41 protein-coding genes, 1 rRNA gene and 2 pseudogenes are annotated in these 44,752 nt (G+C 59.2%); 23 read left to right on the top strand and 21 right to left on the bottom strand.

The window, feature by feature from the left end:
* Positions 1-107, bottom strand: a 16S ribosomal RNA gene (locus BSU04_RS41955); the annotation flags it as partial.
* A 485-nt stretch (positions 108-592) separates the two neighbouring features.
* Entirely contained in the window at positions 593-1,870 is a 1,278-nt protein-coding gene (locus BSU04_RS41950) for an SGNH/GDSL hydrolase family protein (RefSeq protein WP_089166081.1), read from the bottom strand.
* Positions 1,871-2,252: 382 nt separating this feature from the next.
* On the opposite strand from BSU04_RS41950, the gene BSU04_RS41945 reads away from it, so the two are divergent.
* The gene (locus BSU04_RS41945) at positions 2,253-3,455 is read left to right on the top strand and encodes a methyltransferase (RefSeq protein ID WP_089166080.1); all 1,203 of its coding nucleotides are present in this window, start codon (positions 2,253-2,255) and stop codon (positions 3,453-3,455) included.
* Between the two features lie 22 nt (positions 3,456-3,477).
* On the opposite strand, the gene BSU04_RS41940 is transcribed toward BSU04_RS41945, so the two are convergent.
* Positions 3,478-4,749 (bottom strand): TIGR03862 family flavoprotein, encoded by a 1,272-nt coding sequence (locus tag BSU04_RS41940; RefSeq protein ID WP_089166079.1) that lies wholly within the window; start codon positions 4,747-4,749, stop codon positions 3,478-3,480.
* Positions 4,750-4,899: 150 nt separating this feature from the next.
* On the opposite strand from BSU04_RS41940, the gene BSU04_RS41935 reads away from it, so the two are divergent.
* The 9 genes from BSU04_RS41935 (at position 4,900) to BSU04_RS41895 (ending at position 12,799) form a co-directional block, all read left to right on the top strand.
* Positions 4,900-6,315, top strand: a complete 1,416-nt coding sequence (locus tag BSU04_RS41935) for a dipeptidase (RefSeq protein ID WP_089166078.1) — start codon at positions 4,900-4,902, stop codon at positions 6,313-6,315.
* Between the two features lie 256 nt (positions 6,316-6,571).
* Positions 6,572-7,570 (top strand): 1,2-phenylacetyl-CoA epoxidase subunit PaaA, encoded by a 999-nt coding sequence (gene paaA, locus BSU04_RS41930; RefSeq protein WP_089166077.1) that lies wholly within the window; start codon positions 6,572-6,574, stop codon positions 7,568-7,570.
* A gap of 11 nt (positions 7,571-7,581) precedes the next feature.
* A complete protein-coding gene (gene paaB, locus BSU04_RS41925) occupies positions 7,582-7,866 on the top strand; it encodes a 1,2-phenylacetyl-CoA epoxidase subunit PaaB (RefSeq protein WP_031360504.1) in 285 nt (94 codons plus the stop codon).
* 15 nt (positions 7,867-7,881) lie between these two features.
* Positions 7,882-8,682: a 1,2-phenylacetyl-CoA epoxidase subunit PaaC gene (gene paaC, locus BSU04_RS41920; RefSeq protein ID WP_089166076.1), complete on the top strand. Its 801-nt coding sequence runs from the start codon at positions 7,882-7,884 to the stop codon at positions 8,680-8,682.
* 5 nt (positions 8,683-8,687) lie between these two features.
* The gene (gene paaD, locus BSU04_RS41915) at positions 8,688-9,218 is read left to right on the top strand and encodes a 1,2-phenylacetyl-CoA epoxidase subunit PaaD (RefSeq protein ID WP_089166075.1); all 531 of its coding nucleotides are present in this window, start codon (positions 8,688-8,690) and stop codon (positions 9,216-9,218) included.
* An 8-nt stretch (positions 9,219-9,226) separates the two neighbouring features.
* On the top strand, positions 9,227-10,315 hold the full coding sequence (paaE, locus tag BSU04_RS41910) for a 1,2-phenylacetyl-CoA epoxidase subunit PaaE (protein ID WP_089166074.1): 1,089 nt from the start codon (positions 9,227-9,229) through the stop codon (positions 10,313-10,315).
* Positions 10,316-10,450: 135 nt separating this feature from the next.
* Complete coding sequence (locus tag BSU04_RS41905; RefSeq protein ID WP_089166073.1) at positions 10,451-11,266, top strand: DUF1835 domain-containing protein; 816 nt, start codon at positions 10,451-10,453, stop codon at positions 11,264-11,266.
* Positions 11,267-11,301: 35 nt separating this feature from the next.
* On the top strand, positions 11,302-11,907 hold the full coding sequence (locus BSU04_RS41900; RefSeq protein ID WP_089166072.1) for a TetR/AcrR family transcriptional regulator: 606 nt from the start codon (positions 11,302-11,304) through the stop codon (positions 11,905-11,907).
* A gap of 226 nt (positions 11,908-12,133) precedes the next feature.
* Entirely contained in the window at positions 12,134-12,799 is a 666-nt protein-coding gene (locus tag BSU04_RS41895; RefSeq protein WP_089166071.1) for a GNAT family N-acetyltransferase, read from the top strand.
* 121 nt (positions 12,800-12,920) lie between these two features.
* Here the strand turns inward: BSU04_RS41895 and BSU04_RS41890 are convergent, their stop codons facing one another.
* The gene (locus BSU04_RS41890; protein ID WP_089166070.1) at positions 12,921-13,424 is read right to left on the bottom strand and encodes an Lrp/AsnC family transcriptional regulator; all 504 of its coding nucleotides are present in this window, start codon (positions 13,422-13,424) and stop codon (positions 12,921-12,923) included.
* 158 nt (positions 13,425-13,582) lie between these two features.
* Here BSU04_RS41890 and hppD point away from each other — a divergent pair, with 158 nt between their 5' ends.
* Entirely contained in the window at positions 13,583-14,686 is a 1,104-nt protein-coding gene (hppD, locus tag BSU04_RS41885; protein WP_089166069.1) for a 4-hydroxyphenylpyruvate dioxygenase, read from the top strand.
* A gap of 170 nt (positions 14,687-14,856) precedes the next feature.
* Here the strand turns inward: hppD and BSU04_RS41880 are convergent, their stop codons facing one another.
* Entirely contained in the window at positions 14,857-15,048 is a 192-nt protein-coding gene (locus BSU04_RS41880) for a hypothetical protein (RefSeq protein ID WP_089166068.1), read from the bottom strand.
* A gap of 313 nt (positions 15,049-15,361) precedes the next feature.
* On the opposite strand from BSU04_RS41880, the gene BSU04_RS41875 reads away from it, so the two are divergent.
* A complete protein-coding gene (locus BSU04_RS41875; RefSeq protein ID WP_089166067.1) occupies positions 15,362-18,967 on the top strand; it encodes an indolepyruvate ferredoxin oxidoreductase family protein in 3,606 nt (1,201 codons plus the stop codon).
* An 81-nt stretch (positions 18,968-19,048) separates the two neighbouring features.
* On the opposite strand, the gene BSU04_RS41870 is transcribed toward BSU04_RS41875, so the two are convergent.
* The 3 genes and pseudogenes from BSU04_RS41870 to BSU04_RS41860 form a co-directional block, all read right to left on the bottom strand.
* Positions 19,049-19,831, bottom strand: coding sequence for a C40 family peptidase (locus BSU04_RS41870; protein WP_179258620.1), 783 nt, complete (start codon positions 19,829-19,831; stop codon positions 19,049-19,051).
* 465 nt (positions 19,832-20,296) lie between these two features.
* Positions 20,297-20,688 (bottom strand): annotated as a pseudogene (locus BSU04_RS48410) (YadA family autotransporter adhesin); the annotation flags it as partial.
* A 122-nt stretch (positions 20,689-20,810) separates the two neighbouring features.
* Complete coding sequence (locus BSU04_RS41860; protein WP_089166065.1) at positions 20,811-23,084, bottom strand: NADP-dependent malic enzyme; 2,274 nt, start codon at positions 23,082-23,084, stop codon at positions 20,811-20,813.
* Positions 23,085-23,623: 539 nt separating this feature from the next.
* Between BSU04_RS41860 and BSU04_RS41855 the strand changes: the two genes are divergently transcribed.
* Positions 23,624-24,310: an orotate phosphoribosyltransferase gene (locus tag BSU04_RS41855; RefSeq protein WP_089166064.1), complete on the top strand. Its 687-nt coding sequence runs from the start codon at positions 23,624-23,626 to the stop codon at positions 24,308-24,310.
* A gap of 86 nt (positions 24,311-24,396) precedes the next feature.
* Here BSU04_RS41855 and BSU04_RS41850 read toward each other — a convergent pair whose 3' ends face one another.
* On the bottom strand, positions 24,397-25,101 hold the full coding sequence (locus BSU04_RS41850; RefSeq protein ID WP_089166063.1) for a response regulator: 705 nt from the start codon (positions 25,099-25,101) through the stop codon (positions 24,397-24,399).
* Positions 25,102-25,470: 369 nt separating this feature from the next.
* On the opposite strand from BSU04_RS41850, the gene BSU04_RS41845 reads away from it, so the two are divergent.
* The 6 genes from BSU04_RS41845 (at position 25,471) to BSU04_RS41820 (ending at position 32,114) form a co-directional block, all read left to right on the top strand.
* The gene (locus BSU04_RS41845) at positions 25,471-26,025 is read left to right on the top strand and encodes a YbhB/YbcL family Raf kinase inhibitor-like protein (protein ID WP_089166062.1); all 555 of its coding nucleotides are present in this window, start codon (positions 25,471-25,473) and stop codon (positions 26,023-26,025) included.
* Between the two features lie 167 nt (positions 26,026-26,192).
* Positions 26,193-26,759 carry a flavodoxin family protein gene (locus BSU04_RS41840; RefSeq protein WP_089166061.1) on the top strand — a complete coding sequence of 189 codons (567 nt, stop codon included), beginning with the start codon at positions 26,193-26,195 and terminating at the stop codon, positions 26,757-26,759.
* Between the two features lie 148 nt (positions 26,760-26,907).
* Positions 26,908-27,861, top strand: a complete 954-nt coding sequence (gene argC, locus BSU04_RS41835) for an N-acetyl-gamma-glutamyl-phosphate reductase (RefSeq protein ID WP_089166060.1) — start codon at positions 26,908-26,910, stop codon at positions 27,859-27,861.
* 497 nt (positions 27,862-28,358) lie between these two features.
* The gene (locus BSU04_RS41830; protein WP_089166059.1) at positions 28,359-29,810 is read left to right on the top strand and encodes a DUF2957 domain-containing protein; all 1,452 of its coding nucleotides are present in this window, start codon (positions 28,359-28,361) and stop codon (positions 29,808-29,810) included.
* A gap of 117 nt (positions 29,811-29,927) precedes the next feature.
* Complete coding sequence (locus tag BSU04_RS41825; RefSeq protein WP_089166058.1) at positions 29,928-31,175, top strand: DUF2957 domain-containing protein; 1,248 nt, start codon at positions 29,928-29,930, stop codon at positions 31,173-31,175.
* 102 nt (positions 31,176-31,277) lie between these two features.
* Positions 31,278-32,114 (top strand): OmpW/AlkL family protein, encoded by an 837-nt coding sequence (locus BSU04_RS41820; protein ID WP_089166057.1) that lies wholly within the window; start codon positions 31,278-31,280, stop codon positions 32,112-32,114.
* A 174-nt stretch (positions 32,115-32,288) separates the two neighbouring features.
* On the opposite strand, the gene BSU04_RS41815 is transcribed toward BSU04_RS41820, so the two are convergent.
* The 3 genes from BSU04_RS41815 to BSU04_RS41805 form a co-directional block, all read right to left on the bottom strand.
* Entirely contained in the window at positions 32,289-32,654 is a 366-nt protein-coding gene (locus BSU04_RS41815; protein ID WP_089166056.1) for a response regulator, read from the bottom strand.
* Positions 32,655-32,664: 10 nt separating this feature from the next.
* The gene (locus BSU04_RS41810; protein WP_089166055.1) at positions 32,665-33,093 is read right to left on the bottom strand and encodes a hypothetical protein; all 429 of its coding nucleotides are present in this window, start codon (positions 33,091-33,093) and stop codon (positions 32,665-32,667) included.
* A 368-nt stretch (positions 33,094-33,461) separates the two neighbouring features.
* Complete coding sequence (locus tag BSU04_RS41805) at positions 33,462-34,361, bottom strand: NAD(P)-dependent oxidoreductase (RefSeq protein ID WP_089166054.1); 900 nt, start codon at positions 34,359-34,361, stop codon at positions 33,462-33,464.
* A 197-nt stretch (positions 34,362-34,558) separates the two neighbouring features.
* Between BSU04_RS41805 and BSU04_RS41800 the strand changes: the two genes are divergently transcribed.
* Both BSU04_RS41800 and BSU04_RS41795 read left to right on the top strand, forming a co-directional pair.
* Positions 34,559-35,338, top strand: coding sequence for a Mut7-C RNAse domain-containing protein (locus BSU04_RS41800; RefSeq protein WP_089166053.1), 780 nt, complete (start codon positions 34,559-34,561; stop codon positions 35,336-35,338).
* A gap of 139 nt (positions 35,339-35,477) precedes the next feature.
* A complete protein-coding gene (locus BSU04_RS41795) occupies positions 35,478-35,747 on the top strand; it encodes a hypothetical protein (protein ID WP_089166083.1) in 270 nt (89 codons plus the stop codon).
* A 263-nt stretch (positions 35,748-36,010) separates the two neighbouring features.
* Here BSU04_RS41795 and BSU04_RS41790 read toward each other — a convergent pair whose 3' ends face one another.
* The 5 genes from BSU04_RS41790 to BSU04_RS41770 all read right to left on the bottom strand — a co-directional run bounded on the left by BSU04_RS41790 (position 36,011) and on the right by BSU04_RS41770 (position 40,715).
* The gene (locus BSU04_RS41790) at positions 36,011-36,322 is read right to left on the bottom strand and encodes a cupin (RefSeq protein WP_089166052.1); all 312 of its coding nucleotides are present in this window, start codon (positions 36,320-36,322) and stop codon (positions 36,011-36,013) included.
* A 34-nt stretch (positions 36,323-36,356) separates the two neighbouring features.
* Entirely contained in the window at positions 36,357-37,676 is a 1,320-nt protein-coding gene (locus BSU04_RS41785) for an MFS transporter (protein WP_089166082.1), read from the bottom strand.
* 250 nt (positions 37,677-37,926) lie between these two features.
* The gene (locus BSU04_RS41780) at positions 37,927-38,238 is read right to left on the bottom strand and encodes a high-potential iron-sulfur protein (protein WP_089166051.1); all 312 of its coding nucleotides are present in this window, start codon (positions 38,236-38,238) and stop codon (positions 37,927-37,929) included.
* Positions 38,239-38,416: 178 nt separating this feature from the next.
* The gene (locus BSU04_RS41775; RefSeq protein WP_089166050.1) at positions 38,417-39,517 is read right to left on the bottom strand and encodes an NAD(P)/FAD-dependent oxidoreductase; all 1,101 of its coding nucleotides are present in this window, start codon (positions 39,515-39,517) and stop codon (positions 38,417-38,419) included.
* Between the two features lie 220 nt (positions 39,518-39,737).
* The gene (locus BSU04_RS41770) at positions 39,738-40,715 is read right to left on the bottom strand and encodes an AAA family ATPase (protein ID WP_089166049.1); all 978 of its coding nucleotides are present in this window, start codon (positions 40,713-40,715) and stop codon (positions 39,738-39,740) included.
* Positions 40,716-41,121: 406 nt separating this feature from the next.
* Between BSU04_RS41770 and BSU04_RS41765 the strand changes: the two genes are divergently transcribed.
* Positions 41,122-41,625 (top strand): hypothetical protein, encoded by a 504-nt coding sequence (locus tag BSU04_RS41765; protein ID WP_089166048.1) that lies wholly within the window; start codon positions 41,122-41,124, stop codon positions 41,623-41,625.
* Between the two features lie 79 nt (positions 41,626-41,704).
* Positions 41,705-42,511 carry an endonuclease/exonuclease/phosphatase family protein gene (locus tag BSU04_RS41760; protein ID WP_089166047.1) on the top strand — a complete coding sequence of 269 codons (807 nt, stop codon included), beginning with the start codon at positions 41,705-41,707 and terminating at the stop codon, positions 42,509-42,511.
* Positions 42,512-42,544: 33 nt separating this feature from the next.
* On the opposite strand, the gene BSU04_RS41755 is transcribed toward BSU04_RS41760, so the two are convergent.
* The 4 genes and pseudogenes from BSU04_RS41755 to BSU04_RS46930 all read right to left on the bottom strand — a co-directional run.
* On the bottom strand, positions 42,545-42,958 hold the full coding sequence (locus BSU04_RS41755; protein WP_256983883.1) for a response regulator: 414 nt from the start codon (positions 42,956-42,958) through the stop codon (positions 42,545-42,547).
* 270 nt (positions 42,959-43,228) lie between these two features.
* Positions 43,229-43,708: a hypothetical protein gene (locus BSU04_RS46095; protein ID WP_144021518.1), complete on the bottom strand. Its 480-nt coding sequence runs from the start codon at positions 43,706-43,708 to the stop codon at positions 43,229-43,231.
* A gap of 130 nt (positions 43,709-43,838) precedes the next feature.
* Positions 43,839-44,435, bottom strand: a complete 597-nt coding sequence (locus BSU04_RS46090; RefSeq protein WP_144021517.1) for a hypothetical protein — start codon at positions 44,433-44,435, stop codon at positions 43,839-43,841.
* Between the two features lie 17 nt (positions 44,436-44,452).
* Positions 44,453-44,752: pseudogene (locus BSU04_RS46930) on the bottom strand (chitinase); the annotation flags it as partial.

Genomic DNA, 44,752 nt, shown 5'->3' with positions numbered 1-44,752 from the left:
CCCGTTCGCCACTCGCCACCAGGGTTGCCCCCGTGCTGCCGTTCGACTTGCATGTGTAAGGCATGCCGCCAGCGTTCAATCTGAGCCAGGATCAAACTCTTCAGTTCAATGCCTGTTACTGTTTTCTATTCTTGCGAATAGGTCGCTCACTCAACGTACTGACAAGTTCCTCCCATCTTCCCTTTTACAGAAAGACGCTCAAAACCTACCTTAATACTAGTGTGAGACTTGATACTTTCGCTTCACGGCAACATCTCCCGAGTTACCCCGGAAAACACCACCACGCTTAAAGCCAAGCACCAAGCGCCCACACTTATCGGCTGTTAGTTTTTAAAGAACATTCGCTATCCACCGCACGATCCCTACCCTCAGAACCCTGCCGCTTTCGCGTCGCTGCATCTGCAGCACAGAAACGAGATTATGAAGAATCTTTTTCTCCTTGTCAACAAGTTTGTGAGCGTTTGCTTTCAAACTTACCGACTTTGGAGGCCACCTGTTTCTTTAGCGGCCCTCGTTGCGAAACGAGGAGACGAATAATAGGCGATGGCACCCACTAAGGCAAGGACATCTTCAAACTATTTTCGGGAAAGTCCTAACGGCCCTTCCCAAGCCCCATTTCGTCGATGGGAACAGCTTCCGACATGGCCGAATAACCCGCATCGCTCGGATGGATATGGTCGCCGCTGTCATAGCGTCGCTGGAGACGGTCCGGATGGGCCGGATCCCGGAGCGCCAGGTCAAAGTCGATCACACCATCGAAAGCATGGCTTGAGCGGATCGAATTGTTCACCGCCGTCCTGATCGCCTCGCGCTCCTGAGGCAGCGAGGCCGGTGTCAAGGTTGCACCGTAGATCCGGACCCCGCGCTGGTGAGCCTGCGCAATCAGCCGTTGATACCCGCGCAACAGCGAATCGGCTGTTACAGGCGTATGCGGATCGTCGCAATCCAGGCCGGCGTGGGGGGGCATCGCGGGGAAATTGATATCGTTGATGCCGATCAGCAGGATCACCGCGCGCACCCCGGGCTGGCGCAACGCGTCGCGGTCGAACCGGTTCAAAAGCGCATCGCCGTAGCACGGCGATGCGCTCAACAGGCGATTACCGCTGATTCCAGCATTTACGACCGCGGTCCCGTCGATGCCCTTTTGCGTCAGCCGGCGCGCCAACGCATCCGGCCAGCGGCGGTTCGCGTTTGGCGTGGAGCGCATGCCGTCGGTGATGGAGTCACCGATTGCTACCAGCGCCCGCGCCGGTGCGGCATCGACGGAAACGCTCGTCAGCCACACAAATTGCGTGAAGCGGGTGCGAAACGCGGCGGCGTCGGTATCGGAGGAATGGTTGCCTGGCGTCGATACGTAATTCGTCTGGTTCGCCACCCGATGCCACGCGGCCATCTTTTGATCCGCTCCCATATAGGTGCTGACGGCGAGCGGCTGGTGGGCGGCGACGTCGAAGGCGATCGGGTCACTGTCCATCTGGCCACCGGGCGCGATGGTCACGCCCGCCTTGCCGGCGAACGTCACAGGACGGCTAGTGCCCGCCCGGATCGCGGCCGCGCCGCCGGACACGGAGCGCGCCACTTGCACGTCCTCGATCACCAGCGGCGCAGTGCCGTATACATTGCTGAAGCGCAGCCGAACGTGCCGGCCATCGATGGCTGGATACACTATCTGCCGGACCGTCCGGCCGCCAATTTCAGGCGCGCGATACAGCGCCGGCAAATCCGCCCGCTGCGGAATTGACTGTAACGCCATGCCCCAGGCGCTGACCCAGTGTTCAGCCGGCGCGTCGTCGGCGAGAGCGCGGGTGGATGGCAGCAGAGAAGCAAACAGCGTCGCGGCGGCAACGGCAGAAAGGGCGCGAAGGTTCATCGGGGAACGAGTGTTTTCGAGGGAAAAAACGATTGTGCCTGAACAGGCAAACCAGGCGCTTACAGTTCAGCGGATGATTCCCGGCGATGGACGGGCGGCTTGACCCGAACTTCTGGCATGGCTTCCGGAACTGGCACAGGGCAGTTGTTCGCAGACCCGCAGACGTGGAACTCACCGTAACGCAATCGAATGAGCGCCGGCGTTCTCCGGCAGTAAATGTGCAAACGGACCTGCTTTTCACGCCGGTCGACATCCCATGATTCGATTCCCAAGCGCATCCCCGAACGCCTTTTGTCGTCGAAAGTCGGACCATTTTGTGAAAAGCCCTCAGAATGTCGGCATTCCGCCTCGCGGTTCTCACTTTGTCCGGTACTTATTCAGCATGCATTCCAAAACTTCTCCCAGCACCAGCGCCGCGCCCTCCCAGATCCAATGGGAGGAAAAAGGCGAAAACCATTCGGCGCTCTGGCACTCGGAAAGCGGAATCGCACCGCCCAAACGCGTAGTGATCGGCGATGACCAGATGACCGCCGACTCCGCCTATCGGCTCGCTTGCGAAGGTACGGCAATTCTCTGGCGCGGCGATTTCCAAAATGCACGCCAGTTGTTGCAGGCGGTTGCACGACGCATCGAAACGCGGCCGAAAAAGTCCGCCAAAGCGAAAACAAAGGAGCGCAGCGCCGCCCCCGATGCGCCGCCGGCCGCGCCGCCCGCCCCTGCCGAGGCATTCAATTTGCATCGGCTCGCCCAGTCCCAGCGGGCGCGCACGCTCGGCATGCTGCTATTGCCGCTGGACGCCGAATACGCCATTCCGCTGCGCCGTGCGCCCGTCGTGAAAGAGGCGTGTGAAGAGGCTTACGGTGCGGCAGCGGGCGAGTCGGTTGTGTCGCTGCGTGAGGTGCTCGGGCTGGTCGGCGCGCACGAGTGGCGCAAAAAGGGCGTAGACGTCGAGGCACTCGGCGCGCGGATTCATCCCTACTATGGCGTGTTTTCTCCGGTGCGCGGCGAGTACATCAAGCTGATCGCGGATCAGCCTTTGCCATCGAAGGAACTGGCTTTCGATATTGGCACCGGCACGGGCGTGCTCGCCGCCTTGTTGGCTCAGCGCGGCGTGAAGCGCGTGATTGCGACGGAAATCGACACCCGGGCGCTAGCCTGCGCACGCGAAAACATCGAATTATTGGGGTACGACCAGCAAGTAAAGGTGGTCGAGGCCGACCTGTTTCCGGAAGGCCGCGCACCGTTGATCGTCTGTAATCCGCCGTGGCTGCCGGCACGCCCCAGTTCGGCTATTGAACACGCAATCTACGATCCGGAAAGCCGCATGCTGCGCGGATTCCTAGACGGCCTCGCTGCCCATCTGACGCCGGGCGGCGAAGGCTGGCTGATTCTTTCCGATATAGCGGAACATCTTGGCCTGCGAACGCGTGCTGAATTCCAGGAGTGGGTCGACCGCGCGGGCTTGAAGACGGACGGCCGGATGGATATTCGTCCGCAGCATCCTCGTGCCGCCGATAAAACCGATCCGCTCTATCACGCGCGTTCGGCCGAGATCACGTCGCTGTGGCGTCTTGTGCCTGCTTGAGTTTTTTCTCTGGCGCTGGCGCTCAGGCGGGCTTGGCGCCCGTCTTCACATAAGCCAGCGCCGCTTCGCCCGCTATCAAACCGCTCGCGAAACATGCCGTGAGCAGATAACCGCCCGTCGGCGCTTCCCAATCCAGCATCTCGCCCGCGCAGAAAACGCCGGGCACTGCATCGAGCATCAGATGCGAATCGAGTGATTCGAACGTCACGCCGCCGGCACTGCTGATCGCTTCGGCGATCGGCCTCGGACGCCTCACAGTCAACGGCAACGCCTTGATACGCTGAGCGAGGCGCGTGGTATCGGAGAATTCTTCGCGGTTCAGAACCTCTCGCAACAAACCCGCCTTCGCGCCCGTCAGGTTCAGACGGCTCTGCAAATGGCTCGACATGGAACGAGCGCCGCGTGGATGCGTCACTTCATCGAGAACACGCTGCGACGTCAATGCCGGCAAGAGATCAAGCAAAAACGTGCCGTCCCCGGAAGCCAGACGATCGCGAATGCGCGCGGACATCGCGTAGATCAGACTGCCTTCAATGCCTGTTGACGTCAGCAAACACTCACCCGTGCGCCAGTCCATACCGCCGTCGTCCCGCGGCAAACCGATCGCCACGGCTTTCAACGGCTCGCCGGCGAAACGGCTACTGAAGTGCCCGCTCCAGTCGATATCAAAGCCACAGTTGGACGGCACGAACGGCGACACGCCGACGTTGCGCGCTTCCAGGTGAGAAATCCACGCGGCGTCCGAGCCAAGTCGTGGCCAACTCGCCCCGCCGAGCGCGAGCACGACAGCATCGGCTTCGACCGAGCGCTCGCCGTCCGGCGTAGCGAACCGCAAAAGGGGTGAAGCTTCGTCACCCCAGCCATGCCACTTATGCCGCATATGGAACCGTACGCCCGACCCGCGTAGCCGATGCAACCAGGCACGTAGCATCGGCGCGGCTTTCATGTCGGTGGGAAATACGCGGCCCGAGCTGCCGACGAAGGTTTCCACGCCCAATCCGTGAACCCACGCGCGCAACGCGGTGGCATCGAAACGGCGCAGCAGTGGTTCAATTTGTGTCCGGCGCTCTGCATAACGCGAGAGGAACAGTTCGGCGGGTTCCGAATGCGTGAGATTCATGCCGCCCTTGCCAGCCATCAGAAATTTGCGGCCGATCGACGGCATGGCGTCAAAAAGGTCCACTTCGATGCCGCCTGCCGCCAGCGCTTCCGCCGCCATCAAGCCAGCAGGGCCTCCACCGATAACGGCAACGCGCGCGCGATGAGTTTCTGAGAAGGAGGACAGTGACGGCATGCGGGGGGAGACGATTGGAAGTGAAGTCGCATTGTCGCATTCGGCATCGAGGAACCGTGAGCTGTCCCGGGCTGGCGCCGGGGCCGAACTGAGTGCGCCGCATCTCCCGCTGCATAATCCGGCGAGGGCGGTAAAAACAAGGAGATGTCGATGCAAATCGATTGGTCGAGCATCCGTTCCGGTCAGGCCGACGCGCTGCATGACGCAGTGGTCGAGATGTCTGGCTGGATGATTCCGCTCGAATTGGAACCTTGCGTCGATTATTTTCTGCTCGCGAAAGATGCGCCATGCTGTCCGGGCTGCGCGCCAACGGATCCGCGGTCGAGCATCGAAGTGATTGGCGTTTCATTGATGCAGGTGCAGGACGGGCCGGTGACGATTCGCGGACGGCTGCGCCGTTTGATCGATGATCCGGCAGGGTGGCGTTATCAACTCATCGATGCGTGTGTGTCCAGCCAAGACAGGCCAACCAGCCGGCGAGCGTTCCTGGCGTCGACTGCTGCATTGGGTTTGGTGGCCTGCGCCCGTGGCCGTTTCGCCGGATATACCGACAATCCGGACGCACAGGCTACCGCTCAAAGCTGGCGCTCGACCGGCGCGTTGACGATGGACATGCACAGCCACGCCGGCCGGGTGACCATCTCCCGCGATCCGTCGATTGGCGCCGGCCGCCCTTTCGCCCCGCTCGCCGCGCCCATGCGCAGCGGCGGCATGAACGTGGTCACGCTGGCGATCGTCACGGATACCTGGGTCACACGAGTATCGGCGGATCGCAAGCGTTTCGAAGCGTACCGGCCGCCTGCGCCCGGCGAACTGTACGCGCTCGGGCAAACCGAATTTGCGCGGGTGCATGCGTTGATCGAGCGGGAGCAATTGAATGTCATCACCAGCAGCGCGTCGCTGAAAACACAAGCGAACACTGGGCCGAGCGCGATCATCGCTTCAGAAGGGGGCGATTTTCTCGAGGGGCAACTGGATCGAGTAGATGAGGCGTACACGCAGCACCAGTTGCGCCACCTGCAATTGGTGCACTACCGCATCAACGAACTCGGCGATATCCAGACCGAACAGCCTCAACACGGTGGTTTGACGGATTTCGGCGCGCAAGTGGTCCGGCGATGCAACGACCTTGGGATCGTTGTCGATGTCGCGCACGGCACATTCGATCTGGTCAACCGGGCGGCGTCGGTGTCGTCGAAACCGCTGGTCTTGTCTCACACGGCGCTGTCCGCGCATCCCGGCAGCCGGAGCAGGCTGATCAACCCTGACCACGCCCGCGCCGTCGCTGATACGGGCGGCGTGATTGGTATCTGGCCAAGTTCAGGAACATTCCGGGATTTGCAGGGCATGGCAGAAGGCGTCAAGCGAATGGCCGATCTGGTCGGCGTCGACCATGTTGGCATGGGCACTGACATGCTGGGCTTTATTTCTCCGCCGGTTTTCACTCACTACGGTCAGTTGCCGGACTTCGCGAACCAGCTCCTTGCCGCAGGATTCTCGAACGAAGAGACAGGGAAGATTCTGGGGGGAAATTACAGGCGGGTGTTTGAAGCGAGCGTTGGGTAGATGGCGGAGGGATCGATGAACGCTCGACCTCAGACCTTATCGCATTGGTCATTACCCGCCTCGCTGATAAAAAACCGCATTTATTGTCTGAGCATCAAGCCCAAGTCAGTTATTGCCGCCTCAAAGGTCTCCTACTCAGGGTAACAAACGCCTCCCGTCCTCACCTCCTCACGACCATCTCAAAAAATAACTATTAACCGACCGGACGGTCGGCTTATAATTGCGCCACAGTGACTTCCTAGAGCGAGCGATCGTCATGTACACGCAATCCCTCGATATCCCCGGCAACGTGCAGTCCATCGATCCGGCGTCCACATCGCCGGAACTCACTCGTTTCGACGCCGTGATGGCCGCCGACGGCAAGATCGAACCGCAGGACTGGATGCCCGAGGCTTATCGAAAGACGCTGGTCCGCCAGATCTCGCAGCACGCGCATTCGGAAATCGTCGGCATGTTGCCCGAAGGCAACTGGATTTCGCGCGCGCCGAGCCTGAAGCGCAAGGCGATCCTGCTCGCGAAGGTGCAGGACGAAGGCGGCCACGGACTGTATCTATATAGCGCGGCGGAAACCATGGGCGTGTCGCGAGACCAGCTCGTCGATGCCCTGCACGCCGGTCGAGCCAAGTATTCGAGCATTTTCAATTACCCGACGCCCACGTGGGCGGATGTCGGCGTGATCGGCTGGCTGGTGGACGGCGCGGCGATCATGAATCAGATCCCGCTCTGCCGCTGCACGTACGGTCCCTATGCGCGCGCCATGATCCGCATCTGCAAGGAAGAGTCGTTCCATCAACGGCAAGGTTTCGACGCGCTGCTCTCCATGATGAAGGGCACGCAAGCCCAGAAGGAAATGGTCCAACAGGCGGTGGATCGCTGGTGGTGGCCGGTGCTGATGATGTTCGGTCCGAGCGACAAGGATTCCATCCACAGTGGCCAGTCGTTCAAATGGGGCATCAAGCGGATATCGAATGATGATTTGCGGCAGAAATTCGTCGATGCCACCGTCGAGCAAGCGAAGATTCTCGGCGTCACGCTGCCTGACCCCGACCTCAAATGGAATGAAGAACGGCAAGCGCACGACTACGGCGAAATCGACTGGGAAGAATTCTGGCGGGTCGTGAACGGTGACGGTCCGTGCAACAAGGAACGCCTCGCGACGCGAGTTAAAGCACACGACGACGGCCAATGGGTTCGCGATGCCGCCCTCGCCTACGCCGCCAAACAAGCCGCGCGTGCGCAAAAGCAAGCTGCATAAAGGAGCGACAAATGAACAACGAATGGCCGATCTGGGAAGTGTTCGTGCGCAGCAAGCAGGGCCTTGACCACAAGCACTGCGGCAGCTTGCACGCGCCGGACGCACCGGGAGCGCTGCGCATGGCACGCGATGTTTATACGCGTCGTCAGGAAGGCGTGAGCATCTGGGTGGTGCCGTCGGCGGCAATCACCGCCTCCGATCCCGCCGATAAAGCCGAGTTCTTCGACCCGGCCGGCGACAAGATCTACCGTCACCCCACGTTCTTCGTGCTGCCCGACGAAATCAACCACATGTGACTCGAAGGTCCAGCCATGACGACGCCCCAACACCTGTCCTACGTGCTGCGCCTCGCCGATAACGCATTGATCCTCGGCCAGCGCAACGGCGAATGGTGCGGACACGGTCCGGTGCTCGAGGAAGATATCGCGCTGGCCAATATCAGCCTCGATCTGATCGGCCAGGCGCGATTGCTTTACTCGCACGCGGCCACGCTCGATGCCGAACTTTACGGCACGAAGAAAACCGAAGATGACTACGCGTATTTCCGCAACGAACGTGATTTCCGCAATTACACGCTGACCGAGTTGCCGCACGCAGGGCCGTTATCGGGCACGGCGCGTTCAGATCGCGACTACGCGGTGACGGTCGTGCGCAACTTCCTTTATTCCACGCTGATGGCGCATCTCTGGACAGCGCTCACGCAATCGACGGACGCGCAACTCGCGGCAATCGCGTCGAAGTCGATCAAGGAAACGCGATATCACCTGAATCACGCGAGCGACTGGCTGCTTCGTTTCGGCGATGGCACCGAGGAATCGCATCGTCGGGCTCAGTCCGCGGTGGATTACCTGATGCCGTACACGCGCGAGTTTTTCAGCACCGATGACGTGGAAACGAGCATCGCCGATGCGGGTATCGGTCCGCTGACTACTGATCTGGAAAGCGCGTGGCGCGAGGACGTGGACGCAACGCTTGCGCAAGCCACGCTGCAAAAACCCGCCGACGCCAAACACGTGACCACCGGCAAGTTCGGCGAGCACTCCGAGCACATGGGTTTCCTGCTCGCGGAATTGCAAAGCCTCGCGCGGCAGCATCCGGGCGCGAGCTGGTGAACTCGATGACGACCACCGCCGAAGCCTCGCTAGAACGCGTTTGGGAAGTGCTGGACGCCGTGCCAGACCCGGAAATTCCGGTGGTATCCCTACGTGAGCTAGGCATTCTCCGCGATGTCCGCCGCGCCGCCGACGACACATTGGAAATCGTCATTACGCCCACGTATTCGGGCTGCCCGGCGATGTACCAGATTGCGGAAGACATTGGCGCGGCACTGAACGAGGCGGGCTTCGAGAACCATCGCATCGAAACAGTTCTGGCGCCGGCATGGACCACCGACTGGATGACGGACGCAGCCCGCGACAAGCTCAGGCAATACGGCATCGCTCCGCCAATGGGCAATTGCGGTTCAGCCGAACACGCGCCGCAAGAACGGCCCATCCGCTTCGTGCCACGCGTCGTGGACAAACCGGCTTGTCCGCGCTGCGGTTCATCGCATACCGAACGCCTGGCCCAATTCGGCTCGACCGCGTGCAAGGCGCTGTATCGCTGCATGGATTGCCGCGAGCCGTTCGACTACTTCAAACCGTACTGAAAACGACCATGGCGACTCCGCAATTCCACTCGCTGCGCATCCGCGACGTCCGTCCCGAAACCGCCGACGCCGTCACGGTTTCCTTCGATGTCCCCGAAACCCTGCGTGACGCATTTCGCTTTACGCAAGGCCAGTTCGTCACGTTGAAGACGCATATCGACGGTGAGGAAACGCGGCGCTCATATTCCATTTGCGTCGGCGTGACCGATTACGACCGCGATGGCGAATTGCGTATCGGCATCAAGCGCGTGCGAGGTGGCCGCTTCTCGAACTTCGCCTTCGATACGCTGAAGCCCGGCCACGAAATTGAGGTCATGACGCCCGACGGCCGCTTTTTCACGCACCTGAACACTGATCACGTGAAGCATTACGTGGCGTTCTCGGGCGGCTCGGGCATCACGCCCGTGCTCGCGATCATCAAGACAACCCTGGAAACGGAGCCGACCAGCCGTTTCACGCTGATCTACGGCAATCGCAGCGTTGACGCGATCATGTTTGCGGAAGAACTGGAAGACCTGAAGAACCGCTTCATGAGCCGGTTCTCGCTGTATCACGTGTTATCGGACGATTTGCAGGATGTCGAGTTGTTCAACGGCGTGCTGAACCAGGAAAAGTGCGCGGCTTTCCTGGAGGCGCTCGTTCCCGCCGATGAAATCGACGAAGCCTTCATTTGTGGTCCCGGCCCGATGATGGACGCCGCTGAGGCTGCGCTGAAAAGCGCGGGCGTGCCGCCCAAGCAGGTCCACGTGGAGCGGTTCGGCACGCCGTTGCCGCAAGCAGGCGTGCCGGCAATCGAAATCACCGACGACACCCCGGCGGCGGATCTTGAACTCATCATCGATGGAAAAAAACGCAAGCTGCGCCTGCCGTATCAGGGCGTGAGCGTGCTCGACGTCGGGCTGAAAGCCGGGCTTGCGCTGCCCTATGCCTGCAAGGGAGGCGTGTGCTGCACGTGCCGTGCGAAGGTGCTGGAAGGCGAGGTGCGCATGGAAAAGAACTACACGCTGGAGCAGCATGAGATTGACGCGGGTTTCGTCCTCACCTGCCAGTGCCACCCGATTTCGGATCGCGTGGTTGTGAGCTATGACGAACGTTGAACGCCGGGTTGGCGGATCGCGCTGATTCGATTCGCTTACACTAGGGGTCGCCCGTTCCCAATGCGGTGTGCCGCGCCTCGTCGCCGCACTCGCCGCGCACGGGCGGCCTACTTACGTTTGCGGTCACCGTTACTGATGAGCACCATTCACGTTACCAACGGCGACCACGCCGCCGAGATTCTGCGCGAAGCCCTGCAAACAGCGGCCCGCGACGAACGCGTCATCCCGCTGAAGGACGACCTCGCGGTCGGCCAATTGAGGGGCATAGACGACAACCCGGAAGCCCGGGCGCTGTTCTGGCAGCAGGTGCTGAACGAACATAAGTTCGACTTCATATCGAAGCTCAAGGAACAGGACGCGCTCCTGCGCGACCTCGCGCAGGAGCGCGGACAGGTCGTGATCTGGCACGGCCAGAGCGCCAGTGACCAGTTGACGCTGCGGCGAGTGGCCTACACGCTGCGCAACGCGCCGCAGCGCTTGAACGAAGCCAAGTTCACCCATGAAGACCTGCCCCTCGTCACCGCTGACGACGGCACGCAGCAGCGCCGCGGTCGTGAAGACGGTGCGACGGCAGTTGGCATGTTTACGGTGGCCGAACTGGGCGCCAAGCTGCCGACGGCCGCGCCCATTTCGATGTTGCGCATCAGCCGTCTTGCGCTGGAATGGCAGGAAGTAAAGCAGATCAACAGCGAAACTCGCCGATGGCGGGACAACACATTCATTTCCGGTACCTATTCAGATGTCGATGAAACCATCCTCCAGATAGCCAGCGACGGCTGGCAGGAAGCGCGCCGGCTCGCCGGCCGGGTGATGGGCACGAGCTTCGGCTTTCTGGTCAGCGATTCCATCGCGTTCTGGCGTTGTCGCGAACTCGTCGCGGCGGGCAAACTGGAGATTCGTGGCGATCCCGCCAAGATAGCCGAGGCCAAACTTCGTCGCGCCACGCATTAGAATCCCCGATCGACCCAGCAATTCTCCGAGACTCAATGGCCCGTACAAGAGCGCCTGACCACGACACGCAACGCGAGCAGATTCTCGAACTCGCCGCCGCCAAATTTGCGCAGACCAGCTACCCGAGCACATCGATGGCCGATCTCGCCGCGGCCAGCGGCACCTCCAAAGCGCGGCTTTATCACTACTACGCCAGCAAGGAAGCCATCCTTTTCGACCTGCTCGACCGATACACGAAGCGGTTGATGCTGATCATCGCGGAAGTGGAGGGAGCAAGCCAACGGCGCGGATTGACGGAGCGCGAGGCGTTCGCCGAACTGATTCGCGCGTTCCTCGCCGAGTACGAAACGTCCCATAGCCGGCACGTTGCGTTGCTTAACGACGTCAAATATCTCGAAGATACGCAGCGTGAAATCGTGCTGGAACGCCAACGCGGCATTGTCGCGGCGTTCGCCCGGCAACTTGCACGTGCGTATCCGAAGCGGGCGACGAAAGAGAACCAGACCGCGCTGACCATGATGGTGTTCGGCATGATCAACTGGACCTTCACGTGGCTTAAACCAGACGGGAAACTGGGTTATCGCGAGTTCGCGGAGCAGGTCGTGGGCGTCATCGAGCACGGGATGAACGTCGATAGCTAAGTAAAATGGTGCGATGCGTCATTTCGTCATCACAATACCGTCCGATCTGCGCCACATGACTTAAACCACTGTTTATAAACATATTTTGTTGTCATTACATAAAAATTAGATGGGATACTCCACAGTGTATTACGGGTTTTCCCTAGTACTCTCACCGTGATTCGGCTAAAATTCGTTTTGCGACGCACCATGTCGCGCGACGAATCAAGGAGCCACCATCGTGAACATGCCTTTCAACCGCCACACTGCATCGATCTTCGCAGCAGCCGATCGTTCGCAAACGGCTGCCGGTCGTTCGCCCGTTCTCGTCCGTGAGTTGTCCTCGAGCGACCGCGAGCGTCTGCTCAAACACTTCCTCGCTCTCAATGAAGACGACCGGCTCCTGCGCTTTGGCCAGATCGTGCCGGATCGTGTGATTGAAAACTACGTCGCGAATATCGATTTTTCACGCGATACGGTTTTTGGTGTCTTCGACGAACAGTTGAACGTAGTTGGCGTCGGCCACTTGGCCTATCTGCCGGCCGAAGGCGACAAGCGCACGGCGGAGTTCGGTGTGTCGGTGCTGGAAAGCGCGCGTGGCAAAGGCGTGGGTAGCCGCTTGTTCGAGCGCGCCGCTATCCGCAGCCGCAACACGCACGTTTCAATGCTGTACATGCATTGTTTGTCACGCAACTCGACCATGATGCACATTGCGAAGAAGTCGGGAATGAAGATCGAATATGCGTATGGCGAAGCCGACGCTTATCTGTCGCTCACGCCCGCCGACCAAGGCAGCATTCTCACGGAGATGTTGCAGGAGCAGGCAGCGGTCTTCGATTACGCGGTGAAGCGCCAAGCGCGCCGGGCATCGCAAATGTTTCAGGCGTTCATGCCTACTGCCGACGCGGCCTGATCGGGACCCTGAGTCCTGATTCCCGGGCACGCATCAGCAAGCATGCGCAAAAGCACGAAAGGCGGCGAAAGCCGCCTTTTTTGCGTCTGGCGGTTTTGGATCGATCCCTCGGCGCGAAAACCTAACGAATTGGCAGCGCCGTCGTTTCCTTGAAGCGCTCAAGCGAGAAGCTGCTTTTAACGTCGATCACGGATGGATGGTGCAGCAACTCGTCCTGCATGAAGCGCGAAAAGTGCTCCATGTCTTCCACCTGGACGCGCAGCAGATAGTCCATGTCACCGGTCATGGCGTCGCAGGCCACGACTTCCGGCCACGCGCGCACGGCTTCGCGGAACCGGTCGGCGTGCGTCGGCGGGTTTTTCATCCCCGCTGATACCGGCGTGCCACCGCGTTTTTCCAGACGCACGTTCACGTAGGCGAGCAGCCCAAGTCCGAGAAGACGCGGCTCAAGCAGCGCGACATAACCGCGGATCACGCCCTCTTCCTCCAGCCGCCGAATTCGCCGCAAGCAGGGACTTGGCGAGAGGTTCACCTGATCGGCGATATCCTGGTTCGACAGCCGCCCGTTCACCTGAAGAATGGCGAGAATTTTCCGATCGATGGCATCGAGTTCAACTTGAGCCATTTTCTGCCTCCAATAGCCATGCTGACGGCATGAACGTGCGCTATCGTAGTTACACGCGATTTAATTCGCAAGTATCCACCGCGCTTCCGTCGATAAACTTTGTCCCAATAACCCGCCGACCAATCATCGAATCATCCTCAGGGTTCAGGAGACAGAGCATGCAGGCAACGACTTGGGACAACCCCGTTGGCACGGATGGTTTTGAATTCATCGAATACACGGCGCCCGATCCCGTGGCGCTTGGGCAGTTGTTCGAGCAAATGGGGTTCACCGCGATTGCCCGCCATCGTCACAAGAAGGTGACGCTGTATCGGCAAGGCGAGATCAATTTTCTGGTCAACGCCGAGCCTGATTCCTTCGCGCAGCGGTTCGCGCGCCTTCACGGCCCATCGATTTGCGCGATCGCATTCCGTGTCGCCGATGCGGGCAAGGCGTACAAACGCGCGCTCGATCTCGGCGCGTGGGGCTTCGATAACAAGACCGGCCCAATGGAACTGAACATTCCGGCCATCAAGGGCATTGGCGATTCGCTGATTTACTTCGTGGACCGCTGGCGCGGCAAGAATGGCGCGCAGCAGGGCAGCATCGGCGACATCAGCATCTACGACGTCGACTTCGAACCTATTCCCGGCGCCGAGCAAAATCCGGTCGGTCACGGACTGACCTACATCGACCATTTGACTCACAACGTTCATCGCGGACGGATGATCGAATGGGCCGAGTTCTACGAGCGCTTGTTCAATTTCCGCGAGGCGCGATACTTCGATATTGAAGGCAAGGTGACCGCGGTCAAGTCGAAAGCGATGAGTTCGCCGTGCGGCAAGATCCGCATCCCGATCAACGAGGAAGGCTCGGATACGTCGGGGCAGATCCAGGAATACCTCGACGCTTACCACGGCGAAGGTATCCAGCACATTGCGCTCGGCAGCGACGATATCTGCAGCACCGTCGACAATTTGCGCAGCGCCAAAATCGCGCTGCTGGACACCATCGACACGTATTACGAACTCGTCGAGCGGCGCGTGCCGAATCATGGCGAATCGGTGGCGGAACTGCGCAAACGCAAGATCCTGATCGATGGCGTACGGGACGAAATCCTGCTGCAGATTTTCACGGAAAACCAGATCGGCCCGATCTTCTTCGAGATCATTCAGCGCAAGGGCAATCAAGGGTTCGGCGAAGGCAACTTCAAGGCGCTGTTCGAATCGATTGAACTCGACCAGATCCGGCGTGGCGTGGTGAAGGACACGAGCGCCAGCTAAAACGTGCGGTGTAAATAAAAATGCCGGGGATCAAAACGATCCTCGGCATTTTTTTTGTTCATTTGCGATTGGGAACATCGCGGGTGATTGCGTTTGCCCGATTGACGACAAGCGCGGAATTCACGACGCCGGCTGGTTGGAGTTCAGCGGCTCCTCACGCATCCAAACCTTCAAGCGTCAGCGTCGTCCTTGTTTTCCGCTGTCTGCTTACTTGAAACCTGTTCGACCCGTACCTGCGAAATTCGCGGTATACCGGAGATCATTGCCTCAGATCCAGCCGGGCTGCCAACGCGAACCGGCGCGTTCATGGCGAAAAATGCTGCGGAAACCATCAAAAAACTTTGGATGTATCGTTGTTTCACTACTTTCTCCTTCAACTGCGTGCATCGGTGTGTCCAGCAATCGTGCTCGTCGTGTCGGCCAAGCCGATACAAATGCGCAACGATCGGGGGTTTGAATACCCTCGACGCGAGCGGTTCCCCGCCGCGCCCGAAATCCGGCCGTTTTTACACGTCGTAACACCTGTGCGATGTTGAAATTACTTTTCAGCGGGTTTTTACCAGTGCTGAAAAAAAGTCAAACCGGGCACACTCAGAATCCCGGCCGACGCGTCCACAAGACACGAAGGCCCTAAAGTGCTTTGGTGATCCCAAACGTTGGCGGAGAGACCCCACAATGAATGCCCCCCTTGACGCGGAACAACAAGCTTCCCTAGAAGCCGCGCTGAATTCCGTCACTCTCGACGACAAATACACCCTGGAACGCGGTCGCGCGTACATGAGCGGCATACAGGCGCTGGTTCGGCTGCCGATGCTGCAACAACAACGCGATCATGCCGCGGGACTCAATACCGCCGGTTTCATTTCCGGCTATCGCGGTTCTCCGCTTGGCGCGCTCGATCAACATCTGTGGAAAGCGAAGAAACATCTCGCCTCGCATGAGATCGTGTTCCAGCCCGGCGTGAATGAAGACCTCGCGGCCACCGCCGTGTGGGGTTCGCAGCAGGTCAATCTTTATCCCAGCGCCAAATACGACGGTGTGTTCTCGATGTGGTACGGCAAAGGGCCGGGCGTCGACCGAACCGGCGATGTGTTCAAGCATGGCAATTCAGCGGGTTCATCGGCGCATGGCGGGGTGCTCGTCCTCGCCGGCGACGATCACGCCGCCAAATCCTCCACGCTTGCACATCAGTCCGAACACATCTTCAAGGCGTGCGGGCTGCCGGTGCTGTTTCCGTCGAATGTGCAGGAATACTTGGACTTCGGCCTGCATGGCTGGGCGATGAGCCGTTACTCCGGCCTTTGGGTCGCGATGAAATGCGTGACGGACGTAGTGGAATCATCGGCTTCTGTCGATATTGACCCGCACCGCACGCAAATTGTCCTGCCAACCGATTTCGCGATGCCCGATGGCGGCCTCAACATCCGCTGGCCTGATCCGCCGCTGGTTCAGGAAGCGCGGCTGCTCGACTACAAATGGTACGCGGCGCTCGCCTATGTGCGCGCGAACAAGCTGGACAGGATCGAGATTGAGTCGCCGCATGCGCGCTTTGGCATCATGACCGCGGGCAAGGCTTATCTCGATGTGCGTCAGGCTTTGAGCGATCTCGGTCTCGACGATGAAACCTGCGCGCGCATCGGCATTCGTTTGTACAAGGTCGGTTGCGTGTGGCCGCTCGAGGCACAAGGCGCGCATGCGTTCGCGCACGGCCTGCAGGAGATTCTGGTTGTAGAAGAAAAACGCCAGATTCTCGAATACGCGATCAAGGAAGAGCTTTATAACTGGCCCGATGCACAACGGCCGCGCGTGTTCGGCAAGTTCGACGAGAAGGACGGCGCAGGCGGCGAATGGTCCGTGCCGATGGGCAATTGGTTGCTACCGGCGCACTACGAACTCTCGCCGGCGATTATCGCCAAGGCGATTGCCACGCGGCTCGACAAGTTCGATCTCCCTTCCGATGTCCGCGCACGCATCGCGACGCGTATCGCGGTGATCGAAGCGAAGGAAAAAGCGCTGGCGCGACCGCGCGTTGAAGCGGAACGCAAGCCGTGGTTCTGCTCGGGCTGTCCGCACAATACATCGACGAACGTGCCTGAAGGTTCGCGCGCGCTTGCCGGTATCGGTTGCCACTATATGACGGTCTGGATGGACCGCAGCACGAGTACGTTCAGCCAGATGGGCGGTGAAGGTGTGGCGTGGATCGGCCAGGCGCCGTTCTCCAACGACAAACACGTGTTCGCCAATCTCGGCGACGGCACGTACTTCCACTCGGGGCTGCTCGCGATCCGCGCAGCGATCGCGTCGAAGAACAACATCACGTACAAGATCCTCTACAACGACGCCGTCGCGATGACCGGCGGGCAACCTGTAGACGGCGTGCTCACCGTGCCGCAGATCACGCATCAACTGGCGGCCGAAGGCGCGACGAAGATCGTGATCGTCACCGATGAACCCGAGAAATATCAGGCGAACGTGGGGCTGGCGCCGGGTATCGATGTATTTCATCGCGACAAGCTCGATGAAGTTCAGCGCGCGCTACGTGAGATTACCGGCACGACCATCCTGATTTACGACCAGACGTGCGCGACGGAAAAACGTCGACGCAGGAAACGCGGCGCGTACCCCGATCCGGCGAAGCGCGTGGTCATCAATGAAGCTGTATGCGAAGGCTGCGGTGATTGCTCGGTGAAATCGAATTGCCTGTCAGTCGAACCGCTCGACACCGAATACGGCACAAAACGGCAGATCAACCAATCGACCTGCAACAAGGATTACTCGTGCGTGAACGGCTTCTGCCCGAGCTTCGTCACGGTTGAAGGCGGACAACTGCGCAAGCCGAAGGTATCGAGTATTTCCGGCGACGCGATGCCCCCCGTCCCAATGCCCGAACTGCCGTTGATTGACCGGCCATATGGCATTTTGGTCACTGGCGTGGGCGGCACGGGCGTGGTCACGATCGGCGCGTTGCTCGGCATGGCGTCGCACCTCGAGCAAAAGGGCGTGACGGTGCTCGATGTCACCGGTCTCGCGCAAAAAGGCGGCGCGGTGATGAGCCACGTGCAAATCGCCACGCATCCTGGCGATATCCACGCGACGCGCATCGCGATGGGCGAAGCGGATCTCGTGATCGGCTGCGATCCGATCGTCACCGCCAGCGACGAGTGCGGCTCGCGCATGCAACCGGGCCATACACGCGTGGTGGTCAACAGCGCTGAAACGCCAACTGCTGAGTTCATCAAGAACCCCAACTGGCGCTTCCCCGGCGCAAGCGCGGAAGCCGATATCCGCACGGCCGCGGGCGAGCATGTTGCACTCGTCGATGCGAATCGCTTCGCTGTCGCGCTACTCGGCGATGCCATCTATACGAACCCGTTTGTGTTGGGTTTCGCGTGGCAACGCGGCTGGGTACCGTTGCGGCACGAATCGTTGATTCGCGCTATCGAACTGAATGCGGTGCAGGTCGAGAAAAACCTGGCGGCGTTCGAATGGGGTCGGCACGCAGCTCACGATCTCGAGGGCGTCACGCGGCTTGTCAAGGCGCAGGGTCGCGCAGGGGTATCGTCTGGATTGGAAGGTGGCAGCAAGATCATCGCGCTGCATACGCCGAAGGCGCTGGACACGTTGATTGAAAAGCGCATCGCCTATCTCGCCGACTACCAGAACGAAGCGTACGCCGCGCGTTACGCCCGGCTCGTGGCTGAAGTGCGTAAGGCGGAAGCGGCGCTCGGCCAATCGTTCGGTGACAGCCCGTACGCGTTGACCGAAGCTGTCGCGAAAAATCTGCACAAGCTGATGGCGTACAAGGACGAGTATGAAGTCGCGCGCCTTTACGCCGATCCGGCATTCGTGGAACGGTTGAAGGGCAGCTTCGAAGGTGACTGGAAAGTGAAATTCCACCTCGCGCCGCCCATGCTCTCGAAGAAGGACGCGCACGGTCATCTGATCAAAAAGCAGTATGGCCCGTGGGTCTTATCCGCTATGAAGGTTTTGGCGAAGATGAAGTTCCTGCGCGGTACGTCATTCGATATCTTCGGCAAGACCGAAGAACGGAAGATGGAACGGACGCTTATCGCGGACTACGAGGCGCTGGTGAAGGAGTTGATTGGTGGATTGACGGCGGAGAAGTTGCCGCTGGCGATAGAACTGGCAAGCCTGCCAGACTCGATGCGCGGTTATGGTCACGTGAAGGATAACAACGTCAACGCAGCGCGTGTGAAGTGGAATGCGTTGCTGGCGAAATGGCGCGCGCCGGCTGGCGGAGAAACCCGGCAAGTGGCCTAAGTCTGTTCACGCAACGCATGACAAAACGCCCGATGAATTTTCATCGGGCGTTTTGCTTTCCAAGGCTCGACCAATTGGCCACTAAGCCACTCGACGCGCACCGTAGTACCGATGGGTCCAATAGGCGCTTTTCATCGATTCGATGCGAACGAATGCACCTTTCTTCGGCGCGTGAATAAACTGATTCTCACCGACGTAAATGCCGACGTGCGTCGCTGTACCGCGAGGCGTATTAAAGAATACGAGGTCACCGGGATGCAAATCCGTTTGAGCGATCGCCACGCCTTGACGGCTGATCTGGGACGAAACCCGCGGCAATAAAATGCCCGTAGCCTTCTCGTAGACATAACGTACGAAGCCGCTGCAATCGAGTCCTTGCGCCGGCGTATTGCCGCCCCACGTGTAAGGGACGCCAATCATCGTCTCAGCCTTTTTCAGGACGTCCGAAAGTTTGGCGCTAGGCACAGTCCCCGCGACCTCTTGTTCCTGCGCGGGCGACAGCTGATTCCGGGCAGGGTCATAAAGCAATGCATCGCCATCGAGGGAAACAGGCTCCCTGACTTCAACGCCGCCCGCCACCACATGCTTATTGCTCGCGAGATCCAGTGCCGGTGATAGTGCCAGTGCCTGCGCTAGTGACTGCGCCGGTGACCGTGCCGATGCCGGAGCCGACGTAAATACCGATGGCCGTGCCAACAAGCTCGCCAAATCCGGAGTCGATGCTGATGCCGGAGCGGATGCCGCAGCGACTATCAACCCGCTGACCACTGTCATTAACTGGGCCGAATGCTTTTTCCGCAATCCAGTGCTGGCACGTATGCCTGACGCCTGCCGATGCGCGCCACGAGACAGATCGTTTTTCATTTCAATCCGCCTCATTTCAACGACCACAAGCGCAGATCGGTCGCTAGCGCCGTCTTCAACGGAGCCGCTAAAGGAATACCGCACTTTCGCTCGAAAAGCTTGTAACCGGCGTCCGCTTTTTCACTGACGGGTTCACGCTTGATGGAGACCTCGTTCAAAACCGTTTTATATTTCCTTTTCATGATTTATACGCATTCCTAATATATTGATTGATTTTCAAAATTACGGCGGATTCAACATATTTCGGAACCGCACCCTTTACAAACGCCTGGCCAACAGCGAAGCCGCCTAAGCTTTCCTCTATTCGTATTTTATTGGGAGTCTATGAGAATACTCATAGGCGCAATCCCAAAGAAACCATCGAACACGAGATACGATCTGTTTAACGCAGACGACCGCCGTAATCGTGAAAAAAAGCGATCCGAAAATCCGGATCGCCCTTCTCACTGAATGAAACAACGAGTTTTAGAACTCGTAGCCCGCTTGAGCGCGCACGCCAGCGTCACCGTTTTGCGTGACCGACGCCGCCCCGTTCACCAACCGCTTGCCGTTTTCCGATCGATACGTCACGCCGGCAGCAAGCGCGTTGTAGCCCTTGTAGTTAGCCGCGCCTGCACTTACGACTGTCTTGCCCGGTGAGCTGGGTATCAGGTTCGGCATTGCCATGGCTGCTGCAACGCCACCCGGTGCGGCGCGACTTAACGACGTAATGCTTGTGCTCACGTCTCACGCAAGGCGTTCAACTGGTTCACGTTTGTCGCGTCCGTACCGTTCACGCCTGGCGCTACGTTCGTCACGCGGCGCTCGTTGCCTGCCGATCCGACAGACACCGTGTTCGCTTCATTGGCGACTGAATTTGCGCTGTTCCAGAATTTCGCGCCGAGCAAAAAAAACGGCGATCCGTCCAAGACGAATCGCCGTTCACTGACGCACTTAATTCCGTCAGGATGACGTATCAATTGTTAAAAAGGTAACGCGCCTACTTGCCAACCCGCGCATTCGCCGACGCCACCGCCGTCATATTGATGATCCGTCGCACGGTCGCGGCCGGCGTCAAGATATGCACCGGCTTGTCGGCACCAAGCAAGAACGGCCCAACCGTCACCCCTTCACCGCTCACCATCTTGAGCAGGTTATACGTGATGTTCGCCGCTTCCACGTTCGGCATGATCAGCAGATTCGCCTCACCCGTCAGCTTCGACGCCGGGAACGCAGCCTTGCGCACGACCTCCGACAACGCGGCATCGCCGTGCATCTCACCATCCACTTCCAGATCCGGCGCGCGCTCCGCGATCAGCTTGCGAGCCTCGGCCATGCGCTTCGATGAAGCCGTCGGCACGCTGCCGAAGTTCGAGTTCGATAGCAACGCGACCTTCGGTGCAATCCCGAACTTCTCGATTTCACGCGCCGCCAGGATGGTCATATCGGCGAGTTGCGTGGGCGTTGGGACCTCGTTGACGTAGGTATCGCTGATGAAGAGGTTGCGTCCCTGCAGCATCAGCAGGTTCATCGCGGCGAAGTTCTCCACGCCTTCCGCTTTCCCCAACACTTGCTCGATGAATTTGAGATGATCGTGATACGTGTCGATCATGCCGCAGATCATGCCGTCGGCATCGCCGAGACGCACCAGGATCGCGCCGATCAACGTATTGAACTTGCGCAGCGCGGCCTTCGCGTTGTCCGGCGTGACGCCTTCCCGTGCAGCGATGTTGTGATATTCCTGCCAGCACTTCTGGTAACGCGGATCGTCTTCCGGATTCACGATCTCGAAATCGGTACCGGGTTTGAGCTTCGAGCCCATCTTCTGCAAGCGCATTTCCACCACCGCCGGCCGCCCGATAATGATCGGCTTCGCGATCTTCTCCAGCAGCACGAATTGCGCGGCGCGCAGCACGCGCTCGTCTTCGCCCTCGGCGAACACAATGCGCGCCGGCGCCGACTTGGCTGCGGCGAATACCGGCCGCATCACCATGCCCGTGCGATACACCGTTGTGCCCAGCTCCTCGCGATACGCGTCCATGTCGTGGATCGGACGTGTCGCCACGCCCGAATCCATCGCTGCCTGTGCGACGGCCGGCGCGATCTTGATGATCAGGCGCGGATCAAACGGCTTCGGAATCAGGTAGTCCGGACCAAACTCAAGCGAATGACCTTCATAGGCTTTCGCGACTTCATCGCCTTGATCGGTTTCTTCGGCCAGTTCCGCGATCGCGCGCACGCATGCGAGCTTCATCTCTTCGGTGATCGTGGTCGCGCCCACATCCAGCGCGCCGCGGAAGATGAACGGGAAGCACAGCACGTTGTTGACCTGGTTTGGATAGTCCGAACGGCCAGTGGCAATGATCGCGTCCGGGCGCACCTTCTTCGCTTCTTCCGGGCGGATTTCCGGCTCGGGATTGGCAAGCGCCAAGATCAGCGGCTGCGTGCCCATGACCTTGACCATTTCCGGCTTGAGCACGCCGGCGCTGGAGCAGCCGAGGAACACGTCGGCTTTGTCGATGGCATCGGCGAGCGTGCGATCGGTCGTATTCGCGGCGTACCGTTCCTTCGACGGATCCAGATTGCCGCGTCCTTCGAAGATCACGCCTTTCGAATCGCAGACCAGGACGTTCGACTTCTTGAGCCCGAGGTGGACGAGCAAATCGAGACACGCGATAGCCGCAGCGCCCGCGCCGGAACAGACCAGCTTCACTTCGTCCAGCTTCTTGCCGACCACTTTCAGGCCGTTGAGAATCGCCGCCGATGCAATGATCGCCGTGCCGTGCTGGTCGTCATGGAAGACGGGAATCTTCATGCGCTCGCGCAACTTCTTCTCAATGTAGAAGCACTCCGGCGCCTTGATGTCTTCCAGGTTAATGCCGCCGAGCGTGGGTTCGAGCATCGCGATGGCATCGACGAGCTTGTCCGGATCGGTTTCAGCGAGCTCGATGTCGAACACGTCGATACCCGCAAACTTCTTGAAGAGACAGCCCTTGCCTTCCATCACTGGCTTGGCGGCGAGCGGCCCAATGTTGCCGAGCCCGAGCACAGCCGTGCCGTTGGTCACCACGCCGACCAGATTGCCGCGAGAGGTGTATTTCTGAGCGTTGAGCGGGTCGTCGAAGATTGCCATGCAGGCAGCCGCCACGCCCGGTGAGTAAGCCAGCGACAAGTCCAACTGGTTGGACAGGGGCTTGGTCGGCGTGACCGAGATCTTGCCGGGCTTTGGGTACTGGTGATATGCGAGGGCGCTGAGCTTCAGTTGTTCGTCCATGATTGACCTGAGACGTTTAGGAAAAGAGTTGGAAAATGGGCGAAATCGAGGGCTGGGACACTGCACTACGAACGGTCAAATCTCGTTTACAGATCAAATGGATTTTGGCCGCCCGGCCGGTCTTGATGACGCCGTGCGATGGCTATGGCGCATCGGAGACAAGCGCGTGTGTGCGCCGACAGTGAAACACCTGGCCGTAGCATTTTTCGGGGATAAATAGTGTACACCGCGCGTTAAAATTGACGCGCAGCACCATTTCCGACAGAAAGAGCGCGTCGGCACGCCAAAGCGCTTGCACTGATTGCTCGGCAAGTTTCGCAATAACAAGACAATTCCGGCCAGAAAGGCTGTTTCGCTTTTCGTCCGTGCCCGTCCACGTCTTGTCAGTCGGGTAAAATCCTGGCCTACGCGCGCACCGAATGCGCTCGACATCTGCTCGACTGGACACTACCGCTGCGCCAGGCGCCATTGGCCGCCGTCGCTTGATTGCCGGCCAAAACGGGCCTCAGGCGCCAACTCCAAATTGCAAGGATTCGCCCATGACAGGCTTCGACCGCCAGACGATCTCTGACACCACCGCCAAGATGCTGCTCGAGGTCCAGGCCGTGCATTTCAACGCGGACAAACCGTACATTTTTACTTCCGGATGGGCGAGCCCGGTTTATATCGACTGCCGCAAGCTGATCTCGTATCCGCGCGTGCGACGCGCCCTGATGGAGATGGCCGAGACGACGATCCTGCGCGATATCGGCTATGAGCAAATTGACGCAGTCGCAGGCGGGGAGACGGCCGGTATCCCGTTTGCCGCGTGGCTGTCCGACCGGCTGATGGTGCCCATGCAATATGTGCGCAAGAAGCCGAAGGGTTTCGGCCGGAACGCGCAAATTGAAGGGTTGCTGACTGAGGGCCAACGCGTCCTGCTGGTGGAAGACCTGACCACCGACAGCCGCAGCAAGATCAATTTCATCAACGCGCTGCGCACGGCCGGCGCGACGGTGAATCACTGCTTTGTGCTGTTTCACTACAACATCTTCAAGGAAAGCGTCTCGGTGCTGAAAGATATCGACGTGGAATTGCACGCGCTCGCCACGTGGTGGGACGTGTTGCGCGTCGCGAAGGAAGCGGGCTATTTCGAGACAAAGACGCTGGATGAAGTCGAGAAATTCCTGCATGCGCCGGCACAATGGTCAGCGGCGCACGGCGGCGTAACAGTGGCGCCGCAATAATCCGCCCTCCTGAAATATTGTGTAATAAAAAAAGCCGCTCGTTTCTGTAAACAAGCGGCTTTTTTATGCAACAAAATTAACGAATATTATGTATTTGCGGGAATGGCGTCATCCAGATTTCCATCGCCCACATAAGCCGATAGATTTAACAACCCATTACTCTGGGCATATTGAAACAATTCAGAATCCCGTTCAATTCCCAGCTTACGCATGGCGGTATTTTTTTGAGTACTGATCGTTTTAATACTGCGCTTCAACTGTGCGGCAATTTCAGTAATGGTCATTCCGGACACGAATAAGCGCACCACTTCCAGTTCCCGCTTCGACAACACCACGTCGCGCTGCTGGCCACTCGCCGACAAGCCCATGCTGTCGAGCGCCAGACGCACCGACGGCCCAATATATTCCTGTCCGCGCATCACGTGAACGATGGCCAGTCCGATGTGGCTCAGATCGTCGGACTTGTTGATCACGGCCGTCACACCTACCTCGCGCAAGCGTTTCAGGAGCGCGGGATTTTCGAGCATGGTCAACACGACGATGCGCACCGTCGGAAACTGACGCCCGATATAACCCAGCAACGGCATGCCGTCGCCATACTGGCCGCCCGGCATGGCGAGGTCGGATACGACCACGTCGCAGGGCGATTTTTGCAAAAGCTGAATCAATTCCGTCGATTGACGCGCTTGCCCAACCACTTCGATCTCGGGAAACTTCAATAGCGCCTGCGCGGCGCCAAACAGAATAACAGGATGGTCATCGGCAATAATGACTTTTATCCGTTGACCCATTATTTACCCCTCGCTCGTAAATGAACAAATCCCTCGCGCATTTTAGGCAATGTGCTCTTACTCATTACATTGGCCCTTCAGCCGGGAGAGCGAAGCTGCGGCTAAACCCGAAGTCACGGCGTTGACCGTTGCTGAGTCTTGTTTTGAACATTTGAAAAATTTTGTCCTTTCCCGCGATGTTAAACTTGAATCCAGCTCTAAGCCAATTTCTGAGACAAAATACATCGTTGCAGTGGGTGAAACGCCAGATTTGGCCGCGCCCGTGACCGGAGAACTTGCACCATGCGCTTGGGGATCGGGCTTGTGGTTTGTGCTGTGTACCGCGCTGTTGATTGGCGTGTCGTTAGGTTCCGAATTTCCCGCCGCGCGATGCTGTTAACAGTTTTCTGCGCCGCGATAGTATCAAATGCGCCGCGTGCGGTCGCTGAAGTTATCGCCGCGGCCCCTTTCACGTTGACAAGTACCGACTTGCGCCCGAACCAGCAAATGCCGCTCGTGCTCGTCTTCGACCAGAACGACTGCAAAGGCGGCAACCGGTCGCCGCAGTTGTCATGGCGCGGCGCGCCGGCAGCCACGCAAAGTTTCGCGGTCACCATCTTCGACCCGGATGCGCCCGGCCGCGGCTGGTGGCACTGGGCTGTCGCGGGCATTCCCGCGAACGTCTCGCAGTTGCCATCGAACGCCAGCGCCTCGGGCGTCTTGCGCAAAATGGGCGCCGTGGAATCGCGCAATGACTTCGATGTCGACGGTTATGCAGGCCCCTGTCCGCCACCAGGCAAACCACACCGCTACATCGTCACGGTCTATGCACTGAACAGCAGCGACCTGCGCCTGCGCCAAAGCAGCCCTTCGCTCATGTTCGAGCACGAAATCCGGACTACAACCATCGCCAGCGCGCAACTCGTCGTCACCTATGGGCGCTGAACGTCTTTGATGGCGCGTCGGCAGGTCCAATTTGGCTTTGCTAGACTCGCCGGTGAACTATCACCCGCCGGCGTCATTTTTTGGCAACCGGCCAAGTTATCGCGAAGTCGCGTGGTTCCGGTTGTTCTTGCGCAACCCGCGACTTTGTGTCGCAAACGGGGAATGAAATGCCGAAAATCGTTATCGTTTATCACAGCGGCTACGGCCATACGAAAAAAGTCGCCGAAGCCGTGCTCACCGGCACGATCGATGCCGGCGCGGACGCGAAACTGCTTGCCGTCGGTGACCTGGACGACGCCGGCTGGACCGAGCTCGACGCCGCGGACGCCATCATCTTCGGCGCGCCCACGTACATGGGCGGTCCGTCAGCCGACTTCAAGAAATTTGCCGATGCGAGCTCCAAACCGTGGTTCGCGCAATCGTGGAAGGACAAGATCGCGGCCGGGTTCACCAATTCGGCGACCATGAACGGCGACAAGCATTCGACCATTGCCTACCTCGTCACGCTCGCGATGCAGCACGGCATGATCTGGGCCGGCACGGGCATGATGCCGTCTAACACGAAGGCGGCCACCCGCAACGATCTGAACTATGTCGGTGGTTTTTCAGGCTTGCTGACGCAATCGCCGGCCGATGCCTCGCCTGACGAGGCCCCGCCGCCCGGCGATCTGGAAACGGCCAAAGCGTTCGGTGCAAGGATCGCGGCCGTCGCGGCGCGCTGGAACGCAAAGTAGTTATTTGACGGCATTGCAACGTTTTTCAGACCGATCGGCCGATGTGCCCGGCAATGCCATCGCGTTGTCGCGGAAGCGCATTAAAATGGCGTTTTGACCGCGCTCGGGCTCCATCATCTCCGGGCGCGACCGACCCAGCGAGATCGAGATGACCACGAAAGTATTTGTCGACGGACAGGAAGGCACCACCGGCCTGAAGATTTTCGAATATCTGTCCGAGCGGCGTGACGTCGAGGTGTTGCGTATAGAAGAAGCCCGGCGCAAGGACGTGGAAGAGCGCCGGCGGCTGATCAATGCGTCGGACGTTACGTTCCTGTGCCTGCCGGACGTCGCTTCGCGCGAATCGGTTTCGCTGGTGAACGCGGATAACCACCGCACGGTGGTGATTGACGCCAGCACGGCGTTCCGCACGCACGACGACTGGGCATACGGCCTTCCCGAACTCATGCCGGCGCAGCGGGAGCGTTTGCGTACTGCGAAGCGCATCGCGGTGCCGGGTTGTCACGCGTCGGCCTTCCTGCTCGCAATGAAGCCGTTGGTGGCAGGGGGCCTTGTTCCCGCCGATTTCGCCGCGCACGCGTATTCCATCACCGGCTACAGCGGTGGTGGCAAGAAGATGATCGCGGACTATGAAGCAGGCGGGAATCCGAAGCTCGACAGCCCGCGGCCTTACGCGCTGGGTCTTGCCCACAAACACCTACCGGAAATGGCGGTGCGCTCGGGACTGAAGCATGCACCGGTGTTCACGCCTATTGTCGGCAACTTCCTGAAGGGTCTCGCCGTCACCACGTACTTCTCGCCCAATCAACTGTCGCGCACCGCCAGGCCGCAAGACGTGCAGGCGTTGTTTGCCGAGTACTACGCGAACGAACCATTCGTGCGCGTATTGCCGTTCAATGCGGACGGCAATCTCGACGACGGCTTCTTCGACGTCCAGGCTTGCAACGATACCAACCGGGTCGAGCTGTTCGTCTTCGGCAACGACGAGCGGTTCGTCACCGTTGCCCGGCTGGACAACTTGGGCAAGGGTGCGTCCGGCGCGGCGATCCAGTGCATGAATCTTGCAATCGGCGTCGACGAAGCAGCGGGGCTCTCGCGCTAAGCCTATTTTCGCGACTCCAGCAAAGCTGAGCGCGCCAAGCGCTCAACCCAGCTAAAAGCCGGTTTCCGCCATTGTGCGAAACCGGCTTTTTCACGCCTGCGTTTTAACCCGCATTGTTGTAATCCGCGTTTCTATTCACCCAGTCAGCGCCTCGGCCTCGTTTTCAAATCTCCGCCTCGCAAATTCCACGCAGGTCAAACAGAACTTCCGCCGCGGTTTTCCTAGGGATTATCCTAATTTATTTACGAACGTTCGTTCGTCGATGATTACGCGTTTTCGCACTTAAACCTTCTTCGTTTTGCATCGTATCGAAACAGATTTTCTCTAATTCACCTTACGAAAAAACTTTTGTTTCAATGCGCCGTCTGCGCCTTATCAGTCAAGGCACCGCCGGAACACTGCTGTTTGAATCGACGCATTAGACGATTCAGTCGGTTGACACACGAAAAGGTGACAGCGAAATTACACGCGCAAAACTAGATAAGGGAGACAGCGGTATGCCGTATGCCATTTCGAAAGGACTTGCGCTCGCACTTGCGAGCGCGCCGTTGTTTGTTGCGTGCGGTGGCGGCAACGCCGACAACCCGGGTCCGATCAACACGCCGCAATGTTCGGGCGCGAGTTGTGGCACGCAAGGCGCGCCGGGTGTGGGTGCGGGCGCCGCGCCGCTATGCCCGGCCAACGCGGACATTGTCTCGAGCACGTATCTGGGCGGCGCGGGCAGCGGCGAGATCGTGAGCCTGAACATCGACGCGGTGAACATGAAATACACGCTGAAGTGGCTCGAGTCGCCAATTCCGCTTGTCACCGGGACCGTCAACCCGACCCGCAAGGGCACAACCATCGCCGGTGCCGTGGTGCACCCGCCGGCAGGCACCCTGCCCACGGCGGAGCAAACGCGTTGCGCGTTCGTGCTGACGCCGGGCGGTGGCCAGGCATCGGATGGATCGATCTACACCACCGCGGCCGCGTTCAACCAGGCGAACCCGCCGACCATCTTTATCGGTCAGGGCGTGGCCGGCGGCGGCATTCCGGGTGCGACCGTGCAGTACAGCGGCGCGACGCTGACCGCCGACGGCGTCCACGCCATCCCCGGTTTTCCGTCACTGTTCCCGGTGCCGAACCGCCACTTCGACTTCTACCCGTTCATCGGTTTCTCGACGGTGAGCACGAACGTCGCGGATCTCAAGGGCACGTATAACGCGCTGCTGTACCACCTGGTTCCATCGAACAACTACTCGACCACGACCACGCAAGCACAGGAATCCTTCGATACCGCCGGCAACTGCACAGTGCCCGTGCCTGCATCGAATACGTCTTGCCAGACGACGGGCGGCGCGTGGACGGCAAACGCCGGCGGGTCGTACTTCACCAGCGCGGTCGCCCCGCAAGTGCAGGGCAAACGTTCGACACCCGTATTGCCGCTCGTCGGCCAGCTCACGTTCCCGGCAGTGGCGAACGCGAACATGGTGATCGGCAAGATCAACGGCGCGATCGTGCCGATCGTCGTGCGTACGGGCCAGGTCTTCGTGCCCTCACCACTCACGCCGCTGAACACATCCGCCGCACAAGTCGACGATGAATCCGGCATCGCCATGCTCGCTCCGACCACGGCGCTTACGTCGGGCGCGTTCGATGGCGGTTATGTCGGCGCGGATTCGAACTTCAAGTACACGGCGGCGCTGCTGCAAGGTCCGGTTGGCTCGTTCATCAATCCATCGACGCAGGCTACCGAGACCGGTTTCGGCATGAGCTACGCGCAACAGTTGCCAGGCTTGATCGGCGTGCAGGACCAGAACGGCGGCCAGGGTGCGCTGATCTCGGCGGGCGGCCTGTACGGCATTTTCATTGCAGGCAGCACGGTGAATGGCGGCCTGAGCTCAACGTCTGCTAACGCCGACACGCCGGCGAGTCCGTACTTCGGCATCGGCGCGCTGCTCAGCAAATAAGCACTGCCGGGCACGCGGTCGCACCGACGGACACGACAAGCACTCACGACCAGGGTAGCCGGCACGCGCCGGCTACCAACGAAAGACGAACGAACAAATGTGGATGGAGACAGCAGTATGAAATGGAGAACTTTTGCGTTGGGTGCGATGGGTGCGGCAGTCGCCAGCGTCACGCCGTTCCTCGGCGGCTGCGGCGGGGGCAGCGATGCGCCGCAAGCGCCGGTCGTCCGGCTGTGCCCGGCGTCGCTTGACTACACGACCACCTTCACCGGCGGCGGCGGCAGCGGCGAACTCATCAAGCTGCAACTCGACACGACGAAACTCACATGGCAAGTGACCTATGTGGAATCTCCGATTCCAGCCGTCACCGGCACGGTGTCTCCAACCCGCGCCGGCACCTCCCAAACCGGCACGCTGACGATGGAAACCGGCCTGCCCACGCAAAAGCTCAATCAGTGCGCATACCAGTTGAACGGCGCGACGCTCGACCCGACGCGTCCCGCGCGCATCTTCGTGGGCGAAGGAGTGGCGGGCGGCACGATTCCGGGCAAGGAACTGCAGTTCGGCGGGATTCTCGGCCAAGGTGTTGTCCCTGACCGGATCTTCCCGTACTACCCGTTCATCGGTTTCTCGATGCTCGAGACCAATCTCGCCAATGTCGCCGGGACATATAGCCAACTCGGCTATCACGAGATCCCATCGCAAAACTACGCACGCATCTCTGTCGATTCGAAGATCACCATCAATGCCGACGGCACCTGGCAAGAGTGCGACAACACCGGCGTGAATGCCGGCAAGTGCAGCCAGGCGGGATCGAACTTCACGCAATCGCCCGATGGCAGCGGTGCGTTCGTCACCAACAACTTCCTTGGGCAAGGCAACCCGACACTCGCCGCCGGTCCGCTGGGCAAGGGCTACATGATCGTGGGCAAGCTGCGTGGCCAGAACGTGCCGATCCTCGTGCGTACCGGCACGGCGAACGCCACGATCACCACGGGCATTCCGCCGTTCGCCGACGACGAATCCGGCATTTCGATGATGTCGCCGCAAACCAGCGTGGCATCGGGATCGGTGAACGGGGAATACGTCGGCGTGGATAACGCCTTCGACTACCGCACGACCGCGCTCAGCGGCACGCAGGCCACCTTGATCGATCCGTTCCAGCCGTCGCAGGTTGCGTTGTCGCGTGCGTTGAATCTCGATTACACCGAGACGATTCCGGGTCTGGTGACATCGACGGTGGTGGGTGCGTCGACCGGCACGACGCCGACCGGCAAGTTCATCTTCTCTGGCGGCGTGTTCGGCTACCTCGACCAGAGCGACCCGGCGACACCGTATTACACCATCGGCTCATTTGTGCAGTAACCGTCCGGCAGCCCATCAAGAACGGCTGCTTGCGAACAACGCCCGGTTTTCTACGAAGTCGAGCCGCGTTCGCATGACGGCCTGTAACCGAAGAGAGACGAAATGAAAAAGCTTTTGGCTGCGGGAAAACCGTTGGCGGCAGCGGTCGCTGCGTGTGCGTCGCTGTCGGCCCATGCACAGAGTGCCGGCGATAACGTCGTGGGACTCGGCTGGTTCCACGTCATGCCGCAGGATTCGAGCGATGCGCTGACCACGCATGTAGCGCCCACGCCGATCAATACGCCGCTGCGGTTGCCGTCGCAATTCACGTCGGCGGGGACGAGTTTGTCGACGAAGAGCGCCGATACGTTCGGCCTCGTCTTCACGCACTTTTTCACCGATCACATTGCGACCACGTTCGTGGGCGGTGTGCCGCCTGAGTTCGAACTCGATGGCCACGGCACGATCCAGCCGCCGGGGCCGGCGGGCGCGCTTGGCAACCAGAATCTCGATCAGACCAATCCGATCGTGAAGAGCGTGCGGCAGTGGAGCCCGGCACTGATTTTCCAGTATTACTTCAATGCGCCGACTGCTGCATTCCGGCCGTTTGCGGGCATTGGCGTGTCGTATAACTTCTTCACGAACATCAAGCTCACCAACGGTTTCGAGACATCGACGCAGAATAATCTTGGCGCCGTGCTGGCTGCGGGCGCGGGCAAACCGGGACCAACATCGGTTGAGGCGAAGGCTTCATCGTCGTGGCAGCCGGTGTTCAATCTTGGCGCGACTTATAACTTCGACAAACACTGGGGTTTGATCGCTTCGCTTACCTACATTCCGTTGAAGACGACATCGTCGTTGATTATCAAGGCGGCCGATGGGACCGAACTTGCTACGACGAAGACACGGCTGAAGGCCGATCCGCTGATTACGTTCTTGGCGGTTTCGTATCGGTTTTGACGGCGCGTGGGGCCGAAAAGGGCTAAAAAAGGATAAAAAAAAGCCCGCCTAAGATGGGCGGGCTGAATCCATATCAGTGGAGACATGGAGGAGACAACCCCACTGTACCAAAACTATTGGTGCAGCGCAACATCCTCCTATCGATCCACGTCAATTTGTTGCGAGCGGACAACATCAAGGCTGAGTCATCGAGAGAATAAAGCCCAATTGATCGATGGAAACCGGTTTCACCAGATGAATATCGAAACCCGCTTCCTGCGTCATCGCATGATGTTGCGGCTGTCCCCAGCCAGTCAGCGCAACCAGCAGCATCGCCGGGCCCTCGGGCAATGCTCGCAAAGCACGCGCAGCGGAAAGACCGTCCATTGGCGACATGCCCAGATCCAGAATCACAACTTCCGGTCCGAATTGCCGCGCCACATCGAGCGCCTGCGCACCGCACGACGCCTGCGCCACTTGATGGCCCAGCCCCGTCAACAAGTTCGCCAGGCAGCTTAGGGCGTCGTCGTCGTCATCGGCTATGAGTACTCGCTTGGTCACGACCGTCCCCTCATTTGCCCGACACCGCGAGCGTCAACTTTCCGGCACCCGCGGTGGCTGCGGTGATCTGCGTGCGCTGCCCTCGCGCGCCAATATAAAAATGCTGCCGACCCGCCGAGTTTTGATCGTGTGTCGCGTCCGGCAAGCACGCGGCAATGTCCGCCGCCACGCCTTGCAAAGCATCCGCCGCCGACCCGGCGTTTGCCCCCTTCGTCCACGTACAGCTATAGGTGCCGGCTTTCGCCGCGCACTGCGCGTCGCTGCCATAAGGCTGCGCGACAGCTTTGCCATCGTCGGGTCGCAAGGAGGTGAAGCCATCAGGTGCGGCCGCCACAATGCGCTTGAGTGCATCGCAGGGATTGGGAGTGTCGTCGGCGAGAGCGATCCGCGGCGCGCTCAGGCAAGCCCATGCAAGGCCCGCCGATGCCGCCACGAACATGAGACCCCGAAGAGTGCTTTTCATAGTGGGCGCTGTCCTGTCTCCGCTTCGTCTTTTTATAAGCTGGCCTTGAAACCGACACAGAATCCAGCTCTCAAGCCAGCTTCCGAGTCGTTTCCAAACCAGCTTCCAAGCCGGTTTCGTCGTCGACGAGACCTTTTGAAAAGCCTGCACCAGCGGCGTGTGTCCGTATGTGCGCCACCGAATGCTGTCCAGAATGCTGTCAAATTCGAAACGATCCCGAACCTGAGGCGAACGGCGCGACAAGTATAGGGACGTTCCCGTCCATTGCCTCTATTTATTGTCGATACAACGCCGCCGCATCCGGACTTTACTTTTACCAGCGAGCAAAAATCAAACCGTATTGATCACACCTTCTTTCCCGCGCGCCGCGCCGCGACCTTTCCCAGCACGGCCAGATCCTTGTCGCCGTCGCCCTGGGCGAGCACGTCGATCAGGTTGTCGCGCACCAGACTTGCCACCGGCAGCGCCACGTTCACGGCGTCGCCCGCAGCGAGCGCCAGCCGAACGTCCTTCAGGCCAAGCCGGGCCTTGAACAACGCCGGTTCATAGCGGTTGTCGGCGATCATCCGGCCATAGCCCTGGTACACCGGACCCGGAAACAGGGTGTTCGTGATCACGTCGAGAAATGCGTGTGGATCGATGCCATGCCCCGTCATCAGCGACGCGGCCTCAGCAGTGGTTTCGATCGCCGATGCCAGCATGAAGTTCGCCGCGAGCTTGAACACGTTCGCGTGTTGCGGTGCGGTACCGACGCGCCACGTCTTCTGGCCGATGACATTGAAGATAGGCTGCACGCGAGCGATGGCGTCATTGGCGCCCGCCGCCACGATATTCAGTTTGGCCGCCGCCGCCACGTCCGGCCGCCCGAGCACGGGTGCCGCGACGTACGCCACGCCGTGGCGCTCGTGCAGGTTCGCCAACTCCTCGCAGAACGCCACCGAGATCGTGGCCATGTTCACGTGTACCAATCCCTTCGGCGCGCGTTCTAGCAAGCCGCTGTCCAGCAGCACTGCGCGTAACGCGGAGTCGTCGGCGAGCATGGAGAACACTGCGTCGCCCGCGAACGCTTCATCCGCTGATGCAACCACGCGCGCGCCTTGTTCGGCGAGCGCCTTGGTGGCGTCGGGCGAACGGTTCCAGACGCGCACCGTGTGGCCAGCCTTCAATGCGTTTAGCGCCATGGCGCCGCCCATGCTGCCGAGTCCGATAAATCCGATGTCCATCTTGTCCATGCTGTGCTCCATTGTCGACCAGAGTTCCCGCTTTAGCGGGTTACTCTGGTCCCATGCAACCCGTTGCGGTCGACCAGAGTTCCCGCTTTAGCGGATTACTCTGGTCCCATGCAACTTTCGTTGCGTTTGACGACTTCAAATGCCCGCCACTCGCCCCACTTCGACACGCCTCAAAGCAGCCGCGTCGAAGCGATGCGATACTCGAATCCATGACGACTGCCACGTTCCGTTTCCATCGGGAGTTAAATGAGTTCCTGGCGCGGCCGCAGCGCGAACAGGTGTTTGCGTGCGTGTGTCCGGTGGCGTCGACGACCAAGCATATGATCGAAGCACTCGGCGTGCCGCACACGGAGATAGCGCTGATTCTACGCAACGGTCTGCCCACCGGCTTCGATACCCTTATGGAAGACGCCGATTCTATCGATGTCTATCCGCCCGGCGTGATGCCTCGCGCGCTTGAAATCGTGCATCCGCTGCGCGCCCCATTGCGGCTGGAGTCGCTGCGTTTTATCGCCGATGCCCATCTTGGCGGCCTGGCTCAACTGCTCCGGTTAGCCGGTTTCGATACTCGCTACGACAATCATTTCCCCGACGATGAAATCGAGCAGCTTGCGCTCGCCGAACATCGCGTGGTGCTCACGCGCGATCGCGAATTACTGAAGCGCCGCTCGCTGGTCCACGGCTGCTATGTGCGCACGCTGCAACCCGATGCGCAATGGCGCGAAGTCGCGACCCGGCTCGGGCTTGCGCAGCATGTCCGCCCGTTCCGGCTGTGCCTGATGTGCAACGCGCCACTGCGTCGCGCGAGCGCGGACGAGGTGATCGATCGCGTGCCGGAAGGTGTGCTTGAACGGCACGCGCGGTTTGTCACGTGCGATGTCTGCAGAAGGGTATTTTGGGAAGGGTCGCACTGGAGGCGGATGCGGGCGCGGATCGAAGAATTGATGGAAGGTGCGCCAGGTAATCCGCCTGTTCCAGCGTCCGGCTAATGACTCAATAATGGCTCAGTAATAACTCAGAAACAGCGCAGAAACGGCTCAGTGCTGGCTCAAGCCGGGAGGTGCGTACAATACGCGCCTCGGCACTGTGCCTTTATAGCTTTTGGAGCTTCGCGTGAAAAAATTCGATATGGAAAAAAACAAGGCGCTCAAGCTGGCCAACGGCCTGAAGCAAAACAGCGCGTCGAGCTTCGGCCCGCAAGCTGGGCAACCGAAGCTGGACAAACGCGAACAGCGCCGTCTGGATCAGGAAAAAGGACTCGTGCCGTTCGCCTGCAAGCTGGACAGCGATCTCGTCAAGCAATTGCAGGAACATGCCGCCAAGCACGAGGGCGGAATGACGGAAGCGTTGACGGAGTTGTTGGTCAAGGCCGGACTGGAACGCAAGGCGGCGGTTTAAGCGCGTCCGCTGAGTTTGCGCAAATGACCTCAGGCGGGCTCAAGGCGGCGTGATAACCGCGGATGGTCGTGGGCCGAAGCGCAGCGCGAATATATCGTCTGCTGAATAGAGGAGCCGTTCCGGCGTCTTGCGGAACGGCTTTTTTACGCGCGCCCTCGGTCGAAGCCTCACCCGACAGGCCGAAAATTTGTGCAAGTACTGCATGCGAGCACGCCAACCGCCTATCTGGCCGGAAAACCTCGACAGGCCCGCGCGAACTTATTTCAAACGCTCCCTTCTTTCTCAATCACCAGGATTCGCGCGACACCCACCGGCTCGGCGACATGTTCATCGCCGAGCTGGGCGTGAAAGATATCGCCGGCATCGAGTAGCACTTCTTCCTCCACGCCCTCTCTCCTCACGCGCATTCGCACCTGGCCCTGCATGACCGCGAAGACCTCCTCGCCTTCGTTGACGTGCCATTTATACGGCGCGTCAGTCCAGTGCAGGCGGCATGAGACGCCGTTCATCGTGGTGATATCGAGTGCGCCCCACGCGCGCTCGGCGGTAAATTCGCGGCTTTTAACAACTTTCATTGGTCATCCGGCAAGAGATCAAGAGATCAAAACATCAAGACAAGACCCGCGCTTCGTCGACATCGGCATGACGGGCGGAAGGTATGAAGGCAACCGCAATGATCGAGAGCGAGATACCCGCCATCACGTAGAACGTGGGAGCGAGCGGCGAACCGGTAACCTTGATGAGCCACGTCACCACGAACTGACCAAAGCCGCCGAACAGCATGACGGCGATGTTGTACGCAATCGATAACCCCGTCGAGCGGATATGCGTCGGGAACAACTCGGCTAGCAGCGCGCCGAACGGCCCGTAATAACCGGCAAGCGTCACCGACAAAACACCCTGCACGATAATCAATCGCGCCACTCCAGGTTCAGCGGAAAGCCACGCGAACAACGGATAAATGATCACAAGCGTGATGATCAGCGACCACAGCGACAAACCCTTGCGGCCAATCCTGTCCGACCATGCGCCCGCTACCGGCGAGAGCACCGTCAACAGCAAGTTACCCACGATCAACGCAGTGAATGACTGGCCAAACGGCAGTTTCAGTTGCTTGACGGCGAACGTCGGCAGATAACCGATCAGCACATACACCGTCACCGTCAACGCAATGACCGCGCCGAGTCCGCACATCACTTCGCGGCTATGTTCACGGAATACTTCACCGAGCGTCGCGCGCCGCGCCATCTTTTGCGCATGGATAAACGCCTCGGTTTCAAGCATGTTACGCCGCAGGTAAAAACCCACCGGCCCGATGATCAGCCCGAAGATGAACGGCACGCGCCAACCCCACGACATCAGCGCTTCGGGCGACATGGTGCGCGTAATGATCGATCCGACAATAGCACCCAGCAGCAGCGACGCCGCCTGGCTCGCCATCTGGAAGCTGCCGTAGAAGCCACGCCGCGAGAACGGCGCCGCTTCGATCAGCAATGCCGTCGCGCTGCCGAACTCGCCGCCGGCCGAGAAGCCTTGCAGCAACCGCGCGAACACAATGATCAGCGGTGCGCCGAGTCCGATGGCCGCGTACGGCGGCGCGATAGCGAGCAGGAAAATGCCGAGCGTCATCAACGCAATCACGAGCGACAGCGCCGCTTTACGTCCCGCGAGATCGGCGTAAAGACCGAGTACGATGCCGCCGATGGGCCGCAGCACAAATGCCACGCCGAAGGTCGCGGTGGTCAGGAGGATGGAGGAATAGTCGCTGGTGGTGGGGAAGAACAGCTTCGAGATCACGACAGTCATGAAGCTGAAGACCACGAAGTCATACCATTCGAGCGCGTTGCCAATCACGGCCGCCACGACCGCGCGCGTGTTCGGCGTTTTACTGAAGGCACGTGAGCCACTGGCGTTGCCTGATCTCACCATTGCCATGTCGCCTTCGCCGTGGGGCGTTTCGGTTGCGCTGGGGTTCATCGCGTGCGTCGAGGGTGCGGCACTTTGAGGCTTTGACGCTTTGACGCTTTGACACGCTGGGTCAAATGCCTTGGCGAGTGTAAAGAGCGCTGAGATCGTTTTCAAGCGGCAACACAAAGACGCGCCCGGCCTGTCAGGCGGGGCGCGTTCGATGAGCACCGGCTACGTTGCCGGTCTGCTCCGGCTTGCTCAGACTTTCTTGTCAGGCTTTCTTGTTATAAGCGTTGCACCAGCCCTTCGATGCGACCTGCTTGCCCGCAAACATGGGGCAGCCGGCGAATGCGTCGGTGGCTTTGCCTTGATAGAACGAGCAATTGCCGCAATCCTGGCCGGCGGCGTAGCGCGGGAATTTGGCTTTATCGACGGTTGTGGCGTCGAGCTTGTAGCCGAGGCTTTGCGCCATTGAATCTGATTCGGGCAGTTTGACAGGGTCAGCGAACGCGGTACGCGATACCGCCAGTGCCGATGCCACGCCAATGCTCGAAATCAGGAACGTGCGTCGTGAGGACTTCATGAGAATGTGCTCCGTTGTATTGGGGGTGTGCGCCGTTCTTGTCGACGACGATCTCCAAAGCATATCAACGTGAAGCACCACAAACTAAGCCAAATCTTATAGATAACCGATGGCGAAAGGTCGCAGCGGGTTTGCCCTCAGGTCACCCGAATTCAAGTCACTTTAAGGCACCCGCCCGTCAACCCAGCATTTTCGCGACCTTCTCCGCAATCGCCAGCGACGCCGTCAACCCGGGCGACTCAATCCCAAACAAGTTCACCAACCCGGCCTTGCCGTGCGCCGCCCGTCCCTGGATCAGGAAATCGGCGGCCGGCTGCCCTGGCCCGGAAAGTTTCGGCCGAATACCTGCATAAGCGGGTTGTAGTGCATCGTCGGGAAGATTCGGCCAATACGCCCGAATGGCTGCGTAAAAACTGGCCGCGCGCTGCGGATCAACGGTGTAGTCGATCTTCTGGATCCATTCCACGTCAGGGCCGAACTTGGCATGCCCACCCATATCGAGGGTGAGATGCACGCCGAGTCCGGCTTCATTCGGCATCGGGTAAATCAGGCGATCGAAAGGCGTCCGGCCGCTTACGGTGAAGTAGTTGCCCTTCGCGAAATACAACGGCGGCACATGGCGCGCGTCGAGCCCGCGGATGCTTCGCGCGATCTGGTTTGCAGACAGCCCCGCGCTGTTGACCACACAGCCGGCCTGGAAGGCCGTTGGCGCCTCGCCCCCCGTTTCCACGATAAACGCGCCGTCGCGGGCGTCGATATCCGTAACCGGCGTATGAAACGCCACCGTGGCGCCGTCGCGTTCCGCGTCGCCTTGAAGCGCGAGCATGAATTGATGGCTATCAATAATGCCGGTCTGCGGCGAGAAAAATGCTTCCACGCATTGAAGCTGCGGCTCCATCTCCATGGCTTCGGCGCCGCTTACGCGAACCAGGTCCGTAACACCGTTTTCGACAGCCTTGTTCTGGATGGCCGTCAGTTGGGGCAACTGGTTGCGCGCCGTGGCGACGAGTAGTTTGCCGCAACGGTTGTACGGGACGCCATGGGCGTCGCAATACTCGTAGAGCATCGCCCTGCCACGCACGCACAGATCGGCCTTCAGCGAACCGCGCGGGTAATAGAGCCCCGCGTGGATAACCTCGCTATTGCGCGAACTCGTGCCCGTCCCGACCGCGCCGCCCGCCTCGAGCACGATCACCTCGCGGCCGCGCGCGGCCAACGCCCGCGCGACGGCGAGTCCGACCACGCCTGCGCCAATCACCACACATTCGATTCTGTCCATCTCACTATTCTAGGCCAGCCGGCACAACTGCTTACGACCGCTTACGATCGCTTCACGCGCTTTATTGCGCTTTTTGTGCGATTGGCAATACTGACCGCCACAAGGCATCATTTTCCGAAATAATCCGGGCCAAATCAGGAAATATGGCTTTTTTGCCCGGAAAAAGTCAGTTTCAGGCCATATTTTGAGGGGTTTTTGCAGATTTCTCCAAAACACGCGGTCAGAACCCGATCGATTTCTTTCGTCCACCATTGCCTAATTCGATGTCTCGGGCCTGCACTTCATGCCGGTTATCGATGCGTGCATTGCCAAAAGCATTGAGCATGGCGCGCCGCATGGCTCGCGGGGAAGCCTGCGTCAACGCGTCGAGCGGCGCGTCGCCGAGTGTTTCCGGGAAGCGTGCGCCCCACGCGTGTGCGCTGCGGATCTCGTGATAAATGGACTGAGCGATCCGGCGCGCGCCATCGCGATCCGGCGGCGCGATTTCGTACACGTTCATCCGGTTCAGCAACGGCTCGGGAATCGTGTTTGCCTGATTCGCCGTCGCGATCCAGACCACATTGCCGGCGTTGATCGGTATTTCAGCGAATTCATCGATGAAACTCTGCGCCGTATCGTGTTCCAGCAGCGCGTACAACGCGCCGAGCGGGTCGTATTGGGCGTCGCCGGTGGCTTTATCGATTTCATCGACCGTCATCACCGGGTTGGCGTAACTGCCGTTCACGAGGGCATCGAACACTTTGCCCGGCTTCGCGTTGCGCCATTGCGACGACGCGCCCGACAAGATCCAGCCCGCGGTCAGCGAACTCATGGCGAGGTAATGGCAGGACGTGCCGAGCAAACGCGCAAGCTGTTTCGCGAAATGCGTCTTGCCAATACCCGGATCGCCGAGCAGCAGCATGGGCATCAATTCGAGGCGGTCCTCGGTTTCGAGGCACAGCGCGATCTGCTTGCGGACATCGTTGAGCGGCTCCTGGAAATTGGGCAGATCCGCCACCAGATCGTCTATGGACGGCATCCGGTTCGGTTTGACGCAAAAGCGCAGATTGCCCGCTTTCAGCATCTTTTCGTACGTCGCGCGCAGCGCCTCACTGCCCCCTTCGCTCAGGTCGTTCAACGCAGTTTCCACCTCGTCCAGGTCATAGACCTTACTGAACGACGCCACGGCGAGTTCTTGTTTGACTACGGCGGTGCTCATCGCTTTCCCCGGTTTTATTGATTGGCAAATCCAGTTTATCGGCCATAAAGCTGCACGCAAGCGAGCAGTCCCGGGCGTCTGCTGCTAATCGCATAAAAATGCGATGGCTTCGGCAGGCGAGCCCAAGCGCTTGTATGATCGTCAGGTTGCGCTGCGGAAAAAACCGCTGTGAGCGGGTGCAGAAAGTGCGGTAGGGAAGTGCGAAAGTGCATAGTCGGCGCATCGCCGGATTGGGCGGAACACAAGAGATTGCTGCAGTTTTTGCGTTCACGCGGGTAGCTTTTGGAAACACGTCAGAGCTGAACGCCCGCGGCGGATCAGTGTCAGAAATTGATGTCAGAAGCAAGCTACCCGGATCGAACGGGCCATGGCCCGGACGTAATAAGGGATCAGGAGAAAAGCACACATGTTGAAACACCATACGGCAGCGTTGCTGTTCTGCGCCGCGATCGCCGCGCCTTTCAGCGCCCTTGCACAAGGCACGCCGCCGCAGCCGGTCAAATGGGAACTGCAGGTTTTGCAGGACGGTCAGCAGATCGACAGCTTCACCGGCACGACCAGCGTCGGCCAGGCCCGCACCGATACCCATCATCACGTGGTAAAAAACAACGTAGGTTGCGCGGACAAACCCGCCGGCGACATCGACCTGCAGCGCACCCTGACCATTTCCCCCGTCCACGCCAACAGCGACGACATCACGTTGCAGATCGACGCGCAGGAAACCTTGCAAAGCAATGACGCACCGGTGACCGTGGCGGGTTGCAAGCTGCCGCCCCAACCGCGTCAGGTCAGCGCCACGCATCCCGGGCTGGTCCTCAAGCCGGGCGACTGGTCGACTTGGCAGATCGTCGACAAAAATCCGTCGCTCACCTACAAGGTTCGTGCGACGCTGGCAACGGCTGCGCAGTAGCGCGCCGCGCGTCGATCACACTCGACGCCGCCGCGTCCCGCACCGCGCCGTTCAACTTCGCGGTAAAAACATTCATCGCATGCGAAATCCAGAACATTTCACCTCCGGCATTCCCTCCGCTCACGACACCCCCGATTTCGTGGCCGTGAGCTGGAATCTGCACAAGGGCCGCTCACCGCTCGGCCTCCAGGCGTGGAGCGCGATGCAGCGCTGGGTCCAGTCGACCAAAGCGGATGCCTATTTCCTGCAGGAAGCGATGGCGCGCCGGATGCCGCAGCCGGTGCTGGCGGCGAGCTTCGGCAATCCGCTCGATGCCCCGGTCGATGACATCTGGCATTGTCAGGCGACGGAAATAGCGACATCGCTCGATTTACAGATCGCGCTCGGGCAGAACGTGTTCAAACCATCGTGGCGGCATGGCAACGCGATTCTTTCGCCGCATCCGCTCGATCTGGGCGGACGATGGGACATCTCGGCGCATCGGTTTGAGCGGCGTGGCCTGTTGGTCGCACGCGCCACGTTTGCCGGGCGCTCGGTCACGCTGCTGTGCGCGCATCTCGCGTTGACGCGGGCGGCGAGGCTGCGGCAAATGAACTGGATCGCGTTGTGGATTTCGAAGGAAGCGCCTGAAGGGCCGCTCGTTTTGGCGGGCGACTTCAACGACTGGCGTAACGATTCGGTGGGTGTCTTCGGCGAACTTGGGATGAGCGAAGTGGCAACCATGCTCGGTGAATCCGGGCGGACCTATCCGGCGTTTTCGCCCGCGCTCGCGCTCGACAAGATGTTCGTGCGCGGTATGAAACCGGTTGAATGGATCACACCGACGCAGGACACCGCCTGGCTGTCCGATCATCTGCCGTATATGGCCAAGCTGCGGGTGGAGTAAGCGGGGGTTTTACTTCGCGCTTTATTTCGCGCCTTACTTCGAACCACCCGAAAGCGACTCGGCGATCACGGTTTCTATTGCAGTAAAAGAGACGGGTTTGACCAGATGATGGTCGAACCCGGCGTCGCGAGCCGCTTTCTTGTCGCTGTCCGCGCCGTAACCCGTCAACGCGATCAGCAACGCGGTTTTAGTCACTACGCGTGTGCGCAACTCCCGCGCGACTTCAAAGCCATCCATGCCGGGCAAACCGATATCCAGAATCACGACATCGGGCGCGAAGTCATCGACCATGGCAAGCGCGCTCAGGCCGTCATGCATCACACGAATTTCGTGGCCGAGCGTTTCGAGCAGCATCGACATGGCTTCGGCGGCATCGACGCTGTCATCGACGAGCAAGACCCGGCGCGGTTGAGTGGATTCGCCGGGCGCGCTGTCGATCGTCGTCATGGTACTTTCCTGGATTTTTGAGAATTCTGAAGGTGCTCGCACGCTCAGTGAATCATGCACGCGGATAATTTCAGGATGATACCGGGAAAGTGGATCTGCCCCGTTAGCTGTAGTTGCGTACGCACCTTGACGTGACCCGGAATCTTCATGGGAGAGATGCTCGACAAGTACGGGTGACCGCAGTAGGCTTCGCATCAAATTATCGTCGGCCGCACGCCAGCGAAAAAAGGCTTCTCATCTTGGATTTTTTGAAGAGCAAAGGGCGACGCTTCACCTAGTTAGTGCATCCAAAAGCTTATTTATCCGAAGCCGGTCTCCTGCATCAACGGAGCTCATAGGATAGTTCGCATCACCGAGCCTGACCGGCCCAGCATTGGTACTCAAGCTTAATTTACCATTTACAATGGCTAAATAATTGACGTCATAACAGTAAGGATCATCTTCTCCAGTGGATCGCTTATTAAGCAAAATAAAATCGCTCAGCTGAAGTTTTTTGACGTCCACGGGATGGCAAAGTTTCCGCGATGAAAATTTATCGTGAATTAATATATCTTTTTTATTCATTAGCATATCTTTTTCAATAAAGCGCCCGAAATTTAGACGCCTTAAGAAATCTCTTTTCCTCTCGGCAACCCAAATTACGTTGTCCTCCGCTGAGTCGCCACTCCGGCATTGGATTAAATATTTTGTGCTCTCTTTTTTCCATACGACAGAAAAATTAGAGGATTCACAAAGCAACTTAGATTGCATATCGTTGTTGCTCGGATGAAATATGCATTCTTGGCTCGAACTGCACTCGCTAACGGAGCTGCCCGATCTCGCCCGCGCCAAATCGAATCCGAAAACGGCATAAGAAGCCATGACAGTACATGATATTATTTTAAATATTACAGACATATTTCGTTGCATCTCTTGAAATTAGTTCGAAATTCGCGTTCGTTCTACGACGAGTAATTCCATTTTCCGTACTCGCAAAACTGCTTTGTTGGAGTATGCCTAATCGACGACTCATACAATCAGAGACGTATTGAGGCAAAGCCTTTCTAGCTCGCTCTTCGAGGGCGATTTTTACAAGCCCTCTTTGAGTCGTTGGTTTTTCACTTTCATATCTAGCCTTGATTTGACTTATTGCCGGATGCAAGTTGTTTTGTTGAACGGCAAGATCATAGAATGCACAATATGATTGAAGCTCCACCTGATTCATCAATACCGGCGAAATCGTTCGAAGAAATTCAACACATTTTAGTACTCCTGGATGATACGCCGCGCTAGCAGTATCAACTTGCATCTCTTGGAAACTCAATATGTCGCCCAAATTTGCAAATGACTGTTTCCAATTTCTGTTTTGTGCTTGCTGGGTCGTTGCCCAACTAAACAATGCCGCTTGGTTTCCTGTAGAAAGCGCCGCTTCGAGCACGTCATAGTTTGAATTGGAGTCAAAACATCCCTTAAATGCGATCGGGTCGGCGACCCGCATGCTTTCCAGTAGCGGCCCTAACGTACCTTGCCCCACGCCCGGCCCTGCTCGATGTACGGCTTGATCTTCTCATCGCAGAACACCTCGATGTGCACCATCCGGTTGCCCGCGCTCGGCTCTCTTAAATGGTCGTAGTGGCCCAGATGCCCGATCAGATCTCCCGCGTTAATCTTGACGGGTTTAGGCAACACGACAACCTGATCGAAGTGCGCCTCCGACAGCACCGCCTCCATCAATTGATGACCATGTGCTTTGCCCAGAAATATCCAGCCGGTGTTGGCCTCTGGATCGGCGAAACTGCCAACACTCGCGGCAAT

The organism is Caballeronia sordidicola, from assembly GCF_002220365.1.
Classification (GTDB): domain Bacteria; phylum Pseudomonadota; class Gammaproteobacteria; order Burkholderiales; family Burkholderiaceae; genus Caballeronia; species Caballeronia sordidicola_C.
The sequence above is the reverse complement of the archived record's forward strand: the minus strand, read 5'-3'. Positions and strand labels throughout refer to the sequence as shown.

Excerpts from the sequence above, each read along its gene's own strand:
- paaA (WP_089166077.1), top strand. The coding sequence starts at position 6,572 with ATGTACACGCAATCCCTCGATATCCCCGGCAACGTGCAGTCCATCGAT.
- BSU04_RS41770 (WP_089166049.1), bottom strand. The coding sequence starts at position 40,715 with ATGAGCACCGCCGTAGTCAAACAAGAACTCGCCGTGGCGTCGTTCAGT.
- BSU04_RS41775 (WP_089166050.1), bottom strand. The coding sequence starts at position 39,517 with ATGGACAGAATCGAATGTGTGGTGATTGGCGCAGGCGTGGTCGGACTC.
- hppD (WP_089166069.1), top strand. The coding sequence starts at position 13,583 with ATGCAGGCAACGACTTGGGACAACCCCGTTGGCACGGATGGTTTTGAA.
- BSU04_RS41845 (WP_089166062.1), top strand. The coding sequence starts at position 25,471 with ATGCTGTTAACAGTTTTCTGCGCCGCGATAGTATCAAATGCGCCGCGT.
- BSU04_RS41790 (WP_089166052.1), bottom strand. The coding sequence starts at position 36,322 with ATGAAAGTTGTTAAAAGCCGCGAATTTACCGCCGAGCGCGCGTGGGGC.
- BSU04_RS41870 (WP_179258620.1), bottom strand. The coding sequence starts at position 19,831 with ATGAAAAACGATCTGTCTCGTGGCGCGCATCGGCAGGCGTCAGGCATA.
- BSU04_RS41850 (WP_089166063.1), bottom strand. The coding sequence starts at position 25,101 with ATGGGTCAACGGATAAAAGTCATTATTGCCGATGACCATCCTGTTATT.
- BSU04_RS41785 (WP_089166082.1), bottom strand. The coding sequence starts at position 37,676 with ATGGTGAGATCAGGCAACGCCAGTGGCTCACGTGCCTTCAGTAAAACG.
- BSU04_RS41935 (WP_089166078.1), top strand. The coding sequence starts at position 4,900 with ATGCAAATCGATTGGTCGAGCATCCGTTCCGGTCAGGCCGACGCGCTG.
- argC (WP_089166060.1), top strand. The coding sequence starts at position 26,908 with ATGACCACGAAAGTATTTGTCGACGGACAGGAAGGCACCACCGGCCTG.
- BSU04_RS41820 (WP_089166057.1), top strand. The coding sequence starts at position 31,278 with ATGAAAAAGCTTTTGGCTGCGGGAAAACCGTTGGCGGCAGCGGTCGCT.
- BSU04_RS41890 (WP_089166070.1), bottom strand. The coding sequence starts at position 13,424 with ATGGCTCAAGTTGAACTCGATGCCATCGATCGGAAAATTCTCGCCATT.
- BSU04_RS41950 (WP_089166081.1), bottom strand. The coding sequence starts at position 1,870 with ATGAACCTTCGCGCCCTTTCTGCCGTTGCCGCCGCGACGCTGTTTGCT.
- BSU04_RS41810 (WP_089166055.1), bottom strand. The coding sequence starts at position 33,093 with ATGTTCGTGGCGGCATCGGCGGGCCTTGCATGGGCTTGCCTGAGCGCG.
- BSU04_RS46090 (WP_144021517.1), bottom strand. The coding sequence starts at position 44,435 with ATGCGGGTCGCCGACCCGATCGCATTTAAGGGATGTTTTGACTCCAAT.
- BSU04_RS41755 (WP_256983883.1), bottom strand. The coding sequence starts at position 42,958 with ATGACGACGATCGACAGCGCGCCCGGCGAATCCACTCAACCGCGCCGG.
- BSU04_RS41825 (WP_089166058.1), top strand. The coding sequence starts at position 29,928 with ATGAAATGGAGAACTTTTGCGTTGGGTGCGATGGGTGCGGCAGTCGCC.
- BSU04_RS41940 (WP_089166079.1), bottom strand. The coding sequence starts at position 4,749 with ATGCCGTCACTGTCCTCCTTCTCAGAAACTCATCGCGCGCGCGTTGCC.
- BSU04_RS41855 (WP_089166064.1), top strand. The coding sequence starts at position 23,624 with ATGACAGGCTTCGACCGCCAGACGATCTCTGACACCACCGCCAAGATG.
- BSU04_RS41860 (WP_089166065.1), bottom strand. The coding sequence starts at position 23,084 with ATGGACGAACAACTGAAGCTCAGCGCCCTCGCATATCACCAGTACCCA.
- BSU04_RS41805 (WP_089166054.1), bottom strand. The coding sequence starts at position 34,361 with ATGGAGCACAGCATGGACAAGATGGACATCGGATTTATCGGACTCGGC.
- BSU04_RS41840 (WP_089166061.1), top strand. The coding sequence starts at position 26,193 with ATGCCGAAAATCGTTATCGTTTATCACAGCGGCTACGGCCATACGAAA.
- paaE (WP_089166074.1), top strand. The coding sequence starts at position 9,227 with ATGGCGACTCCGCAATTCCACTCGCTGCGCATCCGCGACGTCCGTCCC.
- BSU04_RS41795 (WP_089166083.1), top strand. The coding sequence starts at position 35,478 with ATGGAAAAAAACAAGGCGCTCAAGCTGGCCAACGGCCTGAAGCAAAAC.
- BSU04_RS41760 (WP_089166047.1), top strand. The coding sequence starts at position 41,705 with ATGCGAAATCCAGAACATTTCACCTCCGGCATTCCCTCCGCTCACGAC.
- BSU04_RS41900 (WP_089166072.1), top strand. The coding sequence starts at position 11,302 with ATGGCCCGTACAAGAGCGCCTGACCACGACACGCAACGCGAGCAGATT.
- BSU04_RS41780 (WP_089166051.1), bottom strand. The coding sequence starts at position 38,238 with ATGAAGTCCTCACGACGCACGTTCCTGATTTCGAGCATTGGCGTGGCA.
- BSU04_RS41895 (WP_089166071.1), top strand. The coding sequence starts at position 12,134 with ATGCCTTTCAACCGCCACACTGCATCGATCTTCGCAGCAGCCGATCGT.
- paaC (WP_089166076.1), top strand. The coding sequence starts at position 7,882 with ATGACGACGCCCCAACACCTGTCCTACGTGCTGCGCCTCGCCGATAAC.
- paaD (WP_089166075.1), top strand. The coding sequence starts at position 8,688 with ATGACGACCACCGCCGAAGCCTCGCTAGAACGCGTTTGGGAAGTGCTG.
- BSU04_RS41945 (WP_089166080.1), top strand. The coding sequence starts at position 2,253 with ATGCATTCCAAAACTTCTCCCAGCACCAGCGCCGCGCCCTCCCAGATC.
- BSU04_RS41800 (WP_089166053.1), top strand. The coding sequence starts at position 34,559 with ATGACGACTGCCACGTTCCGTTTCCATCGGGAGTTAAATGAGTTCCTG.
- BSU04_RS41905 (WP_089166073.1), top strand. The coding sequence starts at position 10,451 with ATGAGCACCATTCACGTTACCAACGGCGACCACGCCGCCGAGATTCTG.
- BSU04_RS41765 (WP_089166048.1), top strand. The coding sequence starts at position 41,122 with ATGTTGAAACACCATACGGCAGCGTTGCTGTTCTGCGCCGCGATCGCC.
- BSU04_RS46095 (WP_144021518.1), bottom strand. The coding sequence starts at position 43,708 with ATGCAATCTAAGTTGCTTTGTGAATCCTCTAATTTTTCTGTCGTATGG.
- paaB (WP_031360504.1), top strand. The coding sequence starts at position 7,582 with ATGAACAACGAATGGCCGATCTGGGAAGTGTTCGTGCGCAGCAAGCAG.
- BSU04_RS41830 (WP_089166059.1), top strand. The coding sequence starts at position 28,359 with ATGCCGTATGCCATTTCGAAAGGACTTGCGCTCGCACTTGCGAGCGCG.
- BSU04_RS41875 (WP_089166067.1), top strand. The coding sequence starts at position 15,362 with ATGAATGCCCCCCTTGACGCGGAACAACAAGCTTCCCTAGAAGCCGCG.